48 protein-coding genes, 1 tRNA gene, 1 rRNA gene and 1 riboswitch (1 of these 51 running past the window's edge) are annotated in these 57,671 nt (G+C 49.8%); of the genes, 32 read left to right on the top strand and 18 right to left on the bottom strand.

Annotated features, from left to right (window positions below; all coding sequences use genetic code 11):
* Nucleotides 1-88: 88 nt before the first annotated feature.
* From MD588_RS16520 to metA, 3 genes are all read left to right on the top strand, one after another.
* A tRNA-Thr gene (locus tag MD588_RS16520) sits at nucleotides 89-164 on the top strand.
* An 8-nt stretch (nucleotides 165-172) separates the two neighbouring features.
* A 5S ribosomal RNA gene (gene rrf, locus MD588_RS16525) occupies nucleotides 173-288 on the top strand.
* 250 nt (nucleotides 289-538) lie between these two features.
* Nucleotides 539-1,480, top strand: a complete 942-nt coding sequence (metA, locus tag MD588_RS16530) for a homoserine O-acetyltransferase MetA (protein ID WP_265698596.1) — start codon at nucleotides 539-541, stop codon at nucleotides 1,478-1,480.
* Nucleotides 1,481-1,544: 64 nt separating this feature from the next.
* Here metA and MD588_RS16535 read toward each other — a convergent pair whose 3' ends face one another.
* A complete protein-coding gene (locus MD588_RS16535) occupies nucleotides 1,545-2,825 on the bottom strand; it encodes a cation:proton antiporter (protein WP_265698597.1) in 1,281 nt (426 codons plus the stop codon).
* A 159-nt stretch (nucleotides 2,826-2,984) separates the two neighbouring features.
* On the opposite strand from MD588_RS16535, the gene metH reads away from it, so the two are divergent.
* Nucleotides 2,985-6,692 (top strand): methionine synthase, encoded by a 3,708-nt coding sequence (gene metH, locus MD588_RS16540; RefSeq protein WP_407676588.1) that lies wholly within the window; start codon nucleotides 2,985-2,987, stop codon nucleotides 6,690-6,692.
* Nucleotides 6,693-6,772: 80 nt separating this feature from the next.
* Here metH and lysC read toward each other — a convergent pair whose 3' ends face one another.
* Nucleotides 6,773-8,149, bottom strand: a complete 1,377-nt coding sequence (lysC, locus tag MD588_RS16545) for a lysine-sensitive aspartokinase 3 (RefSeq protein WP_265698599.1) — start codon at nucleotides 8,147-8,149, stop codon at nucleotides 6,773-6,775.
* A gap of 115 nt (nucleotides 8,150-8,264) precedes the next feature.
* Nucleotides 8,265-8,444: riboswitch (Lysine riboswitch) on the bottom strand.
* A 293-nt stretch (nucleotides 8,445-8,737) separates the two neighbouring features.
* Here lysC and MD588_RS16550 point away from each other — a divergent pair.
* Nucleotides 8,738-9,856: a pyridoxal-phosphate-dependent aminotransferase family protein gene (locus MD588_RS16550; RefSeq protein ID WP_265698600.1), complete on the top strand. Its 1,119-nt coding sequence runs from the start codon at nucleotides 8,738-8,740 to the stop codon at nucleotides 9,854-9,856.
* Between the two features lie 47 nt (nucleotides 9,857-9,903).
* On the opposite strand, the gene MD588_RS16555 is transcribed toward MD588_RS16550, so the two are convergent.
* Complete coding sequence (locus MD588_RS16555) at nucleotides 9,904-11,679, bottom strand: PglL family O-oligosaccharyltransferase (RefSeq protein WP_265698601.1); 1,776 nt, start codon at nucleotides 11,677-11,679, stop codon at nucleotides 9,904-9,906.
* 121 nt (nucleotides 11,680-11,800) lie between these two features.
* Entirely contained in the window at nucleotides 11,801-14,635 is a 2,835-nt protein-coding gene (gene uvrA, locus MD588_RS16560) for an excinuclease ABC subunit UvrA (RefSeq protein WP_265698602.1), read from the bottom strand.
* Between the two features lie 354 nt (nucleotides 14,636-14,989).
* On the opposite strand from uvrA, the gene MD588_RS16565 reads away from it, so the two are divergent.
* Nucleotides 14,990-15,547 carry a single-stranded DNA-binding protein gene (locus MD588_RS16565; RefSeq protein WP_265698603.1) on the top strand — a complete coding sequence of 186 codons (558 nt, stop codon included), beginning with the start codon at nucleotides 14,990-14,992 and terminating at the stop codon, nucleotides 15,545-15,547.
* Between the two features lie 94 nt (nucleotides 15,548-15,641).
* Here the strand turns inward: MD588_RS16565 and MD588_RS16570 are convergent, their stop codons facing one another.
* Nucleotides 15,642-16,523, bottom strand: a complete 882-nt coding sequence (locus MD588_RS16570; RefSeq protein WP_265698604.1) for a LysR family transcriptional regulator — start codon at nucleotides 16,521-16,523, stop codon at nucleotides 15,642-15,644.
* Nucleotides 16,524-16,777: 254 nt separating this feature from the next.
* Between MD588_RS16570 and csrD the strand changes: the two genes are divergently transcribed.
* The 25 genes from csrD (at nucleotide 16,778) to tldD (ending at nucleotide 46,534) form a co-directional block, all read left to right on the top strand.
* Entirely contained in the window at nucleotides 16,778-18,739 is a 1,962-nt protein-coding gene (gene csrD / locus MD588_RS16575) for an RNase E specificity factor CsrD (protein ID WP_265698605.1), read from the top strand.
* Nucleotides 18,740-18,876: 137 nt separating this feature from the next.
* On the top strand, nucleotides 18,877-20,379 hold the full coding sequence (locus tag MD588_RS16580) for a PilN domain-containing protein (RefSeq protein WP_265698607.1): 1,503 nt from the start codon (nucleotides 18,877-18,879) through the stop codon (nucleotides 20,377-20,379).
* Complete coding sequence (gspM, locus tag MD588_RS16585; protein WP_265698608.1) at nucleotides 20,376-21,011, top strand: type II secretion system protein GspM; 636 nt, start codon at nucleotides 20,376-20,378, stop codon at nucleotides 21,009-21,011. Before MD588_RS16580 ends, gspM begins: the two co-directional genes overlap by 4 nt.
* Nucleotides 21,012-21,042: 31 nt before the next feature.
* Nucleotides 21,043-21,330, top strand: a complete 288-nt coding sequence (locus MD588_RS16590) for an MSHA biogenesis protein MshK (protein WP_407676589.1) — start codon at nucleotides 21,043-21,045, stop codon at nucleotides 21,328-21,330.
* Nucleotides 21,331-21,348: 18 nt separating this feature from the next.
* The gene (gene mshL, locus MD588_RS16595) at nucleotides 21,349-23,031 is read left to right on the top strand and encodes a pilus (MSHA type) biogenesis protein MshL (RefSeq protein ID WP_265698610.1); all 1,683 of its coding nucleotides are present in this window, start codon (nucleotides 21,349-21,351) and stop codon (nucleotides 23,029-23,031) included.
* 3 nt (nucleotides 23,032-23,034) lie between these two features.
* Nucleotides 23,035-23,877 (top strand): ExeA family protein, encoded by an 843-nt coding sequence (locus tag MD588_RS16600; RefSeq protein WP_265698611.1) that lies wholly within the window; start codon nucleotides 23,035-23,037, stop codon nucleotides 23,875-23,877.
* 2 nt (nucleotides 23,878-23,879) lie between these two features.
* The gene (locus MD588_RS16605; protein ID WP_265698612.1) at nucleotides 23,880-25,070 is read left to right on the top strand and encodes a tetratricopeptide repeat protein; all 1,191 of its coding nucleotides are present in this window, start codon (nucleotides 23,880-23,882) and stop codon (nucleotides 25,068-25,070) included.
* A 5-nt stretch (nucleotides 25,071-25,075) separates the two neighbouring features.
* The gene (locus MD588_RS16610; protein ID WP_265698613.1) at nucleotides 25,076-26,791 is read left to right on the top strand and encodes a GspE/PulE family protein; all 1,716 of its coding nucleotides are present in this window, start codon (nucleotides 25,076-25,078) and stop codon (nucleotides 26,789-26,791) included.
* Nucleotides 26,792-26,813: 22 nt separating this feature from the next.
* Nucleotides 26,814-28,034 (top strand): type II secretion system F family protein, encoded by a 1,221-nt coding sequence (locus tag MD588_RS16615; protein ID WP_265698615.1) that lies wholly within the window; start codon nucleotides 26,814-26,816, stop codon nucleotides 28,032-28,034.
* Between the two features lie 70 nt (nucleotides 28,035-28,104).
* Nucleotides 28,105-28,491, top strand: a complete 387-nt coding sequence (locus MD588_RS16620) for a hypothetical protein (protein ID WP_265698616.1) — start codon at nucleotides 28,105-28,107, stop codon at nucleotides 28,489-28,491.
* Between the two features lie 34 nt (nucleotides 28,492-28,525).
* Nucleotides 28,526-29,113: a prepilin-type N-terminal cleavage/methylation domain-containing protein gene (locus MD588_RS16625; RefSeq protein WP_265698617.1), complete on the top strand. Its 588-nt coding sequence runs from the start codon at nucleotides 28,526-28,528 to the stop codon at nucleotides 29,111-29,113.
* Nucleotides 29,114-29,126: 13 nt separating this feature from the next.
* Nucleotides 29,127-29,612, top strand: a complete 486-nt coding sequence (locus MD588_RS16630) for a type II secretion system protein (protein ID WP_265698619.1) — start codon at nucleotides 29,127-29,129, stop codon at nucleotides 29,610-29,612.
* Between the two features lie 106 nt (nucleotides 29,613-29,718).
* The gene (locus tag MD588_RS16635; protein ID WP_265698620.1) at nucleotides 29,719-30,255 is read left to right on the top strand and encodes a prepilin-type N-terminal cleavage/methylation domain-containing protein; all 537 of its coding nucleotides are present in this window, start codon (nucleotides 29,719-29,721) and stop codon (nucleotides 30,253-30,255) included.
* Nucleotides 30,256-30,275: 20 nt separating this feature from the next.
* The gene (locus tag MD588_RS16640) at nucleotides 30,276-30,881 is read left to right on the top strand and encodes a type IV pilus modification PilV family protein (RefSeq protein ID WP_265698621.1); all 606 of its coding nucleotides are present in this window, start codon (nucleotides 30,276-30,278) and stop codon (nucleotides 30,879-30,881) included.
* Nucleotides 30,881-31,660, top strand: coding sequence for a prepilin-type N-terminal cleavage/methylation domain-containing protein (locus MD588_RS16645; protein WP_265698623.1), 780 nt, complete (start codon nucleotides 30,881-30,883; stop codon nucleotides 31,658-31,660). Before MD588_RS16640 ends, MD588_RS16645 begins: the two co-directional genes overlap by 1 nt.
* Entirely contained in the window at nucleotides 31,650-32,078 is a 429-nt protein-coding gene (locus MD588_RS16650; RefSeq protein WP_265698624.1) for an MSHA biogenesis protein MshP, read from the top strand. Before MD588_RS16645 ends, MD588_RS16650 begins: the two co-directional genes overlap by 11 nt.
* An 830-nt stretch (nucleotides 32,079-32,908) precedes the next feature.
* On the top strand, nucleotides 32,909-35,578 hold the full coding sequence (locus tag MD588_RS16655) for a DUF6701 domain-containing protein (RefSeq protein WP_265698625.1): 2,670 nt from the start codon (nucleotides 32,909-32,911) through the stop codon (nucleotides 35,576-35,578).
* A 115-nt stretch (nucleotides 35,579-35,693) separates the two neighbouring features.
* Nucleotides 35,694-36,737, top strand: a complete 1,044-nt coding sequence (gene mreB / locus MD588_RS16660) for a rod shape-determining protein MreB (protein ID WP_075762409.1) — start codon at nucleotides 35,694-35,696, stop codon at nucleotides 36,735-36,737.
* 40 nt (nucleotides 36,738-36,777) lie between these two features.
* Nucleotides 36,778-37,638 (top strand): rod shape-determining protein MreC, encoded by an 861-nt coding sequence (gene mreC / locus MD588_RS16665; RefSeq protein WP_265698626.1) that lies wholly within the window; start codon nucleotides 36,778-36,780, stop codon nucleotides 37,636-37,638.
* A complete protein-coding gene (gene mreD, locus MD588_RS16670; protein ID WP_265698627.1) occupies nucleotides 37,628-38,116 on the top strand; it encodes a rod shape-determining protein MreD in 489 nt (162 codons plus the stop codon). Before mreC ends, mreD begins: the two co-directional genes overlap by 11 nt.
* 88 nt (nucleotides 38,117-38,204) lie before the next feature.
* Entirely contained in the window at nucleotides 38,205-38,777 is a 573-nt protein-coding gene (locus tag MD588_RS16675; RefSeq protein ID WP_265698628.1) for a Maf family protein, read from the top strand.
* 14 nt (nucleotides 38,778-38,791) lie between these two features.
* The gene (rng, locus tag MD588_RS16680) at nucleotides 38,792-40,261 is read left to right on the top strand and encodes a ribonuclease G (protein WP_265698629.1); all 1,470 of its coding nucleotides are present in this window, start codon (nucleotides 38,792-38,794) and stop codon (nucleotides 40,259-40,261) included.
* Between the two features lie 21 nt (nucleotides 40,262-40,282).
* Entirely contained in the window at nucleotides 40,283-44,173 is a 3,891-nt protein-coding gene (locus MD588_RS16685; RefSeq protein WP_265698631.1) for a YhdP family protein, read from the top strand.
* Nucleotides 44,174-44,247: 74 nt separating this feature from the next.
* Complete coding sequence (locus MD588_RS16690) at nucleotides 44,248-45,066, top strand: carbon-nitrogen hydrolase family protein (protein WP_265698632.1); 819 nt, start codon at nucleotides 44,248-44,250, stop codon at nucleotides 45,064-45,066.
* A gap of 22 nt (nucleotides 45,067-45,088) precedes the next feature.
* Nucleotides 45,089-46,534, top strand: coding sequence for a metalloprotease TldD (gene tldD, locus MD588_RS16695; protein WP_265698633.1), 1,446 nt, complete (start codon nucleotides 45,089-45,091; stop codon nucleotides 46,532-46,534).
* A 102-nt stretch (nucleotides 46,535-46,636) separates the two neighbouring features.
* On the opposite strand, the gene yjgA is transcribed toward tldD, so the two are convergent.
* Nucleotides 46,637-47,161 carry a ribosome biogenesis factor YjgA gene (yjgA, locus tag MD588_RS16700; RefSeq protein WP_265698634.1) on the bottom strand — a complete coding sequence of 175 codons (525 nt, stop codon included), beginning with the start codon at nucleotides 47,159-47,161 and terminating at the stop codon, nucleotides 46,637-46,639.
* Nucleotides 47,162-47,336: 175 nt separating this feature from the next.
* Between yjgA and pmbA the strand changes: the two genes are divergently transcribed.
* A complete protein-coding gene (pmbA, locus tag MD588_RS16705) occupies nucleotides 47,337-48,680 on the top strand; it encodes a metalloprotease PmbA (protein ID WP_265698637.1) in 1,344 nt (447 codons plus the stop codon).
* A gap of 176 nt (nucleotides 48,681-48,856) precedes the next feature.
* Here pmbA and mgtE read toward each other — a convergent pair whose 3' ends face one another.
* The 12 genes from mgtE to MD588_RS16765 all read right to left on the bottom strand — a co-directional run.
* Nucleotides 48,857-50,215 (bottom strand): magnesium transporter, encoded by a 1,359-nt coding sequence (gene mgtE / locus MD588_RS16710; protein WP_265698639.1) that lies wholly within the window; start codon nucleotides 50,213-50,215, stop codon nucleotides 48,857-48,859.
* Nucleotides 50,216-50,536: 321 nt separating this feature from the next.
* Nucleotides 50,537-50,812, bottom strand: coding sequence for an HPr family phosphocarrier protein (locus tag MD588_RS16715; RefSeq protein ID WP_265698640.1), 276 nt, complete (start codon nucleotides 50,810-50,812; stop codon nucleotides 50,537-50,539).
* The gene (rapZ, locus tag MD588_RS16720) at nucleotides 50,812-51,660 is read right to left on the bottom strand and encodes an RNase adapter RapZ (protein ID WP_265698641.1); all 849 of its coding nucleotides are present in this window, start codon (nucleotides 51,658-51,660) and stop codon (nucleotides 50,812-50,814) included. Before rapZ ends, MD588_RS16715 begins: the two co-directional genes overlap by 1 nt.
* A gap of 40 nt (nucleotides 51,661-51,700) precedes the next feature.
* Nucleotides 51,701-52,150 carry a PTS IIA-like nitrogen regulatory protein PtsN gene (gene ptsN, locus MD588_RS16725; protein WP_265698642.1) on the bottom strand — a complete coding sequence of 150 codons (450 nt, stop codon included), beginning with the start codon at nucleotides 52,148-52,150 and terminating at the stop codon, nucleotides 51,701-51,703.
* A 2-nt stretch (nucleotides 52,151-52,152) separates the two neighbouring features.
* A complete protein-coding gene (gene hpf / locus MD588_RS16730; RefSeq protein ID WP_064601809.1) occupies nucleotides 52,153-52,440 on the bottom strand; it encodes a ribosome hibernation promoting factor in 288 nt (95 codons plus the stop codon).
* Between the two features lie 27 nt (nucleotides 52,441-52,467).
* A complete protein-coding gene (locus MD588_RS16735) occupies nucleotides 52,468-53,955 on the bottom strand; it encodes an RNA polymerase factor sigma-54 (RefSeq protein WP_265698643.1) in 1,488 nt (495 codons plus the stop codon).
* A gap of 110 nt (nucleotides 53,956-54,065) precedes the next feature.
* A complete protein-coding gene (lptB, locus tag MD588_RS16740; RefSeq protein ID WP_265698645.1) occupies nucleotides 54,066-54,791 on the bottom strand; it encodes an LPS export ABC transporter ATP-binding protein in 726 nt (241 codons plus the stop codon).
* Between the two features lie 9 nt (nucleotides 54,792-54,800).
* A complete protein-coding gene (gene lptA, locus MD588_RS16745) occupies nucleotides 54,801-55,304 on the bottom strand; it encodes a lipopolysaccharide transport periplasmic protein LptA (protein ID WP_265698647.1) in 504 nt (167 codons plus the stop codon).
* A complete protein-coding gene (lptC, locus tag MD588_RS16750; RefSeq protein WP_265698648.1) occupies nucleotides 55,285-55,848 on the bottom strand; it encodes an LPS export ABC transporter periplasmic protein LptC in 564 nt (187 codons plus the stop codon). The genes lptA and lptC overlap by 20 nt, the downstream gene beginning before the upstream one ends.
* Nucleotides 55,845-56,396, bottom strand: a complete 552-nt coding sequence (kdsC, locus tag MD588_RS16755) for a 3-deoxy-manno-octulosonate-8-phosphatase KdsC (RefSeq protein WP_265698649.1) — start codon at nucleotides 56,394-56,396, stop codon at nucleotides 55,845-55,847. The genes lptC and kdsC overlap by 4 nt, the downstream gene beginning before the upstream one ends.
* Nucleotides 56,396-57,367 carry a KpsF/GutQ family sugar-phosphate isomerase gene (locus MD588_RS16760; protein ID WP_265698650.1) on the bottom strand — a complete coding sequence of 324 codons (972 nt, stop codon included), beginning with the start codon at nucleotides 57,365-57,367 and terminating at the stop codon, nucleotides 56,396-56,398. Before MD588_RS16760 ends, kdsC begins: the two co-directional genes overlap by 1 nt.
* A 14-nt stretch (nucleotides 57,368-57,381) precedes the next feature.
* On the bottom strand, nucleotides 57,382-57,671 hold the 3' portion of the coding sequence (locus MD588_RS16765; protein WP_265698652.1) for a calcium/sodium antiporter. Its footprint extends 676 nt past the window's final position; 290 of the gene's 966 nt are visible here — the last part of the coding sequence; its start codon lies off the right edge, out of view; its stop codon occupies nucleotides 57,382-57,384.

The raw sequence follows: 57,671 nt of genomic DNA on the forward strand, positions 1-57,671 counted from the left end.
CTTAGGCTTTCATCTTTTTAAGAAAAAGATGAAAGCAAAAATAAACAAAGCAGTATTAGTAAGACTTTGTTTATACGCAGAATTGCGTGCTGGTATAGCTCAGTTGGTAGAGCGCACCCTTGGTAAGGGTGAGGTCCCCAGTTCAAATCTGGGTACTAGCACCACTAATTTGTTCAGCGACAATAGCACAATGGTCCCACCTGATCCCATGCCGAACTCAGAAGTGAAACGTTGTAGCGCCGATGGTAGTGTGGGGTCTCCCCATGTGAGAGTAGGTCATTGCTGAACACCCTTTCAAAACCCAGCCTTCAGCTGGGTTTTTTCGTTTCTGCCTTATCAAATTATTATCATTAGTTTTTCTCACTATCCTTATTTTATCTGCAATTCTTTTTACACTCTTTCACTTGCGCCTTAGGCTAAATTTATATAGTTTTATTTAGAAATCCGGACGTCTAAACATCTTAATGCCAAAGACAGAGTCATCCTATTGGTAGAGATAATGATTCCGTTTGGTATAACGTTTAAGGAGTAAACCAAGATGCCGATTAAGATTCCTGATCGATTACCGGCTACTGATGTCTTACGCAGCGAAAATATCTTTGTGATGTCAGAAGCGCGTGCGGCGAGCCAGGAAATTCGTCCACTAAAAGTGCTGTTATTGAATTTGATGCCAAAAAAAATTGAGACGGAAACTCAATTTTTGCGACTGCTCTCGAACAGCCCACTGCAGGTTGATGTTGAACTATTACGTATCGACAACCGCCCTACGAAGAATACTCCAACAGAGCATTTAGATACGTTTTACCGTCAGTTTGAGATGGTGAAGGATCGTAACTTTGATGGCTTGATAGTGACAGGAGCGCCACTGGGTTTAGTACAGTTTGAGGATGTATTGTACTGGGAGGAGATCCAGACAATCATGAATTGGGCTAAGGAGCATGTCACCTCAACAATGTTTGTGTGCTGGGCTGCCCAGGCCGGATTGAAGCTGCTGTATGACTTGCCAAAGCGTACCCGGAAAGAAAAACTCTCAGGTATCTACTTTCATCAGACACATGACTGTCACCATCCGATGCTGCGTGGTTTTGATGATTCATTTCTTGCCCCACATTCTCGCTATGCTGATTTTTCACCTGAGTATCTGGCTGAACATACCGATCTTGATATTTTGGCCACATCGGAACAGGCTGGGGTCTATCTGGCGGCCACAAAAGATAAGCGGAATGTTTTTGTGACAGGCCATCCGGAGTATGACGTGAATACACTGCACAATGAGTATTTGCGTGATGTCGGAGAAGGAATGGAGCCGAGCTTGCCGGTTAACTACTATCCGGATGATGATCCCAATAACTCACCGGTCGCCAGTTGGCGTAGCCATGGGCATTTACTGTTTTCTAACTGGCTGAACTATTGTGTCTACCAGCAGACACCTTATGATTTGGAACACTTTTCGGAAGCTAACTTTACCAAAGATGATTAATTCTGAGGTAAGCATACATAAAAAAAGACCTGCGATGGCAGGTCTTTTTTAATTTTAAGCTGGATTATTTATTTTCTGCTTCCCACACTTTGGCTTTGTGGATAAGGGGAGTAATGGTCGAGCCTTGAATCAGAATCGAGAACACAACGACGGCATAGGTCATTACCAATACTATTTCCCGGACATCAATGCTCTTTTCTGGTATCACAATGATCCCCGCAGGAATTGCCATAGCCATCGCCAGAGCTAGTCCGCCTCGCAGGCCGCCCCAGGTCAGGATTTTCACTGACAGTGGGTTATAGTCCCTGTAACGTTCAAACCCTAGGTATGAAAGCTTGATACTTAAATAGCGGCTGAGTAGTACCAGTGGTACCGCGATAGCCATCAGTACCCAGTCTTCTTGATGGAAGCTAAATTGCAGCATGCTCATACCGATCAAAAGGAAGAGCACGCCATTGAGGAACTCATCCACAAGCTCCCAGAAGTGGTCGAGATGGTCCTCACTTTCTTTGGAAAAACCGATGTAGCGGGTCCAGTTACCTATCATAATACCGGATACCACCATAGCGAGTGGGCCTGATACATGGATAACATCGGCGAAAACGTAGCCAGCTGTTGGAATACCCAAGGTGAGCAGCAGCTCCATTGAGTGATCGTCGGTTGAGCTAATTAGGTAATGGAATAGCAGGCCGAGGATGAAACCATAGACAATTCCCCCGATAGCTTCCTGCAGGAATAGCTGACCTACCCCTAAAACGGTTGGAGCTTCGCCACCGAAGGCGATGGTGAATAAGGTGACAAAAATAACCAGTCCGAAACCATCATTGAATAGTGATTCGCCTTCAATCTGGGTCGAGATACGTCGAGGTGCATCCAGTTTTTTGACGATAGCAAGAACAGCAATTGGATCCGTCGGTGAAATTAACGAGCCAAAAATCAGGCAGTAAATGAGATCAAACTGGATACCGAGGAACTGGCAAATGCCCCACAATGCAAAACCAATGAAGAAGGTTGAAAAAAGGGTAGCGGCGAGAGCCAGTACGGTGATTTCCCATTTTTGATCTTCGAGGTTGGGAAGCTTTATCCCTAGCCCCCCGGCGAACAGTAGAAAGCCTAAAATCCCTTTTAGCAGAAAACTCTCGAAGTTTATCTCGCCAAGTTGCTCGGCAGCGATATCTTCAAGATGGAACCAACCATTTTGACCTGCGATAACGATACCCAGCGATAATACCAATGCTCCTGCAGTGATGGCGATAGTTGTCTGCATCTTTCCTATTTTGCTGTTTACAAAAGCAATAATCATTGCTGCGGCAGCAAGGAAGCAGAGGGTGCTATAGACCGACATGCGTCAACCTCAATGTGGTTAAAAGTAAAGAGTGAAATTGTGACAAAATATAAATCCATCGCGTGGCGATAGCTATAGAAAACTTTCCTAGATCCCGCTTTTGTTTTGTCGCTGAAAACAATCTTTAGACGTCTAGATTTCCATCTGGGCTGTGGTAGGATGTTATTTAGCTGTAAAATTGCAAAAGGAAGTAGTGTGGTGTTGAAGGGCAAGGAATTATTACACAAGCGACTAAAACAGCAGATCCTGATCATTGATGGTGGCATGGGCACCATGATCCAGGGATATAAGCTGGAAGAAGATGATTATCGAGGAGCGCGGTTTGCCGATTGGCACACTGACCTGAAAGGTAACAATGATCTGCTGGTGTTAACACAGCCGGCATTGATCAAGGATATTCATGCTGCCTACCTAGAGGCCGGGGCAGATATTCTGGAAACCAACACCTTTAACGCAACGACGATTGCGATGGCTGACTATGACATGGAAAGCTTGAGCGCCGAAATCAACCTTGAAGCGGCTCGCCTCGCTCGTCAGGCTGCCGATGAATGGACAGCGAAAACACCGGATAAACCGCGCTTTGTCGCCGGCGTTCTCGGCCCGACAAACCGAACATGTTCTATTTCTCCTGATGTTAATGATCCGGGTTTTCGTAATGTTACGTTTGACCAATTGGTCGAAGCATATTCAGAATCGACCCGAGCGCTTATTGAAGGCGGATCGGATTTAATCCTGATAGAGACGATCTTCGATACTTTGAACGCAAAAGCCTGTGCGTTTGCTGTCGAGAGTGTATTTGAGGAGCTGGGCATAGAGTTGCCTGTCATGATCTCCGGTACGATTACCGATGCTTCCGGACGAACCCTTTCCGGTCAGACGACCGAGGCATTCTATAACTCACTCCGTCATGTTCAGCCGATTTCTTTCGGCTTGAACTGTGCTCTGGGGCCTGATGAGTTACGTCAATACGTTGAAGAGTTATCTCGGATCTCTGAATGTGCAGTATCTGCTCATCCAAATGCAGGGTTGCCAAATGCCTTTGGTGAATACGACCTCAGCCCTGAAGATATGGCTGAGCATATTCAAGAATGGGCGCAAAGCGGTTTCCTGAATTTAGTCGGGGGCTGTTGTGGTACCACCCCTGAGCATATTCGCCAAATGGCGGCAGTGACTCGTGATGTGACTCCACGCCAGCTGCCTGATATCCCTGTTGCTTGTCGACTTTCCGGCCTAGAGCCATTAACGATTGAAGCTGAGACGTTATTTATTAATGTGGGTGAGCGCACCAATGTGACCGGCTCGGCTCGCTTCAAACGCCTGATCAAAGAAGAGCTATACGATGAAGCTCTAGAAGTTGCCCGTCAGCAGGTTGAGGCTGGGGCGCAGGTAATAGATATCAACATGGATGAAGGCATGCTGGATGCGGAGGCGGCTATGGTGCGCTTTCTTAACCTGTGTGCCACCGAGCCTGAGATATCTAAAGTGCCGATTATGGTCGATTCTTCCAAGTGGGAGGTACTGGAAGCGGGCCTGAAATGCGTTCAGGGTAAGCCGATAGTCAACTCAATCTCGTTGAAAGAGGGCAAGGAGAAATTTATAGCCCAGGCCAAGTTGATCCGTCGCTACGGTGCCGCAGTGATAGTGATGGCATTTGACGAAGAAGGCCAGGCTGATACCCGCGAGCGGAAAATTGAAATCTGTACCAATGCCTATCGTGTCTTGGTGGATGAAGTTGGTTTTCCGCCTGAAGATATTATCTTCGACCCGAATATCTTTGCAGTCGCAACGGGTATCGAGGAACACAACAATTATGCCGTTGACTTTATCGAGGCGGTTGGAGACATCAAACGTACATTGCCGCATGCCATGGTATCTGGTGGGGTATCTAACGTGTCTTTCTCATTCCGGGGTAATAACCCAGTGCGGGAAGCGATTCATGCCGTGTTCCTGTATCACTGTTTCAAGAACGGAATGGATATGGGGATCGTAAATGCTGGCCAGCTGGCAATTTATGATGACCTACCGGATGAGCTACGGGAAGCTGTCGAAGATGTTGTACTTAACCGTCGTGATGACAGTACCGAACGCTTGCTGGATATTGCTGGCAAGTACCGCGACAGTGGTACGGTAGAAGATGATCGCACCGCACAAGAATGGCGTGGCTGGGAGGTCGAGAAACGCCTTGAGCATGCATTAGTCAAAGGGATCACAGAGTTTATTGTCGAAGATACCGAGGAAGCCCGCCTGAAGGCGAGTAAACCGCTTGAGGTGATTGAAGGGCCGTTGATGGCCGGTATGAACGTCGTTGGCGACTTGTTTGGTGAAGGTAAGATGTTCCTGCCGCAGGTGGTGAAATCTGCGCGGGTCATGAAGCAGGCGGTTGCCTACCTTGAACCGTTTATCAATGCCGAGAAGCAAGCCGGTAGCTCGAATGGCAAGATCCTACTGGCAACGGTAAAAGGTGATGTTCATGATATCGGCAAAAATATAGTCGGCGTGGTGCTGCAGTGCAACAACTACGAAATCATTGATCTTGGCGTGATGGTGCCTTGCGACAAGATCCTCAAAGTCGCGAAAGAGGAAAACGTCGATATTATTGGTTTGAGTGGTTTGATCACACCATCGCTCGACGAAATGGTTCATGTCGCAAAAGAGATGGAGCGACAAGGCCTTGACCTGCCATTATTGATCGGCGGTGCAACGACTTCTAAGGCACATACGGCGGTGAAGATTGAAGAAAATTACCATGCGCCGGTGGTCTATGTTTCGAATGCCTCCCGTGCCGTGGGAGTGTGTTCAGCGTTATTGTCTGATCAGCAGCGTCCGGCCTTTGTTGAGCGTTTGGACAAAGAATATGAAGTCGTGCGGGAGCAGCATGCACGTAAGAAGCCGCGTACCGCGCCGGTTACCCTGGCTGAAGCCCGAGCCAACAAGGTGGATATTGACTGGGATAGCTATCAGCCACCGGTTCCGGCAAAAGGTGGGATACATACGTTCCGGGATTTTCCGGTTTCAACATTGCGTGATTATATCGACTGGACGCCATTTTTTATGACCTGGTCGCTCAGCGGCAAATACCCGACAATTCTGCAGCATGAGGTAGTCGGTGAAGAAGCGCAACGTTTGTTTGACGATGCCAATAAGCTGCTGGATGAGATTGAACAAACAGGGATGATTAAAGCCAATGGCGTATGTGGTCTATTCCCTGCAAACAATATTGGTGATGATATTGAGGTTTACACCGACGAGTCACGGAACGAAGTGTTAACGACCCTAAGAGGCTTGCGTCAGCAGACCAGCAAACCTAAGGGCCCTAACTATTGCCTGTCGGATTATGTGGCGCCGAAAGACAGTAATAAGGCGGACTGGATAGGGGCTTTTGCCGTAACTGGCGGGATCGGTGAATATGATATTGCTGCGCAGTTTAAGGCTAAGGGGGATGATTATAGTGCCATTATGATCCAGGCGGTCGCCGATCGCCTGGCTGAAGCTTTTGCGGAGTGTATGCACGAACTGGTGCGCAAGGAGATCTGGGGCTATGCGGACGATGAAGCTCTCAATAATGACGAGCTTATTCGCGAGAAGTACCAAGGGATTCGCCCGGCTCCCGGCTATCCGGCTTGTCCTGAACATACTGAGAAAGGCGAAATTTGGAAGTTGTTGGATGTCGAAGCAAATACTGGGATGACACTGACAGAGAGCTATGCGATGTGGCCGGGAGCGGCAGTCTCTGGCTGGTATTTCTCTCATCCTGAATCCCGCTACTTTGCGGTGGCACAGATCCAGGCCGATCAGCGTGATAGCTACGCTGAGCGTAAAGGCTGGGATCTGGTCGAGGCCGAGAAATGGCTTGGGCCTAATCTGTAAATCATACTTAGTTAATGCATAGAGAAAGGCGCTCAATGAGCGCCTTTTTAGTACCTAGCCTATCGACGGGAAGTCTGTATTTATTCGAAAATATTCTGATGCAGTTCTTGAATCACCGATCTGGCATCTTGTTCCTTCACTAAGAAACAAAGGTTGTGGGGGCTGGCACCATAGCAGATCATCCGCAGGTTGTAGTCTTCCAGCGTGTTGAAGACTCGCTTTGCCGAACCCTTGGTACTGCTCATCTGGTTACCGATCAAGGCGACGAGGCATAGTCCTTGCTCGACATCGACTCGGCAGAGCTTATCCAACGCCTCGACGGCGGCCTCGGGAAGGGTCGGTGCACCACCGCCAGTGTCAGTTTGATCCAGAGTGAGTGAAACACTGACTTCGGAAGTGGTGATCAGGTCGACGGATATCTTATGCTCGGCCAAGATACGAAAGACTTCTGCCAGGAAGCCGTAGGCATGGAACATATTCAGGCTGGTTAGCGTGACCATAGTTTGGTTGCAGCGCAGGGCCAGTGCTCGGAATAGCGGAGCTTCATTAACGCTTTCTCTTATCCAGGTACCCCCCTGCTCTGGTTCCTTGGATGAGCCGATGAAGACAGGGATCTGCTGGCGAATTGCCGGTACCAGCGTCGATGGGTGAAGGATCTTCGCGCCGAAGTTCGCCATTTCAGATGCTTCGCTAAAACTAATTTCTTTGATCGGCTTGGCCGCCGGAGCAATGCGAGGGTCGGTAGTGTACATGCCCGGAACATCGGTCCAGATTTCCAGTGTTGTAGCATTTACGGCCTCAGCGACTAGTGCAGCACTGTAGTCACTGCCGCCGCGTCCTAAGGTTGTTGTTTCCCCTTGGCTATCCGAGCCAATGAACCCTTGCGAGACGACAACCTGATTCTTTAAGAGAGGCTGTAAGCGGGCTGTGGCAAGTTGGCGAATATCTTCGGGCTGGGGGATAGCTTTGCCGAATTGGCTATCGGTACGCATGATATCGCGAATATCGAAACGGGTGGCATCGACCCCCATTTCTTTGAGAATTTGGGTGAATAGGTGGGTTGATAACAATTCGCCGTGGGACACCAGTTGGTCGGTTAATTTTACGTTGGGCTGCTTGGCGGCTTGTGCAGCCAATGTTGAAACTGAATCTAGCAAGACATTAACTGCTGAGCTAACGGGCTCAGAAGAGCGTAGTTCCTTGATGACGCCATAGTGTATTTCTCCCAAGCGCTGTAGAAGCTGCTGGCGCCGGTCTGGCTCGCTGATGCCATTGGCCAGTTCAACGAGTAAGTTAGTGACGCCAGAGCATGCGCTTATCAATACGACACGGGTATCTGGGCTGTGCTTGATGATGGCAGCACTGCGGCTCATTGCGGTGAAATCAGCAACACTGGTTCCACCAAACTTTGCAACGGTCAGTGGTGGTGTTGCGGTATTATTATCTACAAGGCTCAAAGTAAGTCTCCCAATAACAGTAAAATTATAACGAAGAATAGGGAATTTACTCGGGAGGATAGTCCCGACGTCCAATTGTCAGGAGAGCAGGTAGGCGAGACATATTGTTAGCGCTACAACCAGAAGCTCCCCACCTTCCAGTAACGGAAGGTGACAGCCAGAAGGATTCAACCTTCATGGCCGATACAGCAGTCCCCCTGTCCTGCAGTATCTCGGCGTTACTCCCCCTCGCTAGGTTGCTTTGGGGTGGGGCCCCGCAACATAGATACCTGGGTAACGCTCCTCTTCTGTTTTTTACCTGATGGTTTACAAATCACCAGGGTGAACAAAAAACGATCTTTATTGAAGCGGATTTACTGCTTGCTTGTCAATGGGTATATGAAAAATTATGCAAATAAATTGCAATGAATTTTCCATCCTCTTTACATTACTTGCTTCAAAGAGAAATTCCTTTAATACTGTTCAATTAGATGAATACCAAATGAAGTGGTGCTGCGCGTGAAATACGCGGTTCACTTGATGTTGCTTTCCCGCCCTACAATTAATACTCAGGGAACCTCCGAACTCTTACACCAGGGAGAAACAATAATGACAATCGGTAGCTTTTATCCACCACAGCGCACGCTCATGGGCCCGGGGCCGTCAGATATTTACCCGCAGGTATTGCAGGCATTAAGCCGTCCGACCATTGGTCATCTAGACCCTTTGTTTATCGGTATGATGGATGAGCTGAAGCAATTGCTGCAGTATGCCTTTCAAACTCAGAACACTTTTACGATTGCAGTATCAGCGCCGGGCAGTGCCGGAATGGAGGCCTGTTTTGTCAATCTGGTGGAGCCGGGCGACAAGGTAATTGTATGCCGTAATGGTGTGTTTGGTGATCGGATGCGCGAGAACGTTGAACGTTGTGGCGGCGAAGCCGTGATGGTTGATAACGCATGGGGTGAGCCTGTTGACCCGTTACTTGTTGGACAGGCACTCGAAGCCAATCCTGATGCGAAAATTGTTGCCTTTGTGCATGCTGAAACGTCCACTGGTGCGCTGAGTGATGCCGAGGCGATATCTAAACTGGCACGCCAGCATGACTGCCTGACGATTGTCGATGCCGTAACCTCACTGGGCGGTGTTCCCTTGCTGGTGGATGAATGGCAGCTCGATGCTGTCTATTCTGGCAGCCAGAAGTGCTTGTCATGTGTCCCTGGCTTATCGCCATTAACTTTCTCGCAGCGTGCCGTGGATAAGATCCAGAGCCGACAGACTCCGGTACAGAGCTGGTTCCTAGATCAGAGCTTGGTATTGGGGTATTGGAGTGGGGAAGGCAAGCGAAGCTATCACCATACGGCACCGGTGAATAGCCTGTATGCACTGCATGAGGCGTTGGTTTTGCTCAAGAATGAAGGACTGGAAAATGCCTGGCAACGCCATAAGGATGTTCACCTCGAGTTGCGCGAGGGGCTGGAAAAGTTGGGTATTGAGTTTGTCGTTGATGAAGCCGACCGTCTGCCTCAGCTTAATGCCGTGTATATCCCTGAAGGTGTTGATGACGCCCTCGTACGTAAAACATTGTTGGAGCGTTATAACCTTGAGATAGGGGCCGGCCTAGGCTCGCTTGCAGGTAAGGCTTGGCGGATAGGTTTGATGGGTTATGCCGCCCGAAGTGAGAATGTTGCCCTGTGCCTCAAGGCACTGGAAACCACATTAAAATAACGGCAATAAAAACGGCTACTTCGGTAGCCGTTTTCTTTTGTAATTTCTTATGACTTTGGTTGTCCGTCGATGTTTTTCTCAGAACGGGAAGCGGACTCTTTCAATGCCGGAATGGCTTGCGAAGAGGCAAAGTCTTGGTTGGGAAAGAGAAACTTGGCTTCTTGCCTGATCTGCTCAGCTTGTTTTTGATTGCCGAGATATTGATAGGCGGCAATGAGATTTTGGTATAGGGCTGGGCGAGGCCAACTGACGGCCTTGTTGGTTGCCCATTGAATATATTCACCCACCAGCTCACGATTATTGGTTGTTGCACCGAGCTGGAGCTGGGTCAGGTGTAGATCCCATTCAAAGCGGTTCTTCCATGCCCAGGGGTTATTCACTTTGAGCAGGTAGTCGACATTCACAGGTTGGGTCGTTTCATACTTCGTCAGCAAGTAGCCCGAGTACAAGGCGGTTGCCATATAACTGGTGACGGCGATCGGAAGAAACAGCACGACGGCACGAATCGTCAGAACGTAGTTCACCTGCACCTTGTGATATTTTGCGGTGAGGTTATCGACCCAGTAAATCAGAATAATAAAGATCACCCAGTGGGCCAGTGAATGATAAAACGGGTATTCCAACTGGGTGTGCAAGGTAATTGGGAAAAACAGGCCGACCAGCGCCAATTGGGTTCCCTCTCGCGCTTTGCGGATCTTGAACAATACGACTGCGGCGGCAATCAGCAGTGCTGCCAGTGGCACGATACCGCCTTCAGAGGCCCAGTAGGCCAGCTCGTTATGCGGATGGTCGAGTGCCGCGAGGCCATAAGGCTGCTCCGGGTTCGCCTGATGCCACAATGCCGTCTGGGTGATATACGCAGGCTCAAAGGTGCCATAACCATAGCCTGTCAGCGGTTCTTTCAGGAACATCCGAAAAGCTTGTGGTATATGAATCGAACGGGCACTTTCTAAACTGACCCGTTCTTCTTTCGGTGCCCAGCCGGTAGAGCTATTCAGACTCCAGGAGACACTTAGGCCGAGTGCAATCATCAACAGCCACATCCGCCATTGCGCCTTAGCTGCGAAGCGGCGCAGGTACGGGATCATAAGCCCGACGCCAACAACCGCGCCCAGCCAGCCGGTACGGGAGCTGAGAATCACCAGCATCGGAATGGTAATGACCGGAGTCAGCAAGAGAACCAGTTGCTGCCATGACCACTTGCCGCGGTACATCGGGATCCGCGCCAGCAGGTAAGCCGACAGAACCAGGCCAGTCGCTAAAAAGCTAGCCATGACATTAGGCTGTTGGAAAATACCGTAGGGACGATTTTCTATCGTGTTATAGCCAATGGCATTGCCGGGCTCCAGCCACAGAAACTGATACCAGCCAAATAGGGTTTGGATCCAAACGGCTATCAGGATCATCCATAGCATCCGCTGGCGTTGTTTCTGGCTAAAAGAGAACTGCTGCAGGCCGATAAAAAACAGCAATCCAGCCCAGAGCCCCAATAGCCGGTTGACGACATCCGCACCGACGGCATTGGAGTACAAGGCCGGGATCGTCAGCAAGGTACAGCAGCAAAAGAGAGCGAGGGTCAGGCGTGAATAGCGCCAGGTTTTCTGCCGGCAGATCTCCAGTAGACCAAAAGCAATGGCGAAGCTAAACGGGATCCAGCTGGTGATATTAAATGACAGTTCCAGACCGGCGCCACCAGGGTTGTGCTGGAAGTAATGCATAGCCAGCAAAAACAGCATGCCCAATGAGATAAGAAAGGGCTTTACCATTGGTTTACTGATTTTTTGTTCGGCCAGCTTGGTGCCTTGCAAATGTAACACTGTCATTGTTGTCCCGTGCCTGTTGAGCCACTCGTCAGATAATAAGCAGGCTGGTTTATACCAGCCTGAATGCTATTTTTATACCTTGTTAGAGCGGTAAATGATAAACCGACCCTAGTATTTTGTCTTAACCGGAAACCGGTAGTAGCGGTTTAAGGAAGCGTGCTGTATGCGATCCTTCTATCTGCGCTACCTGTTCCGGCGTTCCTGTTGCAATGATTTCGCCACCACCGCTTCCTCCTTCGGGCCCCAGATCAATGATCCAGTCGGCAGTCTTGATCACATCCAGATTATGCTCGATGACGACGATGGTATTGCCATGATCACGCAGACGGTGAAGTACTGACAGTAGCTGCTGGATATCATGGAAATGCAGGCCGGTGGTCGGCTCATCCAGAATATACAGGGTTTTGCCGGTATCACGTTTGGATAGCTCGCGGGCGAGTTTTACCCGTTGTGCCTCACCGCCGGATAGCGTGGTCGCCGCTTGTCCTAGCCGGATATACGATAAGCCGACATCAATTAATGTCTGCAATTTTCTTGCAATTGCGGGAACTGCATCAAAATATTCTCTTGCATCTTCAACGGTTAACTCCAGAACTTCGTCTATCGTTTTACCCTTGTAACGTACTTCCAGGGTTTCACGGTTATAGCGTTTGCCCTTGCACGAGTCACAGGGAACATAGACATCTGGCAGGAAGTGCATTTCGACCTTGATCACTCCGTCACCCTGGCAGGCTTCACAGCGTCCGCCTTTGACATTGAAGCTGAAGCGACCGGGCTTATAGCCGCGGGCACGAGACTCCTGGGTTCCGGCAAACAACTCTCGGATTGGGGTAAAGATCCCGGTATAGGTTGCCGGGTTTGAGCGTGGTGTTCGGCCTATCGGACTCTGGTCGATATCGATCACCTTATCGCAGTGCTCCAGATCCTGGATCTCGCGGTACGGGGCGGCATCACCCGAGGTTGCACCATTGAGGTGATGGTGGGCAATGCGGAAAAAGGTGTCGTTGATCAGTGTTGATTTACCTGAGCCAGAGACACCGGTAATACAGGTAAACAGGCCGACCGGAATTTCAGCATCGACATTTTTCAGGTTGTTACCGGTTGCACCCAGTAGCTTGACGGTTTTTTCCGGGTTGAACTCGACTCGCTGTTGCGGTACGGCAATAGACTTGGTACCGCTGAGGTACTGGCCGGTCAGTGATTCTTGGGCTTCGACGATATCTTCCAGTACACCTTCTGCGATCACCTGGCCACCGTGAACACCGGCGCCGGGACCAATATCGATGACATGGTCTGCGGTGCGGATCGCGTCTTCATCGTGCTCGACCACAATAACGGTATTACCAAGGTCACGGAGGTGAGTCAGGGTTTTCAGCAGGCGCTCGTTATCACGCTGGTGGAGGCCAATCGACGGCTCATCAAGCACATACATCACTCCAACCAGTCCGGCACCGATCTGGCTGGCAAGGCGGATACGCTGGGCTTCACCACCCGATAAGGTTTCGGCACTGCGTGACAGGTTCAGGTAGTTGAGGCCGACATTGACCAGAAAGTTCAGGCGATCACTGATTTCTTTCAGGATCTTGTCTGCGATCTGTGCGCGCTGGCCAACCAGTGACAGGTGGTTGAAGAACTCCAGCGCTTCAATGATGCTCATTTCGCTGATTTGCGGGAGGGTGGTATCGGCGATGAAGACATTGCGGGCTTCAAGGCGCAGCCGCGATCCCTGACAACTGCTGCATGGCTTGGTCGAGACAAATTTTACCAGCTCTTCGCGAACGGCATTGGATTCTGTCTCGCGGTAGCGGCGCTCCATGTTGTTGAGGATCCCCTCAAACGGGTGGCGGCGTACCGTGATATCACCACGATCATTGATGTACTTGAATTCGATTTCTTTTTTGCCGGAACCACTGAGGATCAAAGTCTGAATCTTTTTCGGTAGCTCGTTAAAGGGGGTGTCGACATCGAAACCAAAATGCTCGGCCATGGATTTGAGCATCTGGAAGTAATAGAAGTTACGCTTGTCCCAGCCGCGGATGGCTCCGCCAGCAAGGCTGAGGTCGCCATTCTGCACCACACGCTCTGGGTCAAAGTATTGCTGAACCCCTAGGCCGTCACAGGTGCCGCAGGCACCGGCCGGGTTATTGAACGAGAACAGTCTAGGCTCCAGCTCCTGCATGCTGTAGCCGCAATGCGGGCAGGCAAAGTTGGCAGAAAATACCATCTCATCCAGCTCGCCTGCGATCATCGGGCTGATCACCACAGTACCGCCAGATAGCTCCAGTGCAGTTTCAAAGGATTCAGCCAGTCGCTGTTGGAGATCATCACGAACTTTGAAGCGATCGACAACCACTTCAATAGTGTGTTTCTTATGCAGCTCCAGTGTCGGAGGATCAGAAAGATCACAGACCTCGCCATCGATACGTGCCCGGATATAACCTTGTGCTGCAAGATTTGCCAGAGTTTTGACGTGCTCTCCCTTGCGCTCTTTGACAATAGGCGCCAGCAGCATCAGCTTGCTGCCTTCAGGAAGCTCTAGCACTTTATCCACCATCTGGCTGACAGTTTGGGCGGCAAGCTCAACATGGTGGGTCGGGCAGCGCGGCTCACCCACTCGGGCATAGAGCAGGCGCAGGTAGTCATAGACTTCGGTGATCGTACCGACAGTTGAGCGAGGGTTGTGCGAGGTTGACTTCTGCTCGATAGAAATGGCCGGGGACAATCCCTCAATATGATCGACATCCGGCTTTTCCATCAAGGACAAAAACTGCCGGGCATAGGCCGACAGGGATTCAACATAGCGACGCTGCCCTTCGGCATACAGGGTATCGAAGGCTAGTGAGGATTTACCTGAACCAGACAGGCCGGTGATCACAATCAGCTTGTCCCGGGGGATCGTGAGGCTGATGTTCTTGAGGTTATGGGTTCGGGCACCCCTGACTTCGATCTTATCCATAGTATGCGAGCTTTATTATATGACTGACAATTGGTTTGCATTATCGCATAGCCAGGAAATGCTTGAAAGCATGAACTGTATAAAGATACAGTATAAAGGGTAAAAATTAGACTGAGGCTGGTGGGACCGGTTAGCTCCCCTATAGCTAATATTCTCGTTTTTATGTGTCGTAACAACGGGCTCGAGACTGATGAATTTTAGCTTGAGCGAAAGCAAAGAGAAATTGCGTCAGATAACACAGTTTGAGCTCTATGCCTAAACCGTGTCTGCATGATAAACTGCGCGATTAAGTATAAACTTTGACTAAGCGGCTATTGGTAATCTGATAGTACGCAAACAGATTTGGAGTTAAGTATGGCCAGTCGTGGCGTAAATAAGGTTATCTTAGTCGGTAACTTAGGTAATGACCCAGAAATCCGTTATATGCCAAGTGGTGGTGCAGTAGCAAATATTACTATTGCTACCTCTGAATCATGGCGTGATAAAGCAACTGGCGAGCAGCGTGAGAAAACTGAATGGCACCGTGTAGCGCTATTTGGCAAGCTTGCTGAAGTTGCAGGTGAATACCTACGTAAAGGTTCACAGGTATACATCGAAGGCCAACTACAGACACGTAAGTGGCAAGATCAGAATGGCCAGGATCGCTACACAACAGAAGTCGTGGTTCAGGGCTTCAACGGTGTTATGCAGATGCTAGGTGGCCGTCAGGGCGGTGGTCAGGGTATGGGCGCTCCAATGGGTGGCCAGCAACAGCAGCAAGGTAACTGGGGTCAGCCTCAACAACCTGCCGCAGCGCCTCAGCAGAACTTTGCGCCTCAGCAACAATCTGCACCACAGCAGCAGGCTCCTCAGCAGCCACAGCAGCAGTACAATGAGCCACCAATGGATTTCGATGATGACATTCCGTTCTAATTAACGAATGTTGATTTAATGTCAGAGAAAAGAGCAGCGCTAGTCGCTGCTTTTTTATTGTCTAAGGTATTGCGGATTGAAAGTTATCTTCGATTTATGCTGAGTTGGCTTTCTGTTTGATGAAATCGATGAACAGTTTGGTTTTGACATGGTTATATTCAAGCTTCGGGTAATAGGCAAAGGCGGAATTGACCGGTTGCTTCAGCTCCGGTAGCACCGATACCAGCAGGCCTTTGCTGAGCTCTCTTTTTACCATGTTCTCGCCGGTCAGGATGATCCCCATACCAGCGACTGCTGCAGCAACCAGGGCTTCCGGGTTCTGGGTGGTAAAGTTACCGCGCAGGCGCAAGCGCAGGTTATTTTCAAAAATATGTTCCTGCTCATGGCCATGGGTGCCAAACAACAGGCAGTTATGCTGAGTAAGCTGTTCAGGCGTTTCAATCTGTGGTCTGTCTTCCAGATAAGCGGGAGAGGCATAAAAACCAGCCTGGAAGTTGAATAACCGGGTGGCAATATAGCTTGATGAGTTGAAGTCAGAGAGTTCCCGGCTGATGAAAACATCGAGATTGAGATCGGGAAGCTGTCCTGGCGTTATAGTATGCAGCTCCACTTGAATATTGGGATAGGTTTCAATAAATTCAGCCAGATAGTGAACCAGTAGGCGGCTGCCAGTGGCCAGTGGGGCGCCGATCCGCAATACACCGCTGACTTCGCCATAGGTCGAAGTCGTTTCAGCCAGCATCTGGTGCCAGTCTTCAAGCAGCCGGGCGCTGCGCTGATAAAACAGCTTTCCTGCGTCTGTCACTGTCAGACTTCGGGTTGTACGCTTTAATAGCTGTACCCCGAGCTGCTTTTCAAGCCAGGACAGACGCTTTGACAGGGCGGAGCTGGAAGTATTGAGTTTTGTTGCCGCCTGTGCCAAAGAGCCCTGATCGACAACGGTGACAAAGCTGGTGGTACATGTGATCCAATCCATATATTTCTCTAACTCACAAGCTGTTACTGAAACCGGTACGGCGATAATAACAAACAGGGCGGCGATCTGGTTTATTGATGGAGAGTTAATTATTGAGTTCGGTTCTAGTTAACACTTTATTAAATTGCCAACCAAAGCACTAACATTGCAGCCGATGGGATGATATTTTTCAATATCAGCCCGTATGCTCCGTTGGACTGTCCCTGATCACGAGTCAGTCCAGAAATTATTTCTTCAGCAAAAATTGGATCCTTATGAGAAAAGCCTCAGGGATGAAGCTAACTAACCGCTTGGTTGCCTTTGTTACGCTCATCGTTATTTGTGCCATCTTTGTGATATTTATCGGCGGAGCTGTCAGCTTTCGTAAGCTGGGACAGGACTATCTGACGCATTATCTTGACGGGATCGTCGAGGTGATTGATCAGGAACTGGCCGATCCCCAAGGATCACAGTCGTTGTCTCGCTGGCTGCCCAAGCTGCTGAAAGCCAGTAATGTCGTTGAGTTGGAGGTTGGGAGTTCGGCTGGTGTTGTCTATGCCTTTAAAGGGCTTCAGCCGGTCAATAATCCGAATATTCTGCACCAGAGCTACTACGAGCTGAACCATAACCCCGGTTTCTATATCAATTTGAAATCGATCCCTCCCTATACCACGTTTACCTATTCTATCGGTGCCATGTCATCGATAAGCCTTGCTATTGTGATCATCATTATGGGGCTGGTATGGGGCATGAATTGGCTGCGCCAGCAGCTCTATGGCTCCGAGCTACTGGAGCATCGGGGACGCTTAATTCTGGCTGGTAAGGTCGAGGATAATGCAGTGGGGGACGAGCAGGAATGGCCGGCAACAGCTAGCTTGGCACTGGATCAAATGATTGCAGAGCTCAAGGATGCTCGTCAGGAGCGAAGTCGCTTTGATACCTTTATTCGTACCCATACCTTCTTGGATCAATTAACGGGCGCAGCTAACCGGGTGCTCTTTGACAGCCGTCTGCAATCGATGGTGCAGGATCAGGAAACCCACGGGGCGGTGATCCTGATCCGGATTTCAGACTGGGATGAATTATTGGCAGAGAAAGGAAAAGATGTCGCCGATGAGCTGATCCAAGATGTCGGCATGATCCTATCGAACCAGATCCAGCGTTATCCCGATACCGTCCTTGCACGGTATTTTGATGCCGAGTTTGCCATCTTGCTGTCGCAGCAATCCGCCAAAGAGGTCAAGCTATTTACCAACCAACTGATGAATGCCTTGGAAAGGCTGGTACCGACAGCACCATTGCAACCGGATAACTGGTGTCACTTGGGAGTGTCGTTCTGGTCTAGTGGCGAGCGCCGTGGCCGGATTATGGACGAGGCAGACATGGCGCTGCGTAGCGCCCAGCTTCAGGGCACCAATAGCTGGTACGCCTTCAAAAAAGATCAACAATGGGAGGATGCCCGAGGCAGTGTGCGCTGGCGGACTCTGCTGGATGCCGTGTTTAGCAGCGGTGGCCCAATGCTGTATCAACAGCCGGTATTGGCGCTGGATGATGAAACCATTATCCACCGCGAACTTTTGGCGCGGATCAAAGATGAAAATGGCATGATCATTAAAGCCTCTCGTTTTTTGTCGGCTGTCGAGCAAGTCGGGTTTAATTCTAGAATGGACAAGCTGGTGATTGGCCAAGCCCTGCAGTTATTAAAGGGGCAGCCGGGCAATGATACCTTGTCGGTGAACGTCAGTGTTGAGGCGCTGCTGGAGAAAGAGTTTGTCCGTTGGCTGCGTGTTGAACTGTTGCAAACCCCCCGTACGGTATTAAACCGTTTATCGTTTGAGCTTTCTGAAGGTGCGTTAGTAAAGCATCTTGATGCGATGAGGCCCATTGCACGGATGTTGGTCGGTCTCGGCTGTAAACTTGTGGTCGATCAGGCTGGCCGAACAATCGTGAGCACCCACTATATCAAGGATATCAAGGCTGACTACATTAAACTGCACCGGAGCCTGGTGCGGGAAATCGACCAGCGTCAGGAAAACCAGTTGTTTGTCAGAAGTATGCTGGGAGCTACTGCGGACTCAGATGCTCAGGTTATAGCTGTCGGTGTTGAAAATGAGAAAGAGTGGCGGGTGTTGAAGCAACTGGGAGTCCAAGGAGGGCAGGGGCGCTATTTTGCGGCAGAAGTATCCGTTGAGAGTGAGCCCAAAGAAATACATAAGAACGGTAAGTCGTTGTTCTAGATAATAGCGGCAGCTGACAAAAAAATACTATGTTATCAATAAAAGCTGGTTATAATGGTCAAATTATTGACACCCTCTAGTTGTTATTTCTTTCTAGCTGCAAAATCGGCATGTTTTGTGATCAGTGTTGGAATTTCATGAAGTCTAAGTCATTGTTTAATAAGTTTTTTAAAAAGAAAGGCCTGGACAAATATGCCAGTCTTGCTGTTTTTTCTGATTCCATCACTGTTATTTATGAATCAGGGCGAGAATGGATAACGGACGAGGTTAGTATCTCGACAGCTGGTGAGTGGGCAGGGGCGATAAAATCGCTGCTCGAAAGACACCACTTGGAGGGCTGTGCCCTACGTCTGGTTCTTGGGCATGGTTTATATCAGAGCATGCTGATTGAAAAGCCGGAATTACCTCGAGAAGAATACCCGACGGCATTACCGTTCTTGGTTAAAGACTTGGTTAATGAGTCCCCACTTGAGTTAGTGGCCGATGGTTTTCCGGCTCCGTTGAAAGATCGCCTGCAAGTCTTTGTTACCAACCGTAAACAGGTTGAGCAGCTTATAGAAATTTGTAGCGATGCCGGATGTGAGTTGTTGTCGATCACGGCTGAAGAGGTTGCTTGGGGGCAGTTAACGGCAGCGACATTAAGCCAGTTGGTGTTGCATCGTCGCCATAATGCCAATTTGCAACTAACTGCTTTCAAGCAACAGGAAATGTGTTTCCAGCGTCAGTTACGTGGATTTTCAGTACCGTTGCTTGCTGAGCAAGCCGTTGGGGATCAGCTTGATGGCACGCAGAGCCATAATCTGCAATTGGATAGCTTGGCGCTTGAATTGCAACGCTCGCTGGATTTTCTTAGTTCGCAGCTGCGAGATGCACCGATTACCCAGCTACTGATCTCCTGCGATGATGATAATGACAGTGCTTTGGCGGCGGAGCTGAGCCAGCGCCTGAGTGTGGCTGTTGCGGCTGTGGCACCCTCTCATCCGGCATTGTCGAGTAACGGGGCGCGAATCGCCTGGGCTGCACTGTCGGAGGCCGAGGATTCTGGCATTAATTTTTTTAGCGATGTCCTGAAACCGCAAACCCAATGGCTGGCACTGCAAAATGTTGTATTGGCCTGGACGTTGACCGCGCTGTTGATGGGGACGATGGCTGGCTGGTATAGCTGGAATAACTATCAGCAACAGCAGCAACTTGCCGCTGAAAAGAGTCGTTTAGCCAGTAAGAAGTCAGAACTTGATCGGGCAAAAGCGGCATTGACTAAGCATGTGCCGAGTCCGTTGAAAGTAGAGTTGGCAGGTAATTTAGAACACCATTTGGCTGCCAAACAAGCCACGTTAAAGGCGATTGAAATGCATGATGACAGCCTGAAGGTGGGCTATGCCGGAATGTTGCAGCAACTGTCAGATGCGGCCAGTGGCGATATCTCGATCAACCGTATTCGGGTGACGGGTAAATTGCTGGACTTAGAAGGCTTGGCCCGCAGTCCTGATTCGGTACCAAGTTGGCTGCAGGCATTTAAGAATTATCCCGGTCTGTCTGATCGGCGTTTTCAGCTGATGTCGCTGGGACGCAATAAGCAAAATATTGTGACATTTAAGTTGCTGGCCGAACGTGGCTCTGAACAGGAGAATAAATCATGAACAGCTGGCAGAAGTTAAGCGACCGCTTTGATGTGCTGACTCGTCGTGAACAGTGGCTGATCCTGGTTTCAGGTTTGATTGCCTTACTGTTTGTTGGTTTTGTGCTGTTTGTCGAGCCACAAATGAAGGCGCTGACCTCGGCCAAGCGACAGCTGGTTTCAGTAGCCAATGATATAACTAGCAGTACTAACCAGATCACTCTGATTGAGCGCAAGCTGAAAGCCGATCCGAATCGCGATATTGAACAACAAATTGACCAATTAGAGCGTCAAAATACAGCGCTGGATGAACAGTTACAGGGTAGGGTTGCCAGTTTGGTGACACCAATGCAGATGTCCGGACTGATGGAGCAGGTACTCCAGCGTTCGGATCGCTTGAAGTTGGTATCGTTGGAGTCTCAGCCTTCGGTACAGCTGATCAGCGGTGAAGATGAAGGCTACTATATTCATCCTGTTCGTCTCACGTTGCGTGGCCGCTATTTTGATGTGGTTAGCTATCTGAGCCAGCTTGAATCATTACCGGTGAAATATTACTGGCGGAGTCTTAATTATCAGGTGGATAAGTACCCTTGGGCCGATATTCAGTTAGATGTTTACACATTAGGTGAGAGTAAGGATTTCATTGGTGGTTAGGTCAGGTTTAATTACAGTGGTCATTCTAGGTATGCTGTCCGGCCATGCTCAGGCCAGTCAGGATCCGACGGCACCATTAGGTTGGCAGGCCCCGGCTAAAAAGCAGTCATCAACTCGGACTCGGTTGCCTCAGTTGCAGAGTATCGTCTGTGATGAGTTCAGCAGTTGTACGGTTATTCTCAATAATGTGGCGGTTGAGTTGGGACAGCGGGTCAGCGGATATACCCTGACAGAAATTCAAGATGATCATGTCACAGTTACACGCGGCGGGAAAAAGTGGCGCTTAGAGCTGTTTGCCGACATTGTAAAAACAAATTAAAAGAATGAAGTGGTTAACATGCGTGGATTAGTTATTGGGATAGTTTTAGCGTCTTTGATTGGTTGTTCAACCAACATGGGGCATCGCGATCCTGTTGAAGTCAAAGGGGCGCTGAATGAAGCGGCCAATGAAGCAAGCAGTCGCCCGTTAGTTGATTTGCCATCGGCGGTGAATGCCGATTTGATGCCGAGCCTGGACGGAGGCGATTATGCGTCAACATCTGCACTGGAGAAACGTTTCCGCGTCAATGCCCGTAATGTCGATGCCCGGGCTTTCTTCGGTAGCCTGGTAAAAGGCACTCCGTTTAGCATGGTGATCCATCCTGAGGTCAAAGGGCGGATATCTATGACGCTGCGCGATGTGACACTGGATGAAGTCCTTGAGGTGGTATCGGATATCTATGGCTATAACACCACCCGCAAGGGAAATATTATTCAGGTATTCCCGGCGACATTACGCACGGAAGTGATCCCTGTTGATTACCTGCAGCTAAAACGCCATGGTGTGTCGTTGACTTCGTTAACAACAGGCTCGATTTCAAACAGTGATTCAAATTCAGCGGGCAGCAATAATAGCGGTAGCAGTAACAGCAATAACAACAGTAATAATAACAGCAACAATAATTCTGGCAGCAACAACAAAAGCTCGAGTACGGCCACAGGGGGAACCCTGATTGAAACAACTTCCGAAAGTGACTTCTGGCAGCAACTGGAAAAAGCTGTTCAGGCGATGATCGGTAGCGGTCAGGGGCGTAGCATTGTTGTCTCGCCACAGGCGAGCCTGATCTCGGTACGTGCCTTCCCGAATGAACTGCGCGAAGTGAAAGAGTTTCTAGGGATCTCGCAGCAGCGCCTGAAACGCCAAGTGGTGTTGGAAGCGAAAATCATGGAAGTCACCCTGAGTGACGGTTACCAGCAAGGGATCAACTGGAGCAATATTACCAAGACCATCGGTGGTACCGAAATTATCTTTGGCCGTCCAACGACCGATCCGATTCAAGCTTTACCTGGTGGCGATGCGATTGCAGCGCTGCTTGGCGGGCAGACCAATATCACTATCTCTGACGGTAATTTTGACGCAGTATTGAGCTTCCTTGATACCCAGGGCGATCTGAATGTCCTTTCCAGCCCACGAGTAACGGCTGCTAACAACCAGAAAGCTGTGATCAAAGTTGGTGGAGACCAGTATTTTGTCACTGCAGTGAATTCGGGAGAAGTGAACAGTGATGGTGGTACAGCTGCCCCAGAAGTTGAACTAACGCCATTTTTCTCCGGTATCTCGCTGGATGTGACGCCGCAAATCGATGATGAGGGCGGGGTGCTGTTACATGTCCATCCGGCAGTTGTCGATGTAGTGGATGAAACAAAAGAGATCGATTTGGGTACGGCATTTGGCGTATACAAACTACCTTTGGCGAAAAGCTCGGTGCGTGAATCGGATTCGGTGATCCATGCGCGTACCGGCGATGTGGTAGTGATTGGCGGCCTGATGAAATCAGCGACCAGTGATCAGGTTTCTAAAGTACCTCTATTGGGTGATATCCCGATGCTGGGTCACCTGTTCCGTAACGTGAATAAGATCCAGACTAAAACTGAACTGGTGATCTTGCTTAAACCCACAGTGGTTGGTGAGCAAACCTGGCAAAAAGAGATTGAGCGTTCTCGCTCGCTGGTTACTGAATGGTTCCCTGAAGAGGGATAAGTCATGTATCAGTCGCATTTTGGCCTCAATGAGTTGCCGTTCACCCTAACACCCAATACGTCGCTATTTCATGCGTTGCCTCCTCATCTGGAGGCAATCCAAACCACGCTGGCGGCGTTGGATATGGGGGAGGGCATTATTCAGATTTCCGGTGAAGTTGGTACCGGAAAAACATTGGTGTGCCGAATGCTGATCAACCAGTTGCCACCACAGTTTGAACTGGCATACCTGCCCACGCCGGCAACTGACGGCCATGAGTTACGGGTGGCACTGGCCAAAGAGCTGAATATTGACGCCAAGGGTGACAACACCACTCTGACTGAGCACCTCCAGCAAGCCTTGATTGCGCGCAGAGCGGCAGGCAAGTCTGTGGTGGTGCTGCTCGATGAAGCCCAGGCGTTATCGGATGATGCGCTCGAGGTTATCCGGCTGCTCGGAAACTTGGAAACGGAGCACGAGAAACTACTGCACATTGTGTTGCTCGGCCAGCCTGAATTAGATCAGCGCCTCGCCCAGCACCACATGCGCCAGTTTCGGCAACGGATTACATTCAGGGCCTGTCTGCGTCCGTTGGACTTGGCCGAGACGATCTCTTATATCGAATTTCGTTTGGGCAGCGCCGGTTGTAAACAGACCTTGTTCGAGCTTAACCAATACCGTGAGATCTGGAAGGCGAGCCAAGGTATCCCGCGGCTTATCAATCAACTCTGCCACAAAGCATTAATTGCAGCATGTAGCGCCAACATTCAATCAGTAGGTCGTAAAGAAGTCTTAATGGCAATTAAAGATACATTAGGGGCACGTCAGCCGAAATGGACGTACCCGGTTTTATGGGGATGGCATTGAACATGAGTGAGATTAATAAAAAGCTCAATGCGCTGAGCCAACAAAACAACATTAACCAGGCGGGATCTGCGCCGCTGCGAGCAGCAAAGGTGAAACCACTGCCGAAAAATAATGGTCCATTGTGGTTGGCTGCGGGGTTGTGTGTGGCAGTGATCGCCGGTGGTGCCGGGTGGTGGCTAGGTACACAAAGCCAGGAAATGCTCCCTGCTGTAGTGGCGACAGATAAACCAGAGAAACAAACGGAGGCTCAGCCGTTGATTGAGCTGCCTGAGCCTGAACAGCTAGTTGTGGAGAATGTACCGGAAATCCTATCGACGAAAGGCACAAATGTTGCGCTAGAAGGTATGCCAGTTCAGCGTGAGCAGAAGGTCAAACTTAAAGCTGAACATGAAGTTATCACTGCTGTCGCTAAGTCGAATCCAACACCCAAAGTTGTGGTGAAGCCGGCAGAAATGAAAAAAGCTGAGGTCAAAAAGGCGGTTGCCAAGCCAGTAGCCACGGCAGAGAAACAAGCGCCCAAAGCAGCAGTTACTGTAAAAGCACCTCAACTTGCAGCTGTTGAAGCTGAGCCGCAAGAGCAGACAGAAGGGCTGATGATCGAAACTGTCGAGTTGGATGCCGAGCAACTGGCGAATGTTGAATACCAGAAAGCCAAGAAAGCCCTGAAGTCAGGCGATAGCCGCAAAGCGATCGGTTATCTTGAGTCGGCCCTGAAGTACCAGCCGGAGTGGGTCAAGGCGAGGCAGAAACTGTCGGCGCTATATTACGGCCGTGGCGATACCCGCAAGGCGATTGCAGCTTTGCAGCAGGGACTGGCACTTGACGGTGAGCAGCCGGATTTGCGTTTGACGATGGCAAAACTATTGGTTAATGAATCTCAGCAACAGGCCGCCTTGAATGTATTGAGTCGCCTGCCAACGCAACATCATAGAGGCTATCTGGCGATGCGCGGTGCATTGGCCCAACAACTCAAAAATAATGAATTGGCCATGAGTAGCTATGAGCTGCTGGTTAAAGATGAGCCTTATGACGGTCGCTGGTGGATGGGGTTAGGTATCGCCCTGGAGCGTAGCGAAGCAGTAGAAAAAGCCAGTGATGCATATAAGCAAGCGCTGCTGATGGGGCGGATCTCACAGCAATCACAGCAGTTTATTCAACAGCGCCTAGCGGTGCTTGAAGCTCGGGAGGGCTAAGCACGATGCAAATCCGATTAAGAAAACGTCTGGGTGATTTGCTGGTCGAAGAAGGCATTGTTGCCCAGGATCAGCTGGAGCAGGCGCTGGCCAAGCAGCAGACAACTGGGCGCAAGCTGGGTGATACCCTGATCAGCATGGGATTTTTGACTGAGCAGCAGATGTTGTCATTTCTGTCTCGTCAGTTGGATATTCCGCTGGTCGACCTGACCCGGGTTTCGGTTGATGTCGAGTCGGTGTCTATGTTGTCGGAAGTTCACGCCCGCCGTTTGCGCGTGCTGGTAATTGGTCACCGTGGTGACACTGTTCGGGTCGCGATGAGTGATCCTGCGGATCTGGCTGCCCAGGAAGCGGTTTACGATCAGCTAGCCCAATACCGTGTTGAGCTGGTGATTGCACCGGAACGCCAGTTGATTGCGGCCTTTGACCGTTACTATCGCCGTACCCAGGAAATTGTTTCGTTTGCCGAGCAGTTACAGGCTGAGCATCAGAGTGGCTCGGACTTTAGTTTTGGCTTTGATGACGAGGATAACGAAGAAGTTACCGTCGTCAAACTGATCAACTCCCTGTTTGAAGATGCGATTCAGGTTGGTGCTTCCGATATCCATATTGAGCCGGATGCCGATGTACTACGGATCCGCCAGCGTATCGATGGTGTATTGCACGAAACCCTGCTTAACGAAGCCAGTGTGTCGGCGGCGCTGGTATTGCGCCTCAAGCTGATGAGTGGCTTGGATATCTCTGAGAAGCGATTACCGCAAGACGGCCGATTTAATGTCAAGGTACGTGGCCATTCGGTGGATGTCCGTGTTTCGACCATGCCGGTCCAGCATGGTGAATCGGTGGTAATGCGTTTGCTCGATCAGTCGGCTGGTATCTTGAGCCTGGAAGAAATAGGCATGCCCGATGAGATTTTGCAGCGCTTTCGTCGCCAGCTAAAACGTCCGCATGGCATGATGCTGGTCACCGGCCCGACAGGTTCCGGTAAAACCACCACCTTGTATGGTGCGTTGAGCGAGCTGAACAAACCGGGCAAGAAGTTGATCACTGCCGAAGATCCGGTGGAATATCGTTTGCCGCGAGTGAACCAGGTACAGGTTAACAGCAAGATCGGCCTGACGTTCTCGTCGATCCTGCGTACCTTCCTCCGTCAGGATCCCGATATTATCCTGGTCGGTGAGATGCGTGATCAGGAAACGGTGGAGATCGGCCTGCGTTCGGCGCTGACCGGTCACCTGGTGCTGTCGACCCTGCATACCAATGATGCGATCGACAGTGCGCTGCGGATGATGGATATGGAAGCGCCGGGTTATCTGGTAGCCAGTGCCGTCCGTGCAGTATTGGCACAGCGACTAGTGCGCAGAGTGTGTAAGGACTGCGTCGAAAACGATGAGGTGGATGGTGCCAAGCAGCAGTGGTTAAAAGCCCGTTTTCCGCAGCATCAGCACCGCGAATTCCAACGCGGAAGAGGCTGCCAGACCTGTAACTTTACCGGTTATAAAGGGCGGATCGGAGTATTTGAACTACTGGAGCTGAATCAGCCGATGATGGATGCACTGCGCGATAACAATGCGGTGCTGTTCAGCCAAATTGCCCGTGAGTCAGAAGGTTACAAACCGCTGATTGAGTCTGCGATGGATCTGGCGCTTGATGGCCGCACCAGTTTGGATGAAGTACTGCTATTGGGCGAAGGGGATTACTACGACGATGTCGTACTGTGACCCTGCGGTAGGAGTGTAGAGCATGCCAGTATTTAACTACCGCGGACGCGGCCAGCAAGGCCAATTACAGCGCGGACAGATCGAGGCGGCGAGCCAGGATGCGGCTGCCGATCTGCTGATGCGTCAGGGGATCATTCCGCTGGAAATCCGTCAAGGTAGCGCCAAGAGGGCGGGATTGGATCTCGCGTCGTTATTCAAAAGCAGTATCCCGCTTGAAGCCTTAGTGATCTTCTGTCGTCAGCTATACAGTCTGACCAAGGCCGGTGTACCGTTGTTACGTGCCATCAAGGGCTTGAGCCAGAGTGCCAGCCACCCGCTGATGAAGGAAACGCTGGATGCGGTATCGATCGAGTTAACCAATGGCCGCCCATTATCGGTGGCGATGAAGCAGCATCCACGCGTATTTGCCGAGCTGTTCGTGTCGATGATCCATGTTGGTGAGAACACGGGTCGCTTGGATCAATCATTGCTGCAGTTGGCAAACTATTACGAGCAGGAAATGGAAACCCGTCGCCGGATCAAATCAGCGATGCGTTATCCGATCTTTGTGCTGTCTGCGATCATGCTGGCGATGGTGGTGCTGAACGTCAAGGTGATCCCGCAGTTTGCCTCAATGTTCAGCCGTTTTGGTGTAGATCTGCCATTGCCGACCCGGATCTTGATTGGTACGTCGAACTTTTTTGTTCACTATTGGCCTTTGATGCTTGGTGCCTTAGTCGCGAGTTGGATTGGGATCCGAGTGTGGCGCCAGACGCCGGTCGGGAACGAAAAATGGGATCGCTGGCGGTTAAAAATTCCTGTGGTCGGCGGTATTGTTAACCGGGCACAGCTCTCGCGTTTCTCGCGGACATTTTCCCTGATGATCCGTGCCGGTGTTCCACTTAACCAGGCGATCCAGATGTCGGCTGAAGCCTTGGGCAACCGCTTTCTGGAAAATCGATTAATTGAAATGAAAAACGGTATTGAAGGCGGCAACAGTATAGCCAGTACTGCTAGCCAGTCAGGGGTCTTTACTCCCTTGGTGCTGCAGATGATTGCGGTGGGAGAGGAGACCGGTCAGGTCGATGATTTGCTGCTGGAAGTGTCGGATTTTTATGATCGTGAAGTCGATTACGATCTGAAAACCCTGACTGCACGTATTGAGCCGATCCTGCTCTTCATTGTAGCGATCATGGTGCTGATCTTGGCGCTCGGTATTTTCCTACCAATGTGGAGTCTGCTCGATGTGGCTAGAGGCGTTTAACCGGCTGCAGAAAAAGCGCTTCCATCATTTTATTTGGTTCGCAGCAAGCTTGTCCATTGTGGCGGTATTGATGGTGCAATGGCATCAGGTAAATGAAAAAGCCGAGCAAACCCAATTAAGAGTACTGGTGCAGACATTCTATAAAAGTGCGTCAAGTCTCCGTCAGTTGTGGGAGCTGAGTGATAAACCACTGCACTCTGAAAAAGAGGGCATTCAGTACACTTTTACCAAGCTTGGGTGGCCAATTATCAAGTTGGATAATCACATTGACTGTGAGAAAACCTGGCAACTATTGTCATCAAGAGCCAACTCTATTGCTTATGCTGACATTGTAATAGAAAAGGTTACGAGATCGGGACAATATAATTCGTGCCACTATCAAATAACTGACGGTAAGTGGCTGGAATTATTTTATGAAAATGAGACAATACGTGTTAACGGGTTTTTGACGGGTTAAGCGTCATTATCCTGACGAAATGAGTGGTTTATCAATGAAAAAACAAAGTGGTTTTTCCCTCGTTGAGCTGGTTATCGTGATTATTGTTGTCGGCCTTTTGGCGGCAACAGCGTTGCCACGCTTTTTACAGGTGACCGATGAGGCAAAAAAAGCATCGATTGAAGGTGTGGCTGGTGGTTTTGCGACCGCAGCACTGTCTGCACGAGCTCAATGGGAAGCCTATGGCCGTCCTGCTGACGGTAACGGTCAAAACTTGGTGAATTATGACGGTACGGAGTTCTTGCTCACCAAGGCTACAACGGATGACAGTGTACGAGATGGTTATCCGTATGCACTTGATAGTGGCACTAGCGAACTTAATGCCATTACGAATACGGACTGTCTGGCTCTGCTAGACAACCTGCTACAAAACCCACCGCTGGCAACAACCAGCAGCAGTGATGCGGTCGGTGGTAATTACCTGTTTTACGTTAAAGTGGAAACTGAAGATTCAGCCAAGCTTTGTCGTTATTACCAACTGGCTTCGGCCGGGACGGATGGCTCTGGCTCGATTAATGTCGAGGCCGGACATTCATTTACATATAAACCGGCATTTGGCCGTGTCGAAGTCAATTTAAAATAATTAGGAGTAAGTTATGAAACGTCAAGGCGGTTTTACGCTAATTGAATTAGTGGTTGTGATTGTTATTCTGGGGATTCTGGCGGTAACAGCAGCGCCACGCTTCCTGAACCTGCAGGATGATGCGCGTAATTCTGCGCTGCAGGGACTGAAAGGGGCAATCAGTGGTGCGGGTGGTATTACTTACGGTAAGGCTGCTGTTGAAGGTCAAGAAGGGGCAACTGGTGCAATAAGTGCATCTGGAAGTACTTTACCTCTTATTTATGGTTACCCTGATGCCACATCAGCAGCTTTAGCGTTGGTTGTTGATGGAATTAGTAATACTAATGAATGGCAAGCGTTTGATGCTGTAACAACTACAGGTTCAAAAAGTATTAAATATACTTTTGCTAATCAGACAATTCCAAACCCAATTGGTAACTTTAATTGTTATGTGCAGTACACTCAGGCAACAGCAACAGCTGGTGCGACTGTAACTGTGCCAGAAAATGCGTGTAAATAAGTAGAAATAGAGCTCTTCGGAGCTCTATTTAATAAAAGTGTGGCAATTACCACACTTTTATTAAATAGAATCCAACCATTCCTATCAATCTCATTCAGGGTGAATAATGCCCGGCGGTAAGCATAACCAGCGTGGTTTTACCTTAATCGAACTCATTGTGGTGATCATTCTTGTCGGGATCATCAGCGTGACGGCTGCTTCGCAGATGAGCGGGCGAAGTAGTTTTGATGCCTTTGTTACCCGTGATCAGGCAATTGCCATAGTCCGACAGATCCAGATTACCGCCATGCAGGCCACCGGCAGCCAAAGAGCCAACTTCCCGCTGAAAGTTATTTCCGGAACAGCTGACACTTCATCCTGTATGGGACTAATCACCGGTACGGCTTGCCCTGCTAGGGCTGTTGCTGATACTTCCAGCCGAATACTGCTGGGAGACACTAGCCGGGTACGATTTACGCTGTTAAATGCGTCAGCTAATACCCTGTATTTTGATTTGCTGGGAAGGCCCGTAAATAGTGCAGGAGAGCGTATTTGTGATGATGGTTGCCAAATAAACTTGCAATCGCGAGATAATAACACTCTCAGTATGTGTATAAACCGTGAAGGCTTTATTGATGAAGGGGGGTGTGAGTGGAGCAGTTAACAGCCCCAATGAAACGTTCTATGCAAAAAATATCTGTGCAAAAAGGCTTTACCCTGATTGAAGGCATTGTGGCTATCGTCATCATGGGAATTGCCATGGTGACCTTGACCAGTTTTCTGTTCCCGCAGGCCGAACGCTCAGCGATTCCGCATTATCAGGCTCGCTCTGCGGCAATAGGCCATGCCATGCTTAATGAAATACTCTCCCGCCAGTTTGACAGTGCTTCCGATCCCAATGGTGACAGCGTGGTGCGTTGCGGTGAAACGAACCCTCGAACGGAATTGGTAGTCGACTGTACTGTAGCCAATTCACTTGGTGGTGAAAGTAGGGAGGTTACTGGTGGCCTGTTAAATATCGCTTTAGCCGATGATGTCGATGATTTTATTGGTTGTTGGGGAACACAAGCGCAATGCAACAAGAGTGACTTTACAAGAGTTGGCGAGCTCACAGATTTTATTCCTGGCAGTGACTATCAAAATATCTGGGCGGAAGTAAATGTCTTCTATGATGACGGTTTTACCGGCACCGATGCCGAAGCGGTGACCAACCATAAACGTATTTCAGTCCATGTTCGTACTACCCGCTATGGCGACTATGAGTTTATTGCTTATAGGAGTAACTACTGATGCATGATGGTTATCGAACTCATCGTGGTTTTACTCTGCTGGAATTGATCATCGCCCTGGTTATCTTAGCGATTATCTCGCTCGGGATCGGTAGTTATCTGCGTTTAGGGGCTAGTGGTTACGTCAGTACTGTGGATCGCGAGCGTTTGCAGTCAGAGGCGCGTTTTGTTATCGAAAGGCTGAGCCGTGAAGTCCGCCATGCTGCGCCTAACAGTGTCAGAATCAATGATGGCTGCTTGTCTTTTTATCCGGTTTACCTTTCAGCCTTTTATTTTGATCAGCCTTCAAGTACCGCTAGCGAAATAGAGATTGTTCCAAGGCAAGATGAGCAAGCCTTGTGGGCTGCAAAGGATGAGGATGGAAAAGCCCAAATAGCCAATTCAGGGATTGCGGTCGGCTTTGCTTCTGCGGAGCAATACGGCGCAGTTCTAAAACCGACAGCAGTTAGTGCCACGATCTCAGGCGGAGTCGGGACATTAAGTTATACCAATCCTATCAATAGCCAGTCACCCGCCAAGCGACTGTACCTTTACGGTGAGCAGGTCTCTTTTTGTTTCGATGGTAACAGGTTGCTGACCCGCCAGGAAAACGATGGGGATGCAGTGATAATCAGCAATAAGCTGGATAGCTTTAAGGTAGAGGTAAGCGGAGCCGGGCTCAATAGTAATGGTGTGGTGCATATGGCACTGAAATTTGCAGATCCCCGTACCAGTCAAAATGGCCAGAAGGGGGAAACCTCCAATTACAACCACAGTGTGCAGGTGATCAATGTCCTATAGAAACTCTCGCTGCAAACAACGGGGCGGCGCACTGATCGTCTCTATTTTTGTCATTGTGGTGATGTCAGTGATGGCGGCAGCGATGATCCGTATCGACTGGTCAAGCCAGGATACAACGACCAAGGAAGTGTTGGGCACCCGGGCTTGGTTTCTTGCCCATTCCGGCAATGAAATGATGCTGAGTCAGCTATTCCCCGTCGGTGTAAGCGCGGCGGTTGCAACTGCCTGTGTAAATAACACTGCTTTTACGCCCGCTAAGAATTATAACTGTACGGCAACGGTCAGCTGTACGCCAAGCACGGTATCAAGAGCCGGCTCAACCATTGCAATGTTTTATCTAGAAAGCACCGCAACCTGTGGTTCGGGGAACCTGCAGGTATCAAGAACTCAGGAAACATGGGCAAAGGATATACAGTGAAAAGACTAATAATAATATCTAACCTAATCTTCCTATTATTTTCTTTTTCTACACTCGCAAAGAAACCAAATAGCTGTGACAACCTTAATTTTAGTTTTAATGTGATGTTCGACATTAGTAATTCAAAGCATATTGAAACAGTTTGGCTAAATCATAAACATGGAGGTTCCACTGCACTTTGGACGGACAATAATGATATAGCGAATAGGGTTTTTCTGGATGATAATATTCGTGAAGGTGCGAGCTATCGAATTTATTTGAAGTTTGAATCTTGGCATGATTTGAAAAAAAATGGCTTTAGAAAGAAAGGAAAGAATAAATCCGGCCTCCTTCATTATTTTCAGGAGGAAAATGGTAAGTGGATAAAAAAAGGTATCGCTGATGTCAATCTCCCCAACGGGACGACAAGTATCAGTTTGACAAGCAGCAATGTTTCAGGATTTCAGTGTCTTGGGGAAGATGAGCCTCCTACTAGACCTCAAGTTGATCTTGCAAATTATTGTGATTTATTTCCTGGCCCGGCTCAAACGTGGAAATTCAATCCTTCTGATTCATTATATATTGCGAATGGTGCATCCATTAATGGTACAAAAAATGTCGATGACCATAATTTTGTAGGATTCACTCATTTAAGTGGTCAGAATCTTGCTAATGGTTGTGATAATAATCAGTGTTATTCTGATGGTGAATTGTTAGTTGAGCCTGTAAGGCTTGGGGATTTTCCTGTATTACCACACACATCTTATCCCGTGGATGGTAATACAACCTTTACTGAGTCAATGCATGGGATTCTGGGGGCAGTTGTCGTCAACCGAGGGGCACAACTGACAATGAATTCTGGTACTTACTGGAATGATAGTATGAATATTCTGGGCAAGGTGATTGTTCCTAAGGGGCAAAAGGTGGTCATTCATACCAAAGCTCTTGCGCTAAGTCAGAATAGTGAGTTTACTCTTGAAGACGGAGCAAGTTTGGATGATTTACAAATATTTGTTCATGATAAAGATTTCACTTCACAATCAGTTATTCACCCTCGTGTTGATTTTAGCCAAGGTTCTACGTTTAAAGGCCTAGTCTACAGTGAGCGCCAAACAGAACTTAGTAATAATGTGAACTATTATGGTGCGATTACTGCGCTGTATATCAATATGCACAACAATTCAAAAATTCATGGTAATAGTGCCTGCTTTTCTCCCCCTGAGCAGAATTATGATATTTCGGTCTCGCCTACCGAAGATCTATCCCTTATTTGCGAACGTCAGCCTGTTGAATTTCAGGTGACTGATAATGATGGTGCTCCGGTTAGTGGTTATGAAGGACAGGTTATCGTTACGGCTAAGGATAATTTCCCGTCCAATAAAGCATTTTGGTATTTCAGTGAAACGGGTGTTGAAGCCGGTAAAAAGGATATCAGTCAAGAAAATACCTTTGAAGTTGATAGTAATGGCAAAGCTCAGCTGTGGCTTAAAAGTGATTATGTCGGGTCGATAGAAGTGACTGGCAAACTATCGACCGATAATACCAAGCAGGCGGTGGGGAATTATCAGTTTGTGCCATTTAAGTTGGAAATCCAGCAAGGTGAGCTGAAAACGGTCGCCGGTAAACCTCGTGATATCTCAATTGTTGCCAAGGCATGTTCCGATGATTCTGGAGATGAGTCAATTGCTGATGGCTATATCGGCAATAGAACCCTCAATTTATCAACGGAATATAGTCAGCCAGGGACGGGAAGCCAGAAGGTATGGCTCAAAGACAAGGATGGTAACTGGCAGTCTGAGGCGGGGGTTTTTGAATTTAAATCCGAGACTGACGCTGAGGGAGCTGAAATTACCCGGTCAACGTCAGAGTTGAAATATAGTGATGCTGGAAGAACCAAGTTAACGTTCTCTGATCCAAACTGTACCAAAGATAGCTGTGATATTGAGCCTATCGCCCGGCTGATGAAGGCCAAGGCAAGCTCTTCTGATGACTGGAATAAGCTGGAAGGGACTCAGGCGATAGCAACCCGCCCATATACTTTTGCCTTATGTAACTATGGGGCAACGTCAGTAGAAAATGCTTCTGGTACGTCGGAGGGCGGTAATAGCTTTGTTGCTGCCGGACAAACATTCCAGCTGAAAGCAAAACCGGTTGTTTGGACAGAAGGTGATAGTGGGAATAATGACATTGATAGCGGTCAAAATGCTACCGTCTCTGTTGATTCTTCGGGTATGTGTGGCCGCACTGAGACGCCAAACTTTTACGTTGACGGCGCGCCTGGTGCAACGGTGGCCCTGAGTATTCCCTCTGGTGACGGGGTTAAACCGCACTCGCCAGATAAAGAGGGCGCGGTGCCGGGAAGCTTAACTAGCTCGCCTTTATCAAATGAGCAAATCAAAAACACGCCATTTTCTGCCAGCTGGAGTGAAGTGGGTAGTGTTTGGTTACAAGCGAAAACCCAAGCTAAATACCTGGATATGGATATTAATATAGGTCAGCGCCCTGTCGGACGTTTCTATCCGGCCTATGTCGAAGTCCAGAACGGTAACTCTTTTGACTACCCGAAAGTGGATGCGGTGAATGCACAAACGGGTTTTGCCTATTTGGGGCAGGCGTTCAATGCGACATTCTCTGTGCTTCCCAAGTCCCAAACAGGGAACAAGGTGAGCAACTATGCCCTTTTCAACGAGAATTATCAGGTACAACTGGCGCTAGAGGCTATTGATGGCAGCAATAGCAGCTTTGGTAGCCGGCTATCACCAAAGGGAAGTTGGCGAGGCTGGTCGAGTACAACAACATCGATGGACTGGAAATTGGAAAGGCAAGGGTTCGGTTCTAATACTACAACGGTCGAGCCGCCATGGAATGCCGATAATAGCCAGTGGGGGCTCTATATTTCGCAAGGTGTTGATTCAACGACTATCCGTTCGGCGACACCGGAAGGTGGTACTGTTGTTGCCAATGTCGTGGTTAAGGGAAATCAGACTACCCAGGAGATGGCGCCGTTATCAGTAACCCCAGAGCTGCGCTATGGCCGTATGCGCCTGGAGGATGTGACCGTTCCGGTTACCCAGGATGCCGAGGTGCCGGTGATTGTGGAGTATTACCTAAACAGCAACGCCGAATTTGTCCTGAATGAGGATGACGACGCTAGCCTGTTTGGTAGCAACTACGGTTGTAGCCAATTGATTTTCCCTGATGCCATGAGATCGGTGTTGGCAAATACTCCGGCCTCGGAATCCATTAATGATGGCGAAGGGCGTCTGCTGGTTACTCAACCGCAGGGGGAGGGCGTGACAGAGGGTTACCGCGAGCAGATCCGTCTGGGTCAGCGTTTGTCTTCTGGAGTGCCTGCTTGTTCTTCAGGTTCGGCGGCAACCAGTAGCCAGCCCTGGTTGCAGTTTAATTGGGCCGGAGAAGGTGACACCGATCCGTCTGCCGTTGTTACCTTCGGAGTCTACCGCGGCAACGATCGCATCATCTATCGCGGCGAAAAGGGCATTAATACGATGCTCAATTAAATAAAATGCGGATCTGTGGCAGGTTTGACAAAGCTTACCTTGTCTCGATCCGTGCCCCTTGATACATTTAGCGCAATTTAACGAATTTGTAAGCTTGCAGGATTAGCCGAAGACTATGTTTAAAAAACTTCGTGGCATGTTTTCTAATGACCTGTCTATTGACCTGGGTACCGCCAATACCCTTATTTATGTCAAAGGACAGGGCATCGTTCTAGATGAACCATCAGTAGTTGCTATTCGTCAGGATCGCGCAGGTGCAACCAAGAGTGTTGCTGCCGTCGGTCATGACGCGAAACAAATGCTAGGTCGTACACCTGGAAATATCGCAGCTATCCGTCCAATGAAAGACGGTGTAATTGCAGACTTTTACGTGACGGAAAAAATGCTTCAGCATTTTATCAAGCAGGTGCATGACAACAGCATCCTGCGTCCGAGCCCACGAGTTCTGGTTGCTGTTCCTTGCGGCTCTACTCAGGTTGAGCGCCGTGCAATCCGTGAATCTGCACAAGGTGCGGGTGCCCGCGAAGTGTACCTGATTGACGAGCCAATGGCGGCTGCGATCGGTGCTGGTATGCCAGTATCTGAAGCAACTGGTTCAATGGTGATCGATATCGGTGGTGGTACTACCGAGGTTGCGGTTATCTCGCTGAACGGCGTAGTTTACTCGTCATCGGTACGTATTGGTGGTGACCGCTTTGATGAAGCTGTTATTAACTATGTGCGCCGTAACTACGGTAGCCTGATCGGTGAAGCCACTGCTGAACGTATCAAGCATGAAATCGGTTCGGCATACCCGGGCGACGAAGTGCGTGAAATTGAAGTTCGTGGTCGTAACCTGGCTGAAGGTGTGCCGCGTAGCTTTACCCTGAACTCGAATGAAATTCTAGAAGCACTGCAAGAGCCGCTAACCGGTATCGTATCGGCAGTCATGGTTGCACTAGAGCAGTGTCCGCCAGAACTAGCATCTGATATTTCAGAGCGCGGTATGGTACTGACCGGTGGTGGTGCGCTGCTGCGTGATCTTGATCGCCTGCTAACCGAAGAAACCGGTATTCCAGTGGTTGTTGCTGAAGACCCACTAACGTGTGTTGCGCGTGGTGGTGGTAAGGCGCTGGAAATGATCGATATGCACGGTGGCGATCTATTCAGCGAAGAATAATGCCATTTCTGGCAATTTAACAAACAGGTTATAGCGTTAGATGAAACCTATATTTGGCAGGGGCCCTTCTCTGCAGTTGCGCCTGTTTCTTGCCATATTACTGTCGGTTGGTCTAATGCTGGCCGACAGCCGCCTAGATGCCTTCGCCAATGTACGCTATCTGCTGAACTCAGCGATTTCGCCACTTCAATATGCTGCTAACTTGCCTCGCGATATGTTAGATGGTGTGTCAGGTCAGTTGAGCTCTCATCAGCGTTTGTTGGCAGAAAATAAAGCACTTAAGCGTGACTTATTGGTGAAGCAGAGTGATGTGCTGCTGCTGGACCAGTTGAAGCAGGAAAACCAGCGTTTACGAGAGTTGCTAGGCTCGCCGTTTGTCCGTGACGAGAAGAAGCTGATTGCGGAAGTCATGGCAGTGGACTCGGATCCCTACAGTCATCAGGTGATGATTGACAAGGGGCGGGTTGATGGCGTGTACGAAGGCCAGCCGGTGATCAACGAAAAGGGGATTGTCGGCCAGGTGTCCTATGTCGGGGCCCATAACAGTCGCGTATTGTTGCTGATCGATCCGACCCATGCGATTCCGGTCCAGGTGGTTCGTAATGATATCCGGGTGATTGCTTCTGGCAGTGGCCAGATCGACCAGATCCAGCTTGAGCATGTGCCAAGCAGCACCGACATTGAAGTCGGGGATCTGCTGGTAACATCTGGTCTTGGCGGCCGATTCCCGGAAGGGTATCCGATCGGGCATGTCACTGAGTTTTCGTTTGATAACAAGCGACCTTTTGCACAAATTAAAGCTCGGCCGACAGTCCAGTTTGATCGCTTGCGCTATCTGCTACTGGTGTGGCCGACACCACGGGAAACGCTGATGCTAGGGGAGGCCGATAGTGGCAACTAGTCGACCAAATGGCCGCTTGCTGATCTGGCTGTCTTTCATTGTCGCATTGATCCTGCAGGCGGCACCATGGCCTGGTGAGCTGGAGCTGTTCCGGCCGTCGTGGGTACTGCTGGTGGCTTTTTACTGGGTGCTGGCCTTGCCGCACCGGGTGAATGTGGGCACGGCACTTATACTGGGGCTGCTGTGGGACCTGATGCTGGGCTCAACCCTTGGTGTGCGCGGCCTGATGATGTCGGTGCTGTGTTATATCGTAGCCCTGAACTTCCAGGTGCTGCGTAATCTGTCGCTTTGGCAGCAGGCGATGCTGGTAGCTCTACTGACACTGGCCGGTAAGCTGGTAGAGTTCTGGGCGGAGTATCTGGTCTCCGTCATCACTTTTGAGCCGGAACGGTTGTGGGCAGTATTGCTAAACTTCCTGTTGTGGCCATGGCTGTTTTTACTGCTGCGACGGATGCGTCGTAAGTTCTCAATTCGTTAAATGATTTTTCAAATAAGGTCCGTTCGATGTTAGGTTGTTAAGATGACATTGAGTGGATCTTTTTGATCTTTAAGTAAATGGTACCATCATGCCTGCACTGCAACTTTATCTGGCCTCTGGCTCCCCCCGCCGAAAAGAGTTACTGGCCCAGCTGGGATATACTTTTGAACGGGTCGTGGTAGACGTCGAGGAGTGTCATCAACCGGGTGAGACCTCAGCCGAATATGTTCAGCGCCTATCGCAGGACAAGGCACTGGCCGGAGTAAAAGAAACCGGTGGCCAGATCCCGGTATTGGGCTCGGATACTATTGTTGTAGTAGATGATGAAATTTTAGAAAAACCTGAAGACTTTGCGGATGCCAAGCGTATGCTGGAATTGCTTTCCGGCCGAGAGCACCAGGTGATGACCGCTGTTACCCTGGCGACCGCAACCCGCAGAGAAACCTGTCTGGTAACAACGAATGTTTGGTTCAAGACTTTGTCTGAAAAAGAAATAGAATCATATTGGCAAAGTGGCGAGCCGCAGGATAAAGCAGGCAGTTATGGTATTCAGGGGATAGGCGGCAAGTTTATCGAGCGTATCGATGGCAGTTATTACGCTGTGGTGGGGTTACCTTTATTGGAAACTGACATCATGGTTCAAGACTTTTTAAGTTTATAAATTTAGAGGCAACCATGAGCACAGAGCTGCTAATTAATGTGACGCCAAGTGAAACACGCGTTGCAATGATTGAAGGAGGGAACCTTCAGGAAGTACATATAGAAAGAGAATCAAAACGCGGTATTGTCGGTAACATCTACAAGGGCCGTGTAAGCCGGGTGCTACCGGGTATGCAGGCTGCGTTTGTTGATATCGGTTTGGAAAAGGCCGCATTTCTTCATGCGTCCGATATTGTGCCACACACAGAGTGTGTTGCTGAAAATGAAAAGCAGCAATTCCAGGTACGCGATATTTCTGAATTAGTGCGTCAGGGACAAGATTTGGTCGTGCAGGTCGTTAAAGACCCGTTGGGTACGAAAGGTGCCCGTCTGACTACCGATGTCACGCTGCCGTCGCGCTATTTGGTATTTATGCCGGGCGCAGGCCATGTCGGTGTGTCTCAGCGTATCGAGAGCGAAAACGAGCGTGAGCGCCTGAAGAAGGTCGTAAACAAATATTGTGATGATCTCGGTGGCTTTATTATCCGTACCGCTGCGGAAGGGGCGACAGCGGAAGAACTGGCCCAAGATGCTGCATTCCTTAAGCATTTGTGGCGCAAAGTATTGGAGCGCCGTGCCAAACACAAACCAAAATCAATGCTGTACGGTGAACTGGGGCTGGCACAGCGTATCTTGCGTGACTTTGTCGGTACGGAGCTGGATTGTATCCAGGTCGACTCTCGCCTTGGTTTTGAAAAACTGAAAGAGTTTACCGATGAATTTGTGCCGGAAACGAGTGAGAAAATTGAGTATTACGCCGGTGAGCAACCTATCTTTGATTTATACGATACCGAAGCTGAAATTCAGCGCTCGCTGGATCGTAAGGTCGAGCTGAAATCCGGTGGTTACCTGATCATTGATCAGACCGAAGCCATGACAACGGTCGATATCAATACCGGTGCGTTTGTGGGGCGTCGCAACCTAGAAGAAACGATCTTTAATACCAATATTGAAGCGACCAAAGCGATCGCTCGTCAGCTTCGACTGCGAAACTTGGGTGGGATCATCATTATCGACTTTATCGATATGGCCCTTGAAGATCACCAGCGCCGGGTTTTGCAGGCGTTAGAGCAGGCTCTGTCCTACGACCGGGTTAAAACCAATATCAACGGCTTTACCCAGCTTGGCCTGGTCGAGATGACCCGTAAGCGAACGCGTGAAAGTATTGAGCATGTGCTTTGCGGTACCTGCCCGACCTGCGAAGGCCGAGGTACGGTAAAAACCGTAGAAAGTGTGTGCTATGAGATCCTGCGTGAAATTACACGAGTGAACCGCGCCTACGACGCCGATCGCTTCGTGGTGTATGTCTCTCCTGCGGTAGCAGAAGCTCTGGCCGGTGATGAATATCATGCCCTGGCTGAGCTCGAAGTATTTATTGGCAAGCAGGTGAAAATTAAAGCCGAGCCATTATATATTCAAGAACAATTTGACGTAGTAATGATGTAATTACTAATGCGAGGCTATTGAGTGACAACAGTTCCAGTTCGTCTGGCGCGTGGATTAATGTGGCTGGTGCTGACGACGTTGGTGCTGGCCGCTATTGCTATTAGTGGTCTGCGTTTTTTCCTTCCCCAGCTAAACGAATACCGCGAACCAATTCGCCAGTGGGCATCTGAACAGGCCGAAATGCGCCTTGAGATCGCCCATGTTGAAGGCTACTGGCGTAACCTTGGACCCTCCCTGTTGCTACAGGGGGTGGAGGTGGCTGCAACCGATGACCCGGCTTCTATTGTTCGAGTCGGTGATGTCGAAATGCAGTTTGATATGCTGCTATCGGTTTTCGAGATGCGGCCAGTATTTAAAGATATTCGTATCGATCAGCTTAGCCTCGATTTGACCCGTCTTCCCGGCTCTATCTTCAGTCAGGCTTCTCCGCCACAGACAACCAAGAGTAATGGCCAGGCATCCACCGTAGCTCGGTTGGAGCAGCTGATCTTCGTACAGCTGGGTCAGTTTTCATTACGTAATTCTGATATCACAGTGCTATCCCCTGCCGGGCACAAGCAGCGTATCGATATTAGCGAGCTGAAATGGGATGGAACCGGTGGTCAGCACCTAGCCGAAGGGGTGATCAGTGTCGCTGATACCCACTTTAGCCAGATGCGAGTGATTGCTAACTTATCAGCTAATCGGTCTTTGCCTGAGTTGTCGGGCAATATCTATGTTCAGACTCAAAACTTATCGGTGACGCCTTGGCTTAACAAGAAAATGCTCGGTGGTGCCGATGTGACTGGCAGTAACATCAATGCCGAAGTCTGGTTAAACCTGAAAAAAGGTGAAGTAGTACATAGTCTGGCCAGGCTGGATGATAGCTACCTGCGCTGGCGAGAAGGAGAAGAAAAACATGAGTTCCGGATCCGTCAGGGGTTGGTGGGGCTGACTCCGCAATCGTTGCCTGAGGGTAAAATAGGTTGGCGAATCGACAGCGATCAGATGCTACTGCAAACCGATAAAGTGATGTGGCCGGCGTTTGATCTTGCGGCACAATGGCAGCCAGAACGCTGGCAAGTCGCGTTAAGCAGCCTGCCTCTGGATCGGCTGATGCCCTTCGTTAGCTTCCTGCCCCAAGACAATCCTGCAACGGAGATACTCTATGCATTGCGCCCCTCTGGCCAGCTGCAAGATATCCGAATAGCGGCCGATGGCGATCAGGCTCCGCGCTTCTCCGTCAATATGAAGCAGTTTGGTATAAAGCAATGGGAGCTGTTACCAGGGGTTAGTAAGCTCGATGCTAGAATCAGCGGCAACTTGCAGGCCGGTAAAGCGGTATTGGATCTTAAAGACGATACTCTGCCGTATGGCGAGGTGTTTCAGGCCCCATTAAATATCACTGATGGCGAAGTAACTGCTTACTGGCAAGTTGGTGACGATGGCTGGCGACTGTGGAGCGATCAGCTGGCAGTTAAGACGCCGCATCTGAAGGCGGATGGACAGTTCCGGTTGGACTTTCCTGCTAACTCGCCGGCATGGCTGTCATTTTATGGCGAGGCCTCGGTGAGCAATGCGGGGGAAACATGGCGTTATCTGCCGACATTGGCCCTGGGGCGCGACCTGACCGACTACCTGTCGACGGCGATACGTGGCGGTAAGGCTGATGGTGCTCAGTTGTTATGGTACGGCGAGCTGGCCGATTTCCCTTATCATAAAAACGACGGTGTTTTTCAGGTTGATGTTCCGCTCAAGGATGGACGTTTCAGCTTTGATACCGCATGGCCAGAGTTGACTGACTTGGCATTGGATCTGCGGTTTGAAAATGATTTTATGTACCTCGATGGCAGCCACGCTAAAACTCTGGGAGCAACTGCCTCCCGGGTAACCGGCGCAGCAGAGCTTAGCGAAAAAGGTCACCTAAAGTTAGCGCTAGAGGTTGGTGCTGAAGGTCCGCAGATCCGCGATTATATGCTGGCGACACCGCTGGTTGATTCGGTAGGGGCAGCATTAACCACCGTTCAGATCAGCGGTCCGGTAACTTCACGTTTCAAGCTCGATATTCCTTTTGACGGCAGTGAGGTACGTGCCTGGGGCTCGGCGCAGCTGGATCAGAATCTGCTTACCATTGAGACGCCCCCTATTCAGCTTGAACAGGTCGGCGGTAGTCTAAGCTTCGACAATGATGTGATTAAGGCAGAAAACATTCAGGGTATGCTGTTGGCTCAACCTGTGACTTTTGGTTTCGCAGGCAATAGTGTTGAAGCCGGTTATCAGGTTGGGATTGAGCTTGCCGGTGACTGGCAGGTGGCGAAATTACAGCAACAGCTTCAGGACCCTTTGCTGGCACATGTTTCTGGCCATAGCCCGTGGCAGGCCCAGGTAGGGGTGAACCTACATGATACCGGCTTCGACTATGATGTCGATTTGCAGGCACCTTTGGCAGCGGTCAACAGCCAGCTGCCTTACCCGTTAAGCATTTCTGCCGGAACAGAGCAGCGGGTGGCGGTGACGGCAGCAGGTAATGCCGAGTCTCTGACCGGTACGATAATGGTGCCGGATGCCCAGTATCAGGCTGTGATCAATCTTGTGCCTGAGCGGCTGAAAATCGAAGCCAGCGAACTGCTTGTCGGCCAGGGAAAGCTACACACCCTGTCATCGGGCAGCCATAGCCTGAACATCAATAGCGAGCAGCTCGATGCGGACCACTGGCTAGAGCTTGCAGGCGAAATTAATGACAAAGCCACACAAACGGCACAAGCTGGGCAGCCTACGGTAATGCCGGAGCTACCGCTGCCGACCCGAGTCAATAGCCGGATCAAGAAGCTGAAGCTGGCGACGTTGAACTGGAATGAGGTCGATCTGGCTGTACGCAAGAAGCCTGCAGGCTGGCATATGATACTGGGAAGCCGCGAGATGACCGGCGAGGCCTTCTGGCCTGACGGGGCTCCATTGAGGATCACGCTGGATAAAATGCACTTGAATTTGCCGGGATTGGATATTGATAGCGAAAAGCCAAAACCGCGTAAGAAATACATTCCACAGAGTGATATTCCGGCGGCGACAGAGTTTGACCGCTCTATGATGGCGAATATGCCTGAAATGGATTTGCTGCTGCAAGATGCCTGGTTACAGGGATATCGTCTTGGCAAGGTAACCGGCAAATTACGGCGTGAAGGCTCGATGCTGGAGCTGCAGAACCTCTTGATTGATTCTGGCTCGACGTCGCTGAACCTGGATGGTCATTGGACTTTGGACGATGATCATAATGAAACCCAAATCGCCTTTGATATAGAAGGCGAAAATAGCTCCGACTTGATGGGACGCTTTGGTGTTTCGGGAGGGATTCAAGGGGCGAAATTTAGTAGCTATGCTTCTATTCAGTGGCAGGGCTCTCCTTGGATGATGCACCGGGAAACCTTGACTGGCGAAGTGAAAACCGAAACCGGTAAGGGCGTGATCAGTGATGTCGGCGGTGCGGGTCGCTTACTCGGGTTATTTAGTATCGATTCGATTGTGCGCAAAATGCAGCTCGATTTCTCTGGTATTTTTGACGACGGCCTGGCGTTTAACTACATCAAAGGCTCCGGAACCATTGAAAACGGCCTGTTTGAGAGCAATGACGTTAAGATGCAGGCTCTTGCTGGTGATATGTTTATTACCGGAAGTGCTAACCTTGTAAGTGAAACGGTTGATGCCAGGGTGAAATTCATTCCTGATTTCACATCCGGTATACCGGTCCTGACTGCATTTGCCGTGGCACCGCAAACTGCAATCTTTGTGTTTGCGATATCAACGGCGTTGTCACCGGTTGTGGATGTATTCACCCAGATCAATTATGTGGTGAAGGGGCCAATCGATTCTCCTTCGGTAACCGAGCAGTCGCGCTTCACCGGTGAATATACGTTACCCGAAAAGCTCAACGAGTAAGACTAATTAGTATAAGAACAAGGCTACTTTAGATAGCCATGGAATAGCGCAAAGCCGGATAAAGGATGTGAGTTATGGCAAAAGTAGGCATTGTACAGATGAACTCAGGGCCCGATCCTGATGCGAATCTTAAAAAGTTGAAGAAGAAACTCAAAGGCTTGCAGCTGCAAGGGGCAAAGTTGGTTGTAACACCGGAAAACTGCCTGGTGTTTGGGGCCCGCTCGGATTATCAGCGTCATGCTGAGCCGCTGGGAAATGGCCCTTTGCAAACGGAGTTATCGACGCTTACCCGGCAGCTGGGCATTTGGTTGCTTGTCGGTTCGATGCCCATTCGCCAACCTGACGGGGCGATAACCACCACTGCACTGTTGTTTGATGACAAAGGGAAATGCCAGGCACATTACGATAAATTGCATATGTTTGATGTTGAAGTTGAAGATCAGCATCATAGCTACCGTGAATCTGACACGTTCCGGCCGGGTGGTGAAGTCAAAGTCGTGCCAACACCATTTGGCAACATCGGATTATCAATCTGTTATGATATTCGCTTCCCGCAATTATATGCCGCACTGAGAGAGCAAGGTGCTGATATTATTGTGATACCGGCAGCCTTTACCAAAGTAACCGGCAAGGCACACTGGGACGTATTATTAAGAGCCCGTGCGGTGGAGACACAGTGCTGGATTGTTGCTGCAGCCCAGTGGGGCGAGCATAACGAAGGCCGGGAAACCTGGGGGCACTCAATGATTATTGACCCTTGGGGGCAGGTGGTTGTCTGCCAGGAGCAGGGAACCGGGGTGCTAACGGCCGATCTGGATTTAAATTTAAGCCAGACGATAAGAACAAATATGCCACTGGTGAAACACGCCCGACTTGGTGTGCACCAGCGATAGATATCTTACAAGAGCAAAGTGAATGACTCTGGAAACTGTAGAAAATACCATGCTGGCCCAGTCTGGGCTGGGCCGTGATGAATTAAGTCAAATCCTGGGGCTGATTGCCACGCGGGATGTCGACTATGCCGATATTTATTTTCAGTCCTGCTGGCATGAATCGCTAGTACTGGAAGATAGTATTATTAAAGATGGTTCGTTCAACATTGACCGAGGCGTGGGAGTTCGGGCGGTTGCTGGAGAGAAAACCGGTTTTGCCTATTCTGATCAGATCAACCAGCTTGCGCTAACCCAGAGTGCCAAGGCGGCTCGTGGTATCGTTCGCGGCGGCGGTAACGGCAAAGTACAGGCCTTTAGTCCGGTGACGGCTTCAGGGATCTATGCCCCGGTTGACCCATTGGGCAGCTTTGACAAGCACCAGAAAATTGCTCTGCTTGAAGAGATCGATCGGTATATCCGTACCAAAGAGCCGTTGGTGACAGAAGTTTCTGTCAGTATTAACGGTGTTTATGAGCAAGTGCTCGTTGCTGCGTTGGACGGCACCTATGCGGCCGATATCCGTCCGCTGGTACGTTTGTCTATTAGTGTATTGATCGAGAAAGGCGATAAGCGTGAGCACGGCAGTGCCGGTGGCGGTGGTCGTTATGGCTACGAGTATTTTCTTACTGAAGAAAATGGCAAGTCTATTGCACTGAATTATGCCGATGAGGCGATCCGCCAGGCTTTGGTCAATATTGACGCCGATGCTGCCCCGGCAGGGACAATGCCGGTTGTTCTGGGGGCTGGTTGGCCGGGCGTGCTATTGCATGAAGCCGTGGGACACGGTCTGGAAGGAGACTTCAACCGTAAAGGCTCGTCGATGTTTGCTGGTCATATGGGTGAGCAGGTGACATCTCCTCTGTGTACGATTGTCGATGATGGCACGCTGGTCAACCGTCGTGGCTCGATCAATATCGATGATGAGGGGACACCGGGTCAGTACAATGTTCTGGTCGAAGGCGGCAAACTTAAAGGCTACATGCAAGATAAGCTGAATGCGCGTTTGATGGGCGTCAATCCTACAGGTAACGGCCGACGTGAATCCTATGCGCATCTGCCGATGCCACGTATGACCAATACCTACATGCTGCCGGGCGAGCATACGCCGGAAGAGATCATTTCCAGCGTGAAGCAGGGGATCTATGCCCCTAACTTTGGCGGTGGTCAGGTTGATATTACGTCTGGTAAGTTTGTATTCTCAGCTTCCGAGGCCTACCTGATTGAGAATGGTAAGATCACTCGTCCAATAAAGGGCGCAACCCTGATCGGTAGCGGTATTGAAGCGATGCAGCAGGTCTCGATGGTGGGTAACGATCTTGATATCGACCGTGGTGTGGGTGTGTGTGGCAAGGCCGGACAGAGTGTACCTGTCGGTGTTGGTCAGCCTACCCTGAAAATTGACTTGATGACGGTGGGTGGTACGCAGTAACCACGTACTTAGTTTGAGAAGTCTCTATTTATAAAAAATGCCAGCAAAGTGATTGCTGGCATTTTATTATTCAGGCGAATAAAAATTCGCTAGGGGGAGCGACTAGTCTTCCAGGTACAGTTCTTTCAGGTACTGGAAGATTTCGCGGTACGCTTTTGCTGGTTTGTTTTGCGCCTTTTCTTTGTTCGCCTGGCGGACAAGCTGGCGTAGACGTTGACGATCCGCATCAGGGTGGTCAACCATGATCGCATTGATCATGCTGTCGCCATTTTCGATCAGCTTGTCGCGCTTAAGCTCCAGCTTGCGCAGGGCAACCGTCGCCTGTGAGTGCTTGTTACGCAGCATGTCCAGAGCGGCTTGAATTGGCTCGACCTCAACTTGGCGCATTAGCTTGCCAACGCGCTGTAACTGGCGGCGGCGGGCTTCATTTTTAAAGCGCTGGGCGTCACGAACGGCATCCAGCAGTTCTTCGTCTAGCGGAATTTTTGCTAGCGCATTAGGCTTAAGCTCAACAAGCTCCTCACCAAGTTTTTGCAGGGCTTCCATATCGCGTTTCATCTCGGACTTACTTACCCAGATGATTTCTTCTTCCTCTTCCCAAGGGGCTTTTTGGTTTTTACGGCTCATAACAGGCTCACTAAAGAAGGTAATGGCTCTATTTTATCAGTTTAATCGTGATTTGGGGCGCAAATTACGCACAGGCGGTGTTATCCTATAAGTAATACTCATTTCATTGGGCTCCTTGTCGTTTTGACATGGTTAAACCAATGAAACTGTTATCATTTCCTGAGAAAGTGAAGGTATGGACGTAAGAGAACAGGTCGCACAGCAGCGCGTAGAGCTGGAAGCTGCGGTCGCAAAAGCATTAGAGCTGGCGGGTCAGCAGGCTGACGCTGCGGAAGTTGCTATTAATAAAACCACTGGTATCAGCGTATCCACCCGCATGTGTGACGTTGAGAATGTGGAGTTTAATAGCGATGGTGCGTTAGGTATCACCGTGTATCGCGGCCAGCGTAAAGGCAGTGCCTCTACGTCTGATTTGAGTGAGAATGCGATCGCTCAGACTGTTGCCGCAGCGCTGGATATCGCCCGTTATACGTCAGAGGATCCCTATGCCGGCCCTGGCCCGAAAGAGCTGATGGCCACGGATATTCCTGATTTGGACTTGTTCCATCCGGATGAGCCGGAACCTGATCATGCTGCTGCGATTGCTATTCAGGCAGAGCAGGCGGCACTGGATTATGATCCTCGCATCAAGCAAAGCGATGGTGCGAGCTATGATAGCCATTATGGGATCCGCGTTTATGGTAACAGCCACGGGATGTTGGCCAGTTACGCATCAAGCCGCCATAGCACCAGTTGCTGTGTGATCGCCGAAGGCAAGAACGGCGAGATGGAGCGTGATTATAGCTATACCACGGCGCGTCGTGCCGTTGACCTATGGACTCCTGAAAAGGTTGGTCAGCATGCAGCAGAGCGTACGGTCAGCCGTATTGACCCACAGAAGCTATCGACGCGAGAAGCGCCGATCATGTTTGCTGCTGATGTGGCAACCGGGTTGTTTGGTCACTTGGTTATGGCGATCAGTGGCTCTAACTTGTATCGCAAGTCGTCTTTCCTTCTTGATAAGCTTGATGAGCAGATTTTCCCTGAATGGATGAATATCAGCGAGCGTCCGCATATTCTTCGCGGTATGGCGAGTACGCCATTTGACAGTGAAGGTTTGGCAACGCACGATCGCGAAATTATTCAAGATGGTATTTTGCAGACCTATCTAATGACCAGTTACGCCGCACGTAAACTGGGCCGCCAGCCAACCGGACATGCTGGTGGTATTCATAACTGGCTGGTTCAGTCGACCGGTGAAGATTACAGCCAGATGCTGAAGAAAATGGACCGTGGCCTGTTGGTGACCGAGCTGATGGGGCAGGGAGTCAATATTGTTACGGGAGATTATTCACGTGGCGCAGCGGGTTTCTGGGTTGAAAATGGTGAGATCCAGTTCCCGGTCAGCGAGGTGACCATCGCCGGCAACCTGAAAGACATGATGCAAAATATCGTGGCAATTGGTACTGATACCGAGACCCGCAGCCAGATCCAGACCGGCTCGATGCTGCTTGATACAATGAAAATCGCAGGCGAGTAAAAGCGGTTAATAGGTACTGGGAAGTGCAGGCTCTAGGGAAGACAAGATGCTAGACTAAGCTTCAAAGCTCAGAATACCTGCCTTGCAGAGCCCAGGACCCAGGACTCAGAATCGAAAAAGCGAGAGCCGAAACTCTCGCTTTTCTTTTATCTCGCATCTCGCCACTGACTATATCTTTAAACGAGAAATATCGTTGCCATCCCCAGGAAGACTGACAGGCCGACGATATCGGTGATGGTGGTGAGTGCCATTCCGCCAGCCAGAGCGGGATCGATATTCAATTTCTTCAGTAGGATTGGAATACATACCCCGGCAATACCTGCTACCAGCAGGTTGGTCATCATCGCTCCGGCGATGATGACACCGAGTAGTAAGTTGCCTTTCCAGACCACAACCACGCCGCCGATGATGGCTGCCCAGAGAATACCGTTGATCAGGCCGACGCGGGCTTCTTTGCTGAGTAGCCAGCGGGTGTTGGTTTCACCGATATGGCCAACAGCCAGACCACGGATCACCAGAGCGACGGTTTGATTCCCCGCGACCCCACCCATCGATGGGACGATGGTCATTAAGATCGCAATGGCTGCCATTTTATCAAGGGTTGCTTCAAACATGTTCGATACTGACGCAGCTGCCAGTGCGGCGAGAACATTGACCCCCAGCCAGATACTCCGGCGTCGGGCGGATTTTATGACCGGGGCAAAGGTATCTTCATCATCTTCCATCCCCGCCATACTCATCATTGTGTGTTCGGCATCTTCACGGATAATATCAACCACGTCGTCAATGGTGATACGACCGACCAACTGGTTATTGGCATCAATAACCGGCGCAGACAGCCAGTTACGGCGTTCAAATAAGTTGGCGACTTCACTGTCATCCATATCGACAGGGATTGCCTCATCGGCATCATCCATGACCTCCTGGATTTCAGTATCTGGTTGGGTGGTGATCAGGGTAGAGAGCGACAAGTGACCAATTAGCTGCTCATTTTGGTCAACGACGTACAAGGCATCAGTGGCTTCAGGCAGCTCGCCCCTCATGCGTAAATATCGAAGAACCACATCGGCTGTCACATCACCACGGATGGTAATAAAGTCGGTACTCATGATGCCGCCGGCAGTTTCTTCCGGGTAGGCAAGTGCCTTTTCTACCCGGTGGCGGTCGGTGGCATCCATCTGCGCCAGTACTTCCCGGTATTTCTCGTCGGGCAGACTACGCAGAACGTAAGCCACATCATCGGTTTCCATCCCCTCGGTCACGGCCGCCAGTTTTTCTGGTTCCATTTGCGAGACGATACCGTCTTTTACATCTTCCGACAGCTCATCGAGGATCTCACCTTGCTCTTCCGGATCGGTCAGCTGCCATAGTACCTGGCGCTCTTTCGGCGGAGAGGCTTCTAGCAGGTGTGCGATGTCCTCCGGCTCCATCTCCTGGAGCATGCGGCGGACATGGACAAACATGCCGTTTTCAAGCGCTTGGTTGACTTCTTGTAGCGTCTGATGCGTCTGATCTTGTTCTAATACATCCGCCATTGGTCGTGGTACCCCAAATTACTCTGATGCCGGCCGCAATACCTTGAACAAGTGGTTGAAGTGAACAGGGAGAGTACCTGTAGGGTACCGTAGACTGCTTAGCTTGATTCAATCCAATGGCTATTGCGGCGCAATAAGCTGAATTTTAACGCAATAGTGTAGTGGTTGTCTCACCAGATCTGAGAGGAAATAAAGATTTAATCTGTCAGTAAAATAGGAGGGAATTACGGATAAGGAATGATTATGGCTCTGTTTACGACAAATAGCCCACAATCATTCGATTTACCGACCAGATTGACGAAGTTAACCTCATCGGTGAGTTTAATTTTCTTCGTCAAAACCTGCTTCAATCAGCTCGGCGACCGCGGTTAAGGCGGCTTCGGCATCTTTGCCGGCGGCACTGACGCAAACTTGTTGCCCTTGTGCAGACTCAAGCATCAACAACCCCATCACACTGTCTGCCGTTGCACTTTTCTCATCATTGCTGATCGTCACGGTAGCCTGAAAACTTTGAGCCAATTCAACCAGCTTAATTGCCGCGCGAGCATGCAGGCCAAGACGGTTCTTGATGAATAACTGGCGGCTTAAAGCGATCATTATTTGGCTTCCAGTGTACGGTGGCGCACTTGAATCTGATGGCCTTCATGGCGGAAGTGCTCTGCCAGTTGCTGGGCGATGTACACTGAACGGTGCTGACCGCCCGTACAGCCAATGGCAACGGTCAGGTAGCTGCGATTGTTCTTTTCCAGCATCGGAAGCCAGGTTTCAATGAAATTTCGAATCTGATAGATCAGCTGATTGACTTCGGCATGGCCGGAAAGAAACTCTTTGACGCCCTGATCCAGTCCCGTTAACGGTTTGAGTTCGGGTACCCAGTGCGGGTTAGGCAAAAAGCGGACATCAAAGACATAATCGGCATCGGTTGGCAAGCCATGCTTGAAGCCAAAAGATTCGAATACCATCACCAGTTCGCGTGTGTTACGGCCAAGTACTCGGGAACGAACCGTTTCACTAAGATCATGAATGGACTTGTTGGTCGTGTCAATCACCAGGTCGGCATGTTCTTTCAGTTCGCCCAGGCAGGCACTTTCCGACTGGATCGCCTGTTCCAGGCTCATATTGTCGCGGGAAAGCGGGTGTAGGCGGCGGGTTTCGCTATAACGCTTGACCAGTTCTTTATCGTCGGCATCCAGAAAGATCACGTTCACGTCCAGCTTTTCACTGAGTGAGTCCAGTGTCGAGCGGATCTCTTCAGGCTCATCAGGCATATTGCGAACATCGATACTGACCGCAATATCTTGCTGGTTATTTTCGACGGTGTTGACAAGCTGGGGCAACAGGTTTACCGGTAGGTTATCCACACAGTAATAGCCTAGATCTTCCAGCACCCGTAGGGCGACAGATTTTCCCGAACCAGAACGACCGCTTACGACCATTAACCTCATGGCTGGCATACCTCAAATAACAGAAAAGGGGGGATGGACATTATGAATCACAGGTAAGGATTTGATAAAGCTCTTCATCGCTTTTTGCGGTGCGTAGCTGTTTGCAGACTTGTTTGCTGCTCAGCTTTTCTGCCATGCAGGATAGGGTCTTCAGATGCTCTTTGCATTGTGCATCTGGTACCAGTAAGGCGAAGAGTAAATCGACGGGCTGGTTGTCGATGGCATCAAACTGGATCGGGTCCATACACTGAATCAGTACTGCGATGGCCTGATCACTGTTATTGATACGCCCGTGAGGGATCGCGATGCCATTGCCTATGCCGGTACTCCCCATTTTTTCACGGTTAAGCATACACTCGAACAGTGGCTGGGGGTTTTGGTCTAGGTGTTCAGCAGCAATTTCGCTGATGATCTCAAGGGCGCGTTTTTTGCTGGAGCAGTGAACTGCACTCTTGGTGCAGTCCAGGCTCAATACAGTACTCAGTTGCATGATTAGTGGCTATTGAGTTTATCTTTGTGTTTGTTTAATTGACGAACCAGTTTATCAGTTAATGCGTCAATAGCGGCATACATATTTTCAGAATCCGCTTTGGCGTGGATTTCTCCCGCGTTAATGTGCAAGGTCGCTTCTGCCACCTGCTGTAATTTTTCAACGTTCAGAATCACATGGACATTATTAATCTTATCAAAAAAGCGTTCCAGCTTATCGAACTTAGTCGTTACGTAATCACGTAGAGACGGGGTAATTTCGACATGGTGCCCTGTGAGATTAATTTGCATAGACATCTTCCTTCTGTTGGCGTCTGACTAGAGCAGACGTTTTCGCTGATTTGACGGCGGGATCCCCAGTGATTCACGGTATTTGGCGATAGTTCGCCGTGCAACCATGATGCCCTGTTCCGCCAGTAATGTAGCAATTTTACTGTCACTTAGTGGCTTCGCCTGATTTTCAGCGGCAACCAGTTTCTTCACCAGTGCCCGGATTGCGGTTGAGGAACACTCTCCCCCGTTATCCGTACTAACGTGACTTGAGAAGAAATACTTCAATTCAAAAATACCACGAGGAGTGTGCATATATTTCTGCGTTGTCACTCGTGAAATCGTTGATTCATGCATGTCCACTGCCAGTGCAATATCGTTGAGCACCATTGGCTTCATGGCTTCTTCGCCATACTCAAAGAAGTCCTGTTGGTGTTCAACAATGCAGCGGGCGACTTTCAGCAGCGTTTCGTTGCGGCTTTCCAGACTTTTTATCAGCCATTTTGCATCCTGCAGGTGAGAGCGGATGAACTGGCTGTCTGCACTGTTGCGGGTGTTTTTACTTAATGCGGCATATTGTTGATTGACTCGGATACGCGGCACGCTATCGGGATTGATGGTGACGACCCACTTACCGTGATCTTTAAATACAGAGACATCCGGCACCACATACTCAGTTTCAGAGGCGACGACACGGTTACCCGGGCGTGGATCCAAATCGTGGATCAGCTGCATTACCGCTTTCAGCTCGGTTTCTTTGAGCTTGGTTTCACGCATTAACTGGCGATAGTCCCGGTTGGCTAGCAGATCAATATGCTGGCTAAGAAGGATTTTAGCCTCTTTCAGCCAAGGCGTATCTTCCGGGAAGGTGGCAAGTTGAAGTAGCAGGCATTCCTGTAGGTTGCGAGAGGCAACCCCGAGCGGGTCAAATTGCTGTACACGCTTTAATACCGCTTCGACTTCATCCAGCTCAACTTCCTCATTGCCCATGCTTTCCAGGATTTCGTCGGTAGAGCAGGTAAGGTAGCCTTTTTCATCGACCGCATCGATAATCGCGGTGGCAATCGTCAAATCCGTGTCACTGAATGGTGTCAGCTGAACCTGCCACATCAGGTAGTCCTGTAGGCTTTCAGTGGTTTCGCCTTGGTAGACCGGCATCTCGTCATCAAGCGCGATACCGGTACTGCCGGTACCGGCACTATAGACATCGTCCCAAGTGGTATCGACTGGGAGTTCTTCGGGCATCTCGCGTTGTTCGATGGCTTCGGAAGCATCGAAAGACTCAGGCTCGTTGCCTGCGTCGGTTTCCGCAGCAGAAAGCTCGGCGTTGTCCTGACCGTCGGCTTTGTTGTCATCAGCGGTAGAAGCCGCTTCATTGAGGTTCTCATCCAGCTCCAACAGCGGGTTAGCGTCCAGTGCTTCTTGGATTTCTTGCTGAAGATCCAAGGTTGATAATTGCAACAGGCGAATTGCTTGCTGCAATTGCGGCGTCATTGCCAGTTGTTGACCTAGTTTGAGCTGGAGCGAGGTTTTCATATATGTGTATGTACCTTGTTGTTATCTTTAGTGTTGGTCGCTAAGCACCATGTACAGTCGGTTTCCGTTAACTGATGATGGTGCCTGCTCCTGGTACGTCCTATTAATAACTATAGACGGAACTGGTCACCCAGATAGACTCGTTTTACATGCTCATCATTGAGTACGTCACTTGGTGTGCCATGGGCAATTAGTTGCCCCTGGCTGACGATATAAGCGTGCTCGCAGACATCCAGAGTCTCTCTGACATTATGGTCGGTGATCAGCACACCCAGCCCACGATCCCGCAAATGTTCGATGATTTTTTTGATGTCGATCACTGATATAGGATCGACCCCGGCAAAAGGCTCATCAAGCAAAATGAATTTCGGGTTAGCAGCCAGTGCCCGAGCGATCTCGACGCGGCGGCGCTCACCCCCTGATAATGCCATGCCTAGACTGTTACGAATGTGCTGAATGTTGAATTCATCCAATAATTCTTCCAGTTTGTCTTGGCGTTCGGCCTTGCTCAGCTCTTTGCGAGTCTGCAATACCGCCATCAGGTTGTCGTGTACGCTGAGTTTGCGGAAAATCGACGCTTCCTGCGGCAGGTAGCCAATCCCCATTCTTGAGCGATTGTGCATCGGCTGCAAGCTGATATCAGTTTCGTCGATAGTGATCTTGCCTTCGTCACGGGCTACCAGACCAACAATCATGTAAAACGAGGTGGTCTTGCCAGCACCATTGGGACCTAGTAGCCCGACGATTTTGCCTGATTGTACTTCCAGGCTAACGTCTGAAACGACTTTACGGCCGTTATAGCTTTTAGCCAGATGTTCTGCTTTTAACGTTGCCATATTTGTCGCTTATTTATTGTTCTGATTGATCTGGTTAGGTTGCAGTATGGTCGTGACACGCTTTTTCTTGCCACTTTCTGCGACGAGTTTCTGTTCATCAATCTTGTAGCTGATAACCTTGCCCTGGATCTCACTGCCTTCCTGGATCAGGATGGCTTCATCGGTCATCTTCAGAAATTCAGTGGATGTTTCGTAACGCATTTTCCGCGCCGCCCCATCAATAGGCTTACCATCGTCCATGATCTGGTGGAACGTTGCAGGTTTACCATAGGCATCGATGGTTTCTTTGCCTTCATTGCCACCAGGGCGGGTTACCACCACTTTATCAGCACGAATATCGATACTACCCTGACGCAGGATCACGTTACCGGTGAAAGTGACGATATTCTTCTGAATATCGAGTTCCTGGTTATCAGAGTTAATATATATCGGTTGCTCGGTATCGTTACTTAATGCCCAGCTTGATGCACTGATACAAAGGCAGAGCAGGGTACTAATTTTGTAAAGCTTCATATCTACCTTTTACATTTTCCAATAAGGTCGCCACGCTGCGGTCCATGTTGCCTTTCATTCCCGTGCCTTCATTTTGGAAGGCGCTGCCGGTAATGGTGACATGATCAGGCGTGTCAAAATCTTTGCTGATCAGATCAAGCCGCAAGCTGTCTGTTTGGATCACTTTGATTGCAGATGCCGGCAATAAGTTAAAAATACGGACATTGCCATTCATTTGTAGTACTTGGTTCTTATCGAGCCTAGCCGTGCTGGAACTGATACGCCATTCCGTGTCTGTGCCATCACGATAAACCCAAAGTACGGGTTCTATAAAATCAGTGTCGCCGCTTTTACTGAAATGCTCCAGATAATCAGAGTCAATCTGATAGCTGCGTAAACCTGACTCGTTAAACGAGGTGTTTACCACAGCACTGCCGGTAAACAGCGGTTTCTCTGCATCCGGCTCTACCTGCACATCCTCCTGCCAGTACTTGTCCAGCAGGTAGTAGCCAGTCCATGCACAGATCAGTAACAGCAATGCATAGAGTAGCTTTTGTAAGGTCATATACTTAAGCCTTTATGTTTATCTAATTCGCCTTTGGCTTCAAGGATTAGGTCACAAACCTCACGTACTGCACCGTATCCGCCCTGAATTCGGGTGATGAAGTCGGCACGGCGGGCCAGAAGGGGATGACCGTCTGCCACACAGACAGAAAGGCCAACTTTTTCCATTACCGGCCAGTCAATCAGATCGTCACCAATGTAGGCGGTATGTTCCGGGGCGATCCCAAGGTTTTGCTGAATATCGGCATAAGAGGCTAGCTTGTTGTCTTGCCCCTGGTATACGTGCTTGATACCCAGAGCCGACATTCGGTTTTCCACAATGGCAGATTTGCGGCCGGTAACAATGGCAATTTCTACCCCGGCGCCCATCAATGACTTGATGCCGTAGCCGTCGCGGGTATGAAACGTTTTTAGTTCTTCGCCGTCATTCCCCATGTAAATCCGGCCATCGGAAAAAACACCGTCTACATCGCAGATCAGCAGGCGGATATTTTTCGCTGCCTGATATACGGTTTGACAGACCGGACCATAAATAGTTTCTATCTGCATTACATGACTCCGGCTTTAAGCAAATCGTGCATGTTCAGGGCGCCGACCAAACGACCTTCCTCGGTGACCAGCAAGCCATTAATTTTGCGGTCTTCCATCATTTTTAATCCTTCCGCCGCCAATAGGTGGGGAGGGATCGTCGCCGGTTTTTTGGTCATCACTTCACCAATCGTGGTGTTATGAATATCAATACGGTTATCCAGCAGGCGGCGTAAATCACCGTCGGTGAAGATACCGCTGAGCTGATGCTGGGTATCAATAATTGCCGTCATTCCCAGTCCTTTGCGAGAGACTTCCAGTAGTGCATCTTTAATCGTGGCATCTTCAGCGACAACTGGCAGCATGTCGCCAGTGTGCATGACATCGGCAATACGCAGCAGTAATTTTCGGCCCAAGGCTCCGCCTGGATGGGATAGCGCAAAATCATCGGCGGTAAAGCCGCGGGCTTCCATTAGGGCGATAGCCAGTGCATCCCCCATGGCGAGGGTGGCAGTGGTGCTGGAGGTCGGTGCCAAGTTCAACGGACAAGCCTCTTGAGCCACGGTAATTTGAAGATGGATCTGAGCTAATTTGGCCATGCTGGATTCGGGTTTGCCCGTCATGCTGATCAGCGGGATCCCCAAACGTTTAATTACTGGCAGCAGGGTCAGAATTTCCGAGGCTTCGCCGGAATTGGAAATGGCTAGTACCACATCGCCTTTTTTTATCATCCCCAGATCGCCATGACTGGCTTCTCCAGGGTGAACAAAGAAAGATGGGGTGCCGGTACTGGCCAGCGTTGCAGCAATTTTATTGCCGATATGGCCTGATTTACCCATTCCCATCACGATGACTTTGCCGGTGCAACTCGCGATGAGTTCACATGCATCGGTAAAACTGCCGTTAATGTACTGGGTCAGCTTTTGCAGTGCTTCTGCTTCAATTTCAATGACTTTGCGGCCAAAATCGCAATAATTAAACGTATCAGACATGGTATTGGTCTCCGTTAAGCCGCTAGATTATAAAACAGATAGCCTTGATAGGCGACAAAGCAACAAACCAGTAGCCCACCTTCTAGTCGGTTGATCCTGCGGCGCTTTCCAAGTGCCATAAGAAGTAGCAATACAGAGACAGCAAGCATGACGTAATAGTCACGGCCCATTGCCAGCGGGCTAAGTACTGATGGGTTAAGAAGACCAGGGATCCCCATGACGGCAAGAATATTGAAGACATTGGAGCCGATAATGTTGCCGACTGCCATATCGTCCTCGCCTTTGTAGATACTGGCCACGGAAG

The sequence above is a fragment of the Photobacterium obscurum genome (assembly GCF_026191635.1).
Classification (GTDB): Bacteria; Pseudomonadota; Gammaproteobacteria; order Enterobacterales; family Vibrionaceae; genus Photobacterium; species Photobacterium obscurum.

Coding starts and splice junctions, on each gene's coding strand:
- metA (WP_265698596.1), top strand. CDS start 539: ATGCCGATTAAGATTCCTGATCGATTACCGGCTACTGATGTCTTACGC.
- MD588_RS16535 (WP_265698597.1), bottom strand. CDS start 2,825: ATGTCGGTCTATAGCACCCTCTGCTTCCTTGCTGCCGCAGCAATGATT.
- metH (WP_407676588.1), top strand. CDS start 2,985: ATGTTATTTAGCTGTAAAATTGCAAAAGGAAGTAGTGTGGTGTTGAAG.
- MD588_RS16550 (WP_265698600.1), top strand. CDS start 8,738: ATGACAATCGGTAGCTTTTATCCACCACAGCGCACGCTCATGGGCCCG.
- MD588_RS16555 (WP_265698601.1), bottom strand. CDS start 11,679: ATGACAGTGTTACATTTGCAAGGCACCAAGCTGGCCGAACAAAAAATC.
- uvrA (WP_265698602.1), bottom strand. CDS start 14,635: ATGGATAAGATCGAAGTCAGGGGTGCCCGAACCCATAACCTCAAGAAC.
- MD588_RS16565 (WP_265698603.1), top strand. CDS start 14,990: ATGGCCAGTCGTGGCGTAAATAAGGTTATCTTAGTCGGTAACTTAGGT.
- MD588_RS16570 (WP_265698604.1), bottom strand. CDS start 16,523: ATGGATTGGATCACATGTACCACCAGCTTTGTCACCGTTGTCGATCAG.
- csrD (WP_265698605.1), top strand. CDS start 16,778: ATGAGAAAAGCCTCAGGGATGAAGCTAACTAACCGCTTGGTTGCCTTT.
- MD588_RS16580 (WP_265698607.1), top strand. CDS start 18,877: ATGAAGTCTAAGTCATTGTTTAATAAGTTTTTTAAAAAGAAAGGCCTG.
- gspM (WP_265698608.1), top strand. CDS start 20,376: ATGAACAGCTGGCAGAAGTTAAGCGACCGCTTTGATGTGCTGACTCGT.
- MD588_RS16590 (WP_407676589.1), top strand. CDS start 21,043: ATGCTGTCCGGCCATGCTCAGGCCAGTCAGGATCCGACGGCACCATTA.
- mshL (WP_265698610.1), top strand. CDS start 21,349: ATGCGTGGATTAGTTATTGGGATAGTTTTAGCGTCTTTGATTGGTTGT.
- MD588_RS16600 (WP_265698611.1), top strand. CDS start 23,035: ATGTATCAGTCGCATTTTGGCCTCAATGAGTTGCCGTTCACCCTAACA.
- MD588_RS16605 (WP_265698612.1), top strand. CDS start 23,880: ATGAGTGAGATTAATAAAAAGCTCAATGCGCTGAGCCAACAAAACAAC.
- MD588_RS16610 (WP_265698613.1), top strand. CDS start 25,076: ATGCAAATCCGATTAAGAAAACGTCTGGGTGATTTGCTGGTCGAAGAA.
- MD588_RS16615 (WP_265698615.1), top strand. CDS start 26,814: ATGCCAGTATTTAACTACCGCGGACGCGGCCAGCAAGGCCAATTACAG.
- MD588_RS16620 (WP_265698616.1), top strand. CDS start 28,105: ATGGTGCAATGGCATCAGGTAAATGAAAAAGCCGAGCAAACCCAATTA.
- MD588_RS16625 (WP_265698617.1), top strand. CDS start 28,526: ATGAAAAAACAAAGTGGTTTTTCCCTCGTTGAGCTGGTTATCGTGATT.
- MD588_RS16630 (WP_265698619.1), top strand. CDS start 29,127: ATGAAACGTCAAGGCGGTTTTACGCTAATTGAATTAGTGGTTGTGATT.
- MD588_RS16635 (WP_265698620.1), top strand. CDS start 29,719: ATGCCCGGCGGTAAGCATAACCAGCGTGGTTTTACCTTAATCGAACTC.
- MD588_RS16640 (WP_265698621.1), top strand. CDS start 30,276: ATGCAAAAAATATCTGTGCAAAAAGGCTTTACCCTGATTGAAGGCATT.
- MD588_RS16645 (WP_265698623.1), top strand. CDS start 30,881: ATGCATGATGGTTATCGAACTCATCGTGGTTTTACTCTGCTGGAATTG.
- MD588_RS16650 (WP_265698624.1), top strand. CDS start 31,650: ATGTCCTATAGAAACTCTCGCTGCAAACAACGGGGCGGCGCACTGATC.
- MD588_RS16655 (WP_265698625.1), top strand. CDS start 32,909: ATGAATTCTGGTACTTACTGGAATGATAGTATGAATATTCTGGGCAAG.
- mreB (WP_075762409.1), top strand. CDS start 35,694: ATGTTTAAAAAACTTCGTGGCATGTTTTCTAATGACCTGTCTATTGAC.
- mreC (WP_265698626.1), top strand. CDS start 36,778: ATGAAACCTATATTTGGCAGGGGCCCTTCTCTGCAGTTGCGCCTGTTT.
- MD588_RS16675 (WP_265698628.1), top strand. CDS start 38,205: ATGCCTGCACTGCAACTTTATCTGGCCTCTGGCTCCCCCCGCCGAAAA.
- rng (WP_265698629.1), top strand. CDS start 38,792: ATGAGCACAGAGCTGCTAATTAATGTGACGCCAAGTGAAACACGCGTT.
- MD588_RS16690 (WP_265698632.1), top strand. CDS start 44,248: ATGGCAAAAGTAGGCATTGTACAGATGAACTCAGGGCCCGATCCTGAT.
- tldD (WP_265698633.1), top strand. CDS start 45,089: ATGACTCTGGAAACTGTAGAAAATACCATGCTGGCCCAGTCTGGGCTG.
- yjgA (WP_265698634.1), bottom strand. CDS start 47,161: ATGAGCCGTAAAAACCAAAAAGCCCCTTGGGAAGAGGAAGAAGAAATC.
- pmbA (WP_265698637.1), top strand. CDS start 47,337: ATGGACGTAAGAGAACAGGTCGCACAGCAGCGCGTAGAGCTGGAAGCT.
- mgtE (WP_265698639.1), bottom strand. CDS start 50,215: ATGGCGGATGTATTAGAACAAGATCAGACGCATCAGACGCTACAAGAA.
- MD588_RS16715 (WP_265698640.1), bottom strand. CDS start 50,812: ATGATCGCTTTAAGCCGCCAGTTATTCATCAAGAACCGTCTTGGCCTG.
- rapZ (WP_265698641.1), bottom strand. CDS start 51,660: ATGAGGTTAATGGTCGTAAGCGGTCGTTCTGGTTCGGGAAAATCTGTC.
- ptsN (WP_265698642.1), bottom strand. CDS start 52,150: ATGCAACTGAGTACTGTATTGAGCCTGGACTGCACCAAGAGTGCAGTT.
- hpf (WP_064601809.1), bottom strand. CDS start 52,440: ATGCAAATTAATCTCACAGGGCACCATGTCGAAATTACCCCGTCTCTA.
- MD588_RS16735 (WP_265698643.1), bottom strand. CDS start 53,955: ATGAAAACCTCGCTCCAGCTCAAACTAGGTCAACAACTGGCAATGACG.
- lptB (WP_265698645.1), bottom strand. CDS start 54,791: ATGGCAACGTTAAAAGCAGAACATCTGGCTAAAAGCTATAACGGCCGT.
- lptA (WP_265698647.1), bottom strand. CDS start 55,304: ATGAAGCTTTACAAAATTAGTACCCTGCTCTGCCTTTGTATCAGTGCA.
- lptC (WP_265698648.1), bottom strand. CDS start 55,848: ATGACCTTACAAAAGCTACTCTATGCATTGCTGTTACTGATCTGTGCA.
- kdsC (WP_265698649.1), bottom strand. CDS start 56,396: ATGCAGATAGAAACTATTTATGGTCCGGTCTGTCAAACCGTATATCAG.
- MD588_RS16760 (WP_265698650.1), bottom strand. CDS start 57,367: ATGTCTGATACGTTTAATTATTGCGATTTTGGCCGCAAAGTCATTGAA.